The following is a 56145-nucleotide window of genomic DNA, read 5'->3' on the forward strand; positions in this document are numbered from 1 at the left end:
AAGCAGCCGTTGACGGTTTTGCCGCCCTGGAGCGGCATCGCCGTACCGGAAGGCAATCTGTTCTCCATAAGCCTGCTGGATTGCCCTGATGAAATCAGGGCCGTCAGCGCCATCGCGCCCTATCTCAGCGATTGGCGGCGGCACTTCGATTTCATTCTGCTCGTCAATGCAGATGTCGAGGATCGCTTCGGCGGTGCCACGCCGCAAGGTGTGAAGCTCGCCGCCGAAACGCCCTTTGCGAAACTCTATGCTATCGATAGGACCTTCATGTCGGCAGCCGATGCACCACCGCCAAAAAATTGCGCCGAGCTCGCCGCAGTAAACTAATAAAGTCTCAAACAAAAACAGGCAGCCCTCGCAGGCCGCCCGTTAACATTGTCTCGGGATGAAGCTTTTGGCCTCAGTCCGTTTGTTCAGCTTTTGCAGGCTTTTCCGATGGCGCCAGAAGCTCGGCGCAATAGGACGAACCGCTCACGCCCGGCTGGTCGCCGAGAATCTTGACCGAGCGGATTTCGTAGCTCTGGTTGGTGACGATGTCGGCCTTGCAGCTGAGGGAGCGCTTGCCGGCTTTCTTGCCTTCCTTGTTGACGACGGTGACGTTCTTGTAGCCGCCACGCCAGGTGTAGACGCGGTTGCCGCCTTCATCGCGGTCGGAGAGCGGCGGTCCGTAAGCCGCGAAGAAGCGGCCTGCAGACTGGCCCTGCCAGCGATCCTGAACGGGGTTCTTCGCGAGCAGCGGCAGGGCTGCTGTCGTTGTTGTCGTCGTGGTGCTGCAACCGGCCAGCGCCAGCAACAGTCCAGCCGCGGTGATCATGCGGATATTCATCGTGTCGTCCTTGAGCTTCTGTCACGCAAAGGTCGCGGAAAAGCCGCGCTGTCCCACGACATTTCCACCTGTCCCGCTTAGGGCTTTAGCGCCAAAGCCGGCAAAAGAAAATTCCTATCATTGTGTACAAACGGGATTTTACTTGATCTGTTGCGTCTTTTGCACGCCGGCATTTTCGGCCGCTGTTTCCTGCCGATTTTCTAGGCAGATGCGGGTGTAATTTTTTCGTCAAAAATCAAAAGGTTTTTTGAGATTGGTGCTTGTGCATCAAAAATGGCTGGTCTATAGAAGCGCCGCTGGTCACGGAGTGTAGCGCAGTCTGGTAGCGCACCACGTTCGGGACGTGGGGGTCGAGTGTTCGAATCACTCCACTCCGACCAGCTTAAAATATTGATCCTGTTCCCGAAAAATCTCCCGTTTAAGAATACTGTCTGGCTGGCTTGCGCAAGGCCGGAGTGGTTCCGCCAATATCGTCGCGGCATTTCCATCACGCCGTCCCGCTTCCGGCCGCGGGCCGTATGGAGTTTGCTACAATTCTTCTGGTGCCCGTCGGCCGTTTCCCCACTCCATCGGCTCACATTCAAACCACGTCTTAGATATGCTTTTGCAAAACCGGCTCTTTTTGTCGCCCGAAGCACCATGTACAAGGAAGAGGGACGTGCATCCGACTCAGGGCGAGAGTTCGGCTGGCAGGTGCTGGAGCGGAGTAACGGAATGGATCTTGTGGACGGGGTGGCCAGATTGGTTGGGGAGACGATCATGGGGTGGCGCCAGCGTAACGATGCTTTGCGCGGTGATGCTGTCGGGAAGAGATTGAGAATCGCAACCTTCTTTGGGGTGCTGGCGTTGAGCGCCGCATTTCTTCTAGGTTCCGGCGGTAGTATCCTGCGCGCCGGCGATTGCGGCAATGTCGCCGGGCCGGGACTGGATTGGAGTGGCTGCAGCAAGGCCAATATCATGCTGCAGAGCAGCGACCTGAAGGGCGCCAATCTGGCAGGCGCGCATTTCGACAGCACCGATCTCAGCGACACCAACCTGACCTCGGCCAATCTCGAAAAGGCTACCCTCGTGCGTGCCTGGCTGAAGAATGCCAAGGCCGATGGCGCCAACTTCGCTAAGATCGAGGCATACCGCTCCGATTTCAGCAACGCTACCGCCAACGGCGCGTCCTTTGCCAATGCCGAATTGCAGCGGGCCGAATTTGCCGGCGCACAGCTGAAGAACGCTGATTTCCAGAAAGCGGAGCTCGGCCGCGCCGATTTCGACAAGACCGTACTGACGGGGGCGAATTTCTCTTTCGCCAATCTCTCGCGCGCGACCTTGAACGGTGCGGTGATGGACGGGTCGACCTCCTTCAGCGGCGCCTTCATGTATCTGACGCGCATCGAGGGTCTCGATCTGTCGAACGCAAGCGGTCTGCAGCAGGCCCAGATCAATCTGGCTTGCGGGGACAATACGACCATATTGCCGTCTTGGCTGAAGGCGCCGTCCAGCTGGCCTTGCCCTCCCGACGATAAGGACTGATAGTCTCTCCAGGACGGAAACTTCGAAAGACCAAGCCGATGTTTGCAGAAAAAGCGGTCCGGCACGACAGCAAGCCCGAATTCTATCGAGAACTTGCGGATCAGCTGAAGGCCTTGCTTGACGGTGAGCACGATTGGATTGCCAACGCGGCCAATACCTCTGCATTGATCTACCAGATGCTGCCGGACCTCAATTGGGCGGGCTTCTATTTCCTTCAGCGGAAAGACGAGCTTGTGCTGGGGCCGTTCCAGGGAAAGCCAGCCTGCGTCCGCATTGCCGTCGGTCGCGGCGTCTGCGGGACGGCGGTCGAAAGGGCGCAGTCGATCCTCGTCGAGGACGTGCATGCCTTTCCCGGTCACATTGCCTGCGATGCGGCTTCGCGCTCGGAGCTGGTCGTGCCGCTCCTTCACAATGGAAAGGTCTTCGGCGTCATCGATCTCGACAGCCCGCTTCCCGGCCGCTTCGATGGTGACGATCAGGCCGGCATCGAGGCGCTTGCCGCGATTTATGCTGCCTCAAGCGAAGCGAATAGGTAAAGCGCGGGAAGGGCGGGGCGTCACGCCGTCGTGATGGATATGGCAAATCGATCATGCGATGCCTATATTGGCTCTGCAACCACTCCCTCAGCGCTGATCGAGCTTATTCCGGCCTTCTCCAGTCCTCATTGAGGGCGTCAGGCCAAGCTCGGAAGATGTGCCAAGGGGCAAGGAGAACAACGATGGGCAAATACAGCAAGACGGCGGAAGCCATCGCCAAGCTCACTCCTGAGCAGTATCGCGTGACGCAGCAGAGCGGCACGGAACGTCCGGGCTCGGGCGAATATCTCTACAATAAGCAGTCCGGCATCTATGTCGACATCGTCTCCGGCGAGCCGCTTTTTGCCTCGGCCGACAAGTTCGATTCCGGCTGCGGCTGGCCGAGCTTTACCAAACCGATCGAACCCGCCAATGTCAGCGAATTGACCGACATGTCGCATGGCATGATCCGCGTCGAAGTACGCTCGGCCAATGGCGATAGCCATCTGGGCCATGTCTTCCCGGACGGGCCGATCGATCGCGGCGGCCTGCGCTATTGCATCAATTCCGCCTCGCTCCGCTTCGTGCCGCGTGACCGCATGGAGGCAGAGGGCTATGGTGCCTATATCGATCAAGTGGAGGATGTAAGATGACAACGGAACGTGCAGTTCTCGCCGGCGGTTGCTTCTGGGGTATGCAGGATCTCATCCGCCGTTACAACGGCGTCATCTCGACGCGCGTCGGCTACAGCGGCGGCGATGTCCGCAACGCCACCTATCGCAACCATGGCACCCATGCCGAGGCGATCGAAATCATTTTCGATCCGCAGAAGATCAGCTATCGCGATCTGCTGGAGTTCTTCTTCCAGATCCATGATCCCTCCACGCGCAACCGCCAGGGCAACGATGTCGGCTTGAGTTACCGCTCGGCGATCTTCTACACCAGCGAAGAGCAGAAGCAGGTCGCGCTGGATACCATCGCCGATGTCGACGCCTCCGGCCTGTGGCCCGGCAAGGTCGTCACCGAGGTCGCCCCCGTCGGCGATTTCTGGCAGGCAGAGCCGGAGCACCAGGATTATCTGGAGCGCTATCCGAACGGCTATACCTGCCATTTTGTCCGGCCCGGCTGGAAACTGCCCCGCCGGCAGGCCGACGCAGCACAGCGCGCGGCCTCATGATGAAAGGATCGGCCGGTACCGACCGGCTGAACCTCTATCTCGGCACATGGGAGGTGAGGCGGCGAATCCTCGATCGCTTCAACGGCTCCCTGCTCACATTCGAAGGGCAGGCGTTCGTCACGCCTGTCCAGTTCGAGGAGCACGGTGATACGCGAAGCGATCACGCAACGCTCAGAAGTAGCCGCACCTATCGGCTCGATGACGCGTACAAGCATCTCGTCGTGCGTTTCCCCAATCTTTCGGAATTCATTCGCATCGGAGACAGTGCCTCGCAGCGCGTCACCCATCATTGCGGTCCCGATCTCTATCGGGGCCGTCTGTTCTTTCGCTCGCCGGATGCTTGGGCGGAGATGTGGCGTGTGCGCGGGCCTACAAAAAACTATCTCAGCCTCGCGCACTACCGACGCATTTAGCCTGAACCTGTCTCCCGAATGAGAGACGGCGTTAGCGTGCCTGGCGCCGTGCTCGGACGGCCTTTGCCAGATCTTTCAGCGTGCGGACCGAGGTCGGCCAGTCGATGCAGCCATCGGTGATGCTCTGGCCATAGACCAGCGGCTTGCCCGGCACGAGATCCTGGCGACCCGCAACGAGATTGCTCTCCATCATCATGCCCTTGATCCGTCGGTCGCCGGCTGCAACCTGCTCGGCGACTGAGGTGACGACGAGCGGCTGATTTTCGGGGTTCTTGCTGCTGTTGGCATGGCTGGCATCGATGATGATGTGTGGCTCAAGACCCACTTTGAGAGACTGTTCCGCCGTCGACTGCACGCTGGCTGCATCATAGTTGGGCTCTTTGCCGCCGCGCAGGATGATGTGACAATCTTCATTGCCGCGAGTCGAGGCGATCGCAGCAAGACCTTCCTTGGTCACGGCGGGGAAGTGATGCGGCTGTGATGCGGCGACGATCGCGTCGAGCGCGATGCGCACGTCGCCATTCGTGCCATTCTTGAAACCGACGGGGCAGGAGAGGCCGGATGCCAGCTGACGATGCACCTGGCTCTCCGTCGTCCTCGCGCCGATCGCCCCCCAGCTTACCAGATCGGAAATATATTGCGGCGTGATCGTATCGAGATATTCGCAGCCTGCCGGCAAGCCGATCTCGTTGACATCGAACAGCAGCTTGCGGGCAATGCGCAGACCTTCCTCGATGCGGTAGCTGCCGTCGAGATGCGGGTCGTTGATCAGGCCCTTCCAGCCCACCGTCGTGCGCGGTTTCTCGAAATAGACGCGCATGATGATTTCGAGATCGTCGGCGAAGCGATCCCGCTGTTCTTTCAGTCGCGCGGCGTAATCGAGTGCTGCGGCCGGATCGTGGATGGAGCAGGGGCCGATGACGACGATCAGCCGGTCGTCTTCATCACGCAGAATGTTGTGAACGGCGTTGCGCGCGCCGGTAACGGTCGCCGTCACGGCTTCGTCGCGAGGGATTTCGTCAATGATCCGAGAGGGCGGCGTCAGCGCCGTGATCTCGACAATGCGCAAGTCGTCGGTGGAATTCAACACGGTATCGGTTCCTTTTGGGGTCATACCGTGGCGACAAAAAAGCCGCCAGGTAGACTAGCGGCTGGTTCGGGTCTTTGCTGTCGTGTCTCTTCTAACTACGCACAGGCCCGCCTCCGCTGAGAGCAGCGGTACGAATAAAATCGCGAGGCATATGCGAAGGTCAAAGACATGGGTCGTCTCTACGATAAAAAATGCCTGATGTCGATGAGGGAGAATGAGAATTGAGAGCGCAGCGTCATGACGCCTTCATTTGGGAACGAAATGCCTGCCTGCCCGCTCCCGCACCCTTCTCGCCGAGGCCCTCGGTAAGTTAATCCCTAGGCCTGCCCGAGAGAAATAACGAACCCCTGGCTCGGAAGGATCGGCCCGACTTCGCTGGAAGTCAGGCCGATCCCCATCCGATCAGGGGTCAAGTCAGATCAGATCTCGTAAACGAGCTATTAGAAGCTGCGCTGGAAGCGAAGAACGCCAGCCCACTGGTCCTGATTGATGGAGTCCCAGTTGGTGTAGGAAACTTCCGGCGTGATCTGGAGGTTCTTGACCGGGTTCCACTTGACGTTTGCCGTCGCTGCGAAGATCTTCGAGTCGGTGTAGGCAACCTGAGCGTTAGCCTGCAGCTTTTCGTTGATCGGAACGGTGACGCCGCCCCAAACGGCCCAGTCGCCCCAACCGATACCCTTGGCAGGGCCGGCGCCGTTGGAGTTTGCGTACTTGTTCAGCTTGTCGCCATCGGTGTTCCAGCCGCCCATCAAGAAGGCCTTGAAGACGCCGAAGTCGGCATCGACGCGAGCCTTGATGGCGCCTTCTTCGACGATGGAGTCATAACCACCGACGATCTTGAAGCCGAAGTTGCCAGCCTTGTAGCCAGCGCCGGCAACGACGTCAGGCAGGTAGTGGTTGGTGCTGTCTTCGCCGTTAGCGCCCTTGGCGCCCGAACCGGAGTTGCTGTCTTCAACCGAGACCACAGCCGTGAAGCCGTTGCCGGCGTCGTAGTTGTAGGTCAACTGGTTGAGTTCGTACGGGCCGTCATTGACCACGTCGTCGTTGATGACGCCGCCGGCATAACCGATGTACGAGTTGTACTGGGAGTCAGCCTTACCGACCAGGAAACCGCCGAGGCTGATGTTTGCGAACAGCAGCTTCGTGGTGGTCGCGCCGCCATCCTGCCAGTCGAAGCGGATGACCGTGTTGGTCTTCAGCGGACCGTATTCAGTGTCGGTCGCAGTGTCGAGGCTCAGATGAGCACGGGTATGCCAGAGAGTGCCATTGTGGCTGTCTGGGTTGTAGGCATCGTACCACTTGCCTTCGGTACGGACATAACCGCCGATCTTGAGGCAGGTTTCCGAGCCCGGGATGAAGAAGTAGCCAGCGCCATATGCGTCGCAGATGCGGACGTATTCGAGCGGTTCCGGCTCGGCAGCAACGATAGCGTCGGCTGCGTGAGCGCCAGAAACTGCTGCCAGAGCAGCAGCGGAGCCGAGAAGAAGGCTCTTGATGTTCATAAAAACTCCAATCCAATATAGATTGGGCATAGGCTATCGCGCCGAAAATCGACGTGCCCTTACCCTATCCCTGTTTAAAACCCCGACTCGGGAGAAACGGGCCCCACCCGCTTCTGGTCCTTATTAGAGACCAATTCCTAGAAAGTTATATGATATATTTTTCTCGGAATGACTTTTTCGTGAAATTTAAGTTTCAGTTGCAGGAAAGCAACATCGGCAAATAAAGATGCTAAGCGAAGCATAATATTTGCTGCGCAATAGTCACTTTGATGTACAATAACCCGTTTGCTCGTTTATTATTGTTTGGAAATATTGTCGCCGTCCGGATATCGAGCACAATTGCCCACCAACGCAAATGAGGCCACGGCCAAGAAGGCATGTCCGTGCGATCGATGTTGCTCTTCCTGTGCGGGTTGATATCAGGCGGGTCGCTTCGAAGCCGGGATGAGGAGCTTGCTCAGCATCGAGCCGATCATAATTCCCCAAAGCCCGCTGGTCATGCCAACGATAATGTCTAGCGTCGAACCAAAATTCCCGTTCGCCAGGAGATGCGAAACGGAAAGCGCCAATACGCTACCGATCATCAAAAGGCAGGTGAAGGATGGGGATTGCGGATAAGCGAGGCGTGCAAGCATGCCTGCGATACAGAGTGCGACGGCGCGAAAAATGTCGAACGGATTGCCGAATGTGCCCTGCCAATTGAAATGTGCGAGCGTCACGCCAACGAGCGCCGCTATATAGGTCCAGGCAATAATCTTCAAAAACCGGTCTGATATCATGCGGATATGATATAGCAGCGGTGGATATAAACGCTAGCCGGGCGCTGCCCAGGGGAGCGTTCGTAGATGGATCTGGCGCGCACATTTTATGTGGCCTCGAAACATTCTGTTGCAGCGTGGCAGGTTTTTCGGCCTTCGATCGGCCTTCTTGTTATGCCGGGTCGGGGCGGGCTGACCGAGTAATTTTCCGGTCAGCCGCCAACATTACTTAAGCGTTCGATACGCGTATCGTATCCTCTTCCTCTCCCGGTTGCTCGGCATCTTCTGCCACGGCGCTTGCTGACGATCGTCCGAGGAAAGAAAAGACGACGACGGCTGTCAGAACAGTGATGCCGGTTAGTAGCCAGAGCAGCGTGCTGAAGGCGTCGCCGTAGCTCTGGATAAGAGCGTCGTGCCCGATCGCGGGCACATTCGATGCTGCTGCGGCCAGGTTGCCGGTTACGAGCTGCTGTGCAGCCATAGCGGCGTGCTCACCGAGATTCGACTGGATAAAGGCGGAGAGAACGGCGCTGACGATGGCGAGCGCGACCCCTTCGCCGGCGACGCGGGTAGTGCTGAAAATGCCGGTTGCCATGCCGGCTCGCTCCTTGGGAACAACGCTGACGGCGAGCCCATCCATCAAGCCCCAGGGCAGGCTGATGCCGACGCCGATCGTCAGCAGCGGGCCGATGAGGACAAATGGAGCTGAGCCTGCTGCAAAATGGCTGAGCCAGAAAAGGCCTGCCGCCGAGATGACGAGGCCGGTGCCGCAGATCGTTGCGGGGCTGAACCAGCGGGTGAGAAGTCCTGCAACGATCGGCAGGACGAGCAGCGGCGCCGAAAGCGCAACCATCATCCGCCCGGCACCGATCTCGCTCATGCCTTCGATGCCGACGAAGCGCACGGGCAGCAGGATCAGCAAAACGACGAAGGCATAGGCGGGCGCTGCCGCCAGAAGCTGCACACCGACGAAACGCGGATAGCGAAAGAGGCTGAGATCCAGCATGGGCCGTTTCACAACGCGCTCGATGATGCCGAAGGCAAGGAAGAACAGTGCTGCGCCGGCCAGCAGGGCGAGGACGAGCGGATCGCTCCAGCCAGTTTCCGGCGCACGCAGCACACCATAGGTGAAGAGCGTCAAGGCAAGCGTGAAGCTCAGTGCGCCCGGCCAATCCAGTCCCGCCGCGTCGGGATCTTTGGATTCGCGCAGGAAGCAGGCGCCGAGGCCAAGTGCGAGCAACGCCAGGGCGACCACGAGAATGAAGATGGACGGCCAGCCGAAGGCATCGATCATCAGGCCGGACGCGATCGGCCCGAAGGCGAGACCGACGCCGAAGCTGGAGCCGACGATGCTGAAGGCACGCATCCGCGCCGTGCCGTCGAACTCCTGCGCCAGCGAGGCCATGCCGCCGGAAAAAGCGGCGGCTGCGCCAAGGCCCTGCAATGCCCGCAATATGTCGAACCAGACGATGTTGCCGGCAAGCGCCAAGCCGGCTGAGAAGAGCGCGAAGCAGCCGACGCCCGCCAGGAAGATACGCCGCCGGCCAAAGCTGTCTGCCAGCGCGCCGGATGCCATCAGGCAGCTGCCGAAGGTCAGCATAAAGGCGTTGGTGACCCAGTTGAGCGCGATCGGGCTGCCGCCGAGCGTGCGGCTGATGGCCGGTAAGGCAACAGCGGGGCCGGTGAATGTCAGCGGCATCGCCGCTGCGGCGCAGCAGACGGCGACGAGGACGAAGAATTTCTCGGTCGGACTTGCGACCTTTGTCTGGGGAGAAGTCATCGGATTACCATGAGGTTTGAGCAAAGGGGAAGTGGCGGGCAATCCTGGGAGTGGTGCTGGCCAAAGGCCGATGCTCGCGCGCTTCAAATGACTCAAGCAGGATATATTTGCTGTAATCGGATGATAATTGCGCTAGTTTTCCATATATATCGGAATAAAACTCTCGAATGGAATGCGCCCATGGATCGTTTAAGCGGCCTGACGGCCTTTGTTCGCACCGCAGATCTCGGCAGCTTTGCCGCTGCTGGACGCGTGCTCGGCCTTTCGGCATCCGCGGTCGGCAAGGCGGTCAGCAATCTCGAACATCAGCTTGGCGTCCGGCTGCTGCAGCGCTCCACGCGCAGCATCCGGTTGACCGAGGAGGGGCGTCTCTTTCACGAACGCTGCCGGCGGGTGCTCGACGATCTCGAGGATGCGCAGGCCTCGCTTGCGCAGGCGGTTGCCGTGCCACGCGGGCGGTTGCGCGTCAGTGTGCCGATCGTCAGCTATCACTTCCTCTTGCCCGTCGTGCCGGAATTCGTGGCCCGCTATCCCGAGGTTGAGCTCGACATCGATTTCAACGATCGCATCGTCGATATGATCGAGGAGGGCGTCGATGTTGCGATTCGCAGCGGCGACCTGCCGGATTCCCGGCTGATATCGCGCACCTTGCGGCCGTTTCAGATGCTGCTCTGCGCTGCGCCCAGCTATCTCGAACGCTTCGGTATTCCCGGTTGCCCGCGTGATCTCAACGAGCATCTGGCCGTCAGGTTTCGCTTTCCCAACAGCGGCAAGCTGCAGGATTGGCCGCTGACCATGCCCGAAGGCGAGCCGGATCTGCGGATGCGAACGGCCTTCTCCTGCAACAATATGGAGGCAGTGCGCGGCGCGACCGTTGCCGGCCTCGGCATCGGCTGCATGCCGGATTTCCTCGTGCGCAGTCCGCTTGCGGAAGGAACGCTCAGGACAGTTCTCGACGATTTCATCGACGAACCCGGCCATTTCCATCTGCTCTGGCCATCCAATCGCCATATGTCGCCCAAGGTTCGGGTTTTTGTCGATTTTCTGAGCGAGCGGTTGTTTGCAAAGAGCTGTGATGTTTTGCCGGCGACGACCGCTGCCTGAGACGCAGATCATCGTATCGGCTTGAGGTCCGCTTGCCTGCCGAGTGAGATAATTTCAGAATTGCTCGGGAGACAGTTGTCGCGGGAGCTCGAGTTTGCGACGGTGTTTGCTCATATGCAGACTTGCCGCACGATCGGTCTGCAATCGCTAACTTTGGAAATCACGATGAGCCGCTTCTGGAGCCCTATTGTTCATTCCTTGATCCCCTATGTCGCCGGCGAGCAGCCGGCCACGGGCGGAATAATCAAGCTCAACACCAATGAGAGCCCTTACGGTCCTTCGCCGCTTGCCCTGGAGGCGATCTCGAAGGCTACATCCGATACACTGCGGCTCTATCCGGATCCGACGGCGCGGGAGTTGCGTGTTACAATCGCCGAGAGTTTCGGGCTCGACAAGGACGAGGTCTTTGTCGGCAATGGATCGGACGAGGTTTTGGCCCACACGTTCCAGGCGCTGCTGAACCATGATGAGCCCTTGCTTTTCCCCGACATCAGTTACAGCTTCTATCCGACCTATTGCCGCCTCTTCGGCGTGGCGTATCGGCAAGTTCCGGTCGATGCCGAAATGCGGGTCCGCCTCGAGGATTATCGTCAGCCCTGCGGTGCAATCATTCTGCCCAATCCCAATGCGCCGACAGGCATCGGCCTGCCTCTGGCCGATATTGAAACTCTTCTTAGGGATCATCCCGATCAGGTCGTCGTCATCGACGAGGCCTATGTCGATTTCGGCGGCGAGAGCGCGGTTCCACTTGTCCGGACATATCCGAACCTCTTGGTAATTCAGACCCTGTCGAAGTCGCGCGGGCTCGCCGGCCTGCGTGTCGGTTTCGCTGTTGGGCAGAGACCGCTGATCGAGGCACTGGAAAGGGTCAAGGATAGTTTCAATTCCTATCCTCTCGATCGGCTCGCGCAGGCAGGTGCCGTCGCGGCCTGGAAGGATCGCGACTGGTTCGAACGCCATCGCGCCATGATCATCGCCAGCCGGGAACGGCTGGCCGCCGAACTCGGGGAGCTGGGCTTTCACGTTCTGCCGTCATCTACGAATTTTCTGTTCGCGCGGCATCGGAGCAGGCCGGGTGTGGAACTTGCGGCAGAGCTTCGGAGCAGGAATATTCTGGTAAGACGGTTTTCCGCCGAGCGTATCGACGACTTCCTGCGCATCACGATTGGAACGGATGAGGAGTGCGACCGCCTGGTGGCGGCTTTCGGCGAGATATTGCAGTGATCTCAAGCTTTGAGCGATTGCTCCACGGCTGATTGGGGTGATTGGGTGAGCAGCCCTACAAATGACAAGGCGGCGGAGCCGAGCCCGCCGCCTTCTGTCATCACATGCGATAGCAATCAAATATCGCTTGCCGCGTTCGCCCAGATTTCCGCGGCCTGTGCGGCGGTGACGCGGCGCACATCTGTTTCATCGCGGCGGCTGGCGAACAGCTCGCTTGCCATGATCTGCTCGGCGAGATCGGCGGGCAGGGACAGGAGAACGCGCTGGCCATCCTTGTGAATACCGCCGACATCGGAACGCTTGCCGGTAATCATGCCGCCCGCAACCGTGTTGTTGCTTTCCGGATCGATCAGGATGAAGGAGCCGGTCGAGCGGTTCTGCTCATAGGGATCGAAGATGGCGCTTTCGTCGAAGGTCAGGCGGACCTTGCCGATCGCGTTCATCCATAGCGCCTGCGCCGGAGCCCATGCGCCGGTCTTCAGCTCAAGCTGGGCGATCGGCTGCACCTGCACGCGCTGGCGGCGGCTGCCGCTCTTCAGCCAGTAGCGCTTGCCAGGCTCGATGCCCTCAGGCTGCAGCGCGACGATTTGCGCGTCGAAGGAGAGGCCGGTCTGCGGCTGGCTGTCGATGGCGACGATCATGTCACCACGCGATACGTCCACCTGACGGTCGAGAACGAGCGTGATCGCATCGCCGGCGACCGCCGCGTTGCGCACGAGATCGAAGGTGACGATCTTCGAGACATTGGCGACCATGCCCGACGGCAGAATCATGACGCTGTCACCAGGCTTCACCGAACCGCCGGCAACGGTGCCCTGATAGCCGCGGAAGCTCTCACCCGGGCGGGAGACGCGCTGTACCGAAAGACGGAAGCCGACCGTCTGGGCGGAGCGAACGGTCGCCAGTTCCAGCGTTTCGACCAGCGTCGGGCCGGTGTACCACGGCATGGCAGCCTGGCCGGAATAGACGACGTTTTCACCCTTCAGCGCCGACATCGGAATGGCGGTGATCTGCTTGACGCCGAGCGACAGGGCGAATTCGCGGAAGTCGTTGGAGATCTTCTCGAAGCCGGCGCGGTCGTAGTTCGTCAGGTCGATCTTGTTGACGGCGAGCACGAACTGCTTGATGCCGAGCAGCGACGCGATCGTTGCATGACGGCGGGTCTGCTCGAGGATGCCCATGCGCGCATCGACCAACAGCACGGCAAGATCGGCGGTGGAGGCACCGGTTGCCATGTTGCGCGTATATTGCTCGTGGCCGGGCGTGTCGGCGACGATAAAGGAGCGCTTGTCGGTCGAGAAATAGCGATAGGCGACATCGATGGTGATGCCCTGTTCGCGCTCTGCCTGCAGACCGTCGAGCAGCAGTGCAAAGTCGGGTAGGCCGAGATCGTTCTGCTTGCCGGTGGAATCGCGCTGAAGCGTGGCAGCCTGGTCTTCCTTGACCGCCTTGGTATCCCAGAGGAGACGGCCGATCAGCGTCGATTTACCGTCATCGACGCTGCCGCAGGTAATCAGGCGAAGCGGGCGCGAATCGCGGAGAGCCTTGGCCGTTTCGGCAGCGGGCCCGACAGCGGGAATTGTGACGACGTTTGCGTTGACAGTCATCTCAGAAATATCCTTCGCGCTTCTTCTTTTCCATGGAGCCGGACTGGTCGCGATCGATGGCGCGGCCCTGACGTTCGGAAACCGTGGCGATTTCCAGCTCTGCAATGATCTCTTCAAGGGTCGTGGCGGTGGAGCGGATGGCTCCCGTCAGCGGGAAGCAGCCGAGCGTGCGGAAACGGATGAGTTCCTCGCGCATGGTCTCGCCCGGCAGCAGCTCGAGCCGCGGATCGGCGGCCATGATCATCATGCCGTCGCGCTCGACGATTGGGCGCTTCGCCGCAAAATAGAGCGGCACGATCGGAATATCCTCGGCCTGGATGTAGCGCCAGATATCCACTTCGGTCCAGTTGGAAAGCGGGAAGACGCGAACGCTTTCGCCCTTGCGGATCTGGCCGTTGTAGATGTTCCAGAGTTCCGGGCGCTGGTTGCGTGGATCCCACCGATGATCGGGCGTGCGGAAGGAATAGATGCGTTCCTTGGCGCGCGAGGCTTCCTCGTCGCGGCGAGCGCCGCCGAAAGCGGCGTCGAACTGGCCGGCATCCAGCGCATGACGCAGCGCTTCCGTCTTCATGATATCGGTGTAGCGGGCCGAGCCATAGGTGAAGGGCGTGATGTTCTCCGCCTTGCCGCGCGGGTTGATGTGCTCGATCAGGTCGAGATCATACTTCTTCACGATCTCGTCGCGGAAGGTGATCATCTCGGCGAATTTCCAGCCGGTATTCACATGCAGGAGCGGGAAGGGGATGCGGCCGGGATAGAAGGCCTTGCGCGCCAGGTGCAGCAGCACCGACGAATCCTTGCCGATCGAATAGAGCATGACAGGACGCTCGAACTCGGCCGCAACCTCGCGGAAGATATGGATCGCCTCGTTTTCCAGCGCCTTCAGATGTGGATCGAGCGGTGGCTTGGCGCTTTGCGGATGGGAGATTTCCGTATCCGGACGGCTATCAGGCATTTATCACTCCAGAACTTTCAAATGTCCCGACCGAAACTTGGCCGGAAAGAATGGATGCGTTGGTTCCCGGTTGAACAGCGGCGTAGGAAACGCGCTTTGGATCGATGCCGGGAGCCGGCGGGTGCTTTATTGTGCTGCTGCGGCAGCACCTTCTTCGTGGACATGCAGACCGCATTCGCGCTTTTCGTCGTTCTCCCACCACCAGCGGCCGGCGCGTTCAGGCTCGCCGGGCTTGATGGCGCGGGTGCAGGGCTCGCAGCCGATCGAGGGATAGCCTCGTGCATGCAGCGGGTTTACCGGCACGCTGTTGTCGGCGACGTAAGCGCGGATTACATCGATATCCCAATCGGCAAGCGGGTTGATCTTGATCAGGTTGCGCTCGGGATCGAATTCGGCAAAGGGCGTATCGGCGCGGTTGGCGGACTGGCCGCGGCGCAGGCCGGTGATCCAGATGGTGGCGCCGGAGAGTGCGCGCGCAAGAGGCTTCAGCTTGCGCACGCCACAACAGGCATGCCTGGCTTCGACGCTCTCATAGAAGCCGTTCAGACCGTATTTTGCAGCATAGGCGTCGATATCTGTCTGCTCCGGCTCGTAGCGAACGATGTGGATATCGTATTGGCTTTCCGTCTCGTCGATCAGAGCGAGCGTTTCCGGGAAGAGGCGGCCGGTCTGCAGGGTCGCCACCTCGATCGGCAGGCGATGATTGCCGATCTCCGCCGTGATCACCTGATCTTCGATCCCGAGCGACGTCGTGAATACGGCGCGGCCACCGAGACCGGCCACGAGAGACAGACGGCCGGCAAGGTCGAGCGATGCAAGCTGGCTGTTGAGCGTCGCGGCATCTTCAATAAGGGTAATGGCAGTCATGGGAATCCTGTCCTGATGTTGCCGGAGTATCGCAGTTCGTAACGGCAGCGGACAGAAAAATAGATTTCGAAAGGATGCAGATGGAGGGTAAATATCTCCATGAAGCAGTGCCCATAAGAAAAAGCGACCGCCTCGGCTGTTAACCAAGGCGATTTGCCGCCGGAAGCGGGCCTTCGAAAGCACTTGATATGGCTGACCATGTTTAAGTGCTTGCTTTAATGTCTATAGAAATAGTAGAGTTACACATAGCTTGTCAAATGGAAATCCGAAGTGATGCCCGAAATGATGCGCTGCGGCGGATTTTGTGCTAAACCATGGGCATAGCGACGAAGAATGATAACAAGTCTGGGTTGCTAACGTTTCCTGGCCGTGCGCCAAGGGTGTGAGTGCTTCGAAATTGCCCCGGGGACGAGGGCTAAGGAGTTCTATAACGGATCGGCCGAATCGCTCGACCGGACGTATCGCATGTGTGTGTGAAGCGGTTCGAAATGATTACTCAGAAAGCAAAATATGCGCTGCGGGCGCTATCTGCCTTGGCCCAATCCGAGGCGGGTGAGCCGATGATGATTTCCGACATCGCCGCCCAACAGAAGATCCCGAAGAAATTCCTCGAACAGATCCTTCTCGACCTGAAGCATCAGGGCATCGTCATCAGCCGCCGCGGCAAGCAGGGCGGCTATCTCCTGCGCAAGCCGGCGGATGAAATCACCTTTGGCGAAATCCTGCGGGTCATCGACGGACCGCTGGCGCCGCTGCCCTGTCTGTCACTGACAGCCTATCGTCGCTGCGATGATTGCGACGGCGAGCAGACCTGCGAAATCCGCCACGTCTTTGCCCGGGTGGCGGATGCGACCCGCAAGGTGCTGTTCTCGACGACCATCGCCGATGCGATCGCTCAGCCCGAGGGTGCGGAAGTTGCCAGGCTGATGGCCTGACGATCAAGTTCAAGGAAGCCCATTGGAAGGGGCTCCCTTCGGCCGGTGCAGAGCTTCGGTACTCAGTGGGCGGGGTGTTCCTCGCCGCCTTCCTTTTCCATGGCGCGCCGGGCGCGGATCGCCGCTGCGATGAAGACGCGCGACAGGCCGTGGTAGAGCGGCTCGCGCGACAGCAGCCGCGAGGTCACATAGCCGATCATCGATACAGCCATGATCGGGATGACGGCCTGATGGTCGCCGGTCATTTCGAGGATGATGACGAAGGCGGTCATAGGTGCCTGAACCACGCCGGCGAAATAGCCGGCCATCCCGAGGATCGCCGCAAGAGCAATGCTGCCGCCGATCAGCGTGCCAACCGTGCTGCCGAAGCCGGCGCCGACGGCAAGCGAAGGCGCGAAAATGCCGCCGGGAATGCCCGATATCATCGACAGGAAGCTTGCCAGTAGCTTCTCGACGAAGAAGAGCGGGGGCAGGGCATGTCCTTCCACCGCGCCGCGGGCTTGCTCGTAACCGGTGCCGAAGGTTTGGCCGCCGGAGAGCACGCCGACAGCGGCAACGACAAGACCGCAGAGGCCGGCCAGGATCAGCATGCGTTTCAGCGGCTGCGGTTGCGCCCAGCGGCGGATGCGGATGCCGGCATAGAGCGCCAATCCGCTGAAGGTGGCGCCGAGCGCACCGCCGCCGACACCGCAGATCAGCATGACGATCCAGTCTCGAAACATCGTCGGCGCCGCATCGGCCGTGCCGAAATAATTGTAGCTGCCGGAAAGGCCGAGTGCGGCGAGGCCGGAAAGAATGACCGCGGTCAGCACAAGGCCATTGGCGCGTGATTCATAGGTGCGGCTCATTTCCTCGATAGCGAAAACGATACCCGCAAGCGGCGTATTGAAGGCGGCCGCGATGCCGGCAGCAGAGCCCGCGAGGATCAGCCCCTTCGCCTGCGCCATGCCGCCGAAGCGGGCAACCGCTAGCATGAAGGACGCGCCGACCTGCACTGTCGGCCCCTCGCGGCCGATCGAGGCACCGCTTAAGAGCCCCAATATGGTCAGCACGATCTTGCCGAAGGCGAGCCGCAGCGAGAGCAGCTTCGTTCGATCCTCTTCATGATGCAGATGCCGCGCAGCAATCGCCTGTGGAATGCCGCTCCCCTGCGAATTGGGAAACAGCGTCGCTGCAAGATAAGCCGACAACACGAAACCGAGCGGTGTCAGCAGGAGCGGGAGCAGCCACATCCACTCGCCCGATTGCGTCACGCCGGTAAAAGCCCGCTGCGCCAGATCGGCGAGCTTGGCGAAGCCGACGCTGATGACGCCGATCGCCAGAGCGCCCGTCCAGAACACCAGACGTGGCCGCCAAAGATTGAAAGATCCCCAGAAAACGCGGGAACGGCGGAGCAGCTTGGACTTGCGGTAGATGGGGGGCATGGGACGTGTGACCGTTATGCTGGCCCGGTGCCCTTTGGAGGCATTTTTCCGGGCCGCTCACCTCTTGGGGAGAATTGCGATATCGATCTTTCTTACAGAATTTCCTTTTGCGGCCAAGGCTTAATCCACGTGTTGACCGTTTCGAGCGATCGAACAGAATGTATCGCAAGTGCAATGCAAAGGGCCCTCATCACGAAAGAAACGCACCTCGCATCACCGAGATTAACCACCTTTCGGCGATGTGATATGTATGGATTGCAACCGATGAGGAGGTGACCATGTCGACTTTCCGGAATGCAATTGTCTCTTTGCCCGGCAGTGAGCGCATAGCAAGGACGCCTTTTGGCGCCAAGATTGTTATCCATGCCACGGCCGCCGAGACCGGGGGCGCATTCGGGATGTGGGAAACCTTCACCCCGCCGGGTCATGGTCCCGCCCCTCACACGCACACCCGCGAGACTGAAATCTTTCGCGTAATCCGTGGTCTCTATCGAATCCAATGCGGTGACGACGAGTTCGATGCACCTCCGGGTACCGTTGTCGTTCTGCCACCGCTTGTGCGACACAGTTGGCGAAATATCAGCGACGAACCGGGCCAGATGTTTGGCACTGTCATACCGGGTGGCTGCGAGCAATTGTTCATCGACATCGAGACGTCTGGTTCCACCACCCCCGAGGAAATTGCAGTGTTGGAGGCCCGCCTAGGGATTATCAACGATATGACATTGGCTCTCGGATTGTCGGGCTCAGTCTCGCACTGACTGGTTCTGTGCTCTAAGGGCTGGAAAAGACGTATTTCCGTATATCCCGCAAATAGTCCCACGCGACACCTACCGATCGCTCGTCTCCCACCGCGGATTGATCCAAGGCTCCTGGTTCGAACGCGCCAGCTTCGGCTTGCCGAGGATATGGTCGGCCGCCTTTTCGCCGGTCATGATCGAAGGCCCGTTCAGATTGCCGTAGGTCACATGCGGGAAGATCGAGCTGTCGGCGACGCGCAAGCCGTCGATGCCGATGACGCGGGTATCGGGATCGACCACCGCCATTGGATCATCCTTTGAGCCCATCTTGCAGGTGCCGCAGGGATGATAGGCGCTTTCCAGGTGCTCGCGCAGGAAGGCATCGATCTGGTCGTCGGTCTGAATATTCGCCCCTGGCTGAATTTCCGTGCCCCGGTACTCGTCGAAGGCCTTCTGCCCGAAGATCTCGCGGGTGAGGCGAACGCAATGGCGGAATTTCTCCCAGTCTTCCGGATGGCTCATATAGTTGAAGCGGATCACCGGATCGGCCATCGGGTCGGACGAGCGCAGCGTCACGTTGCCGCGTGATTTCGACAGGTTGTAGCCGACATGCACCTGGAAGCCGTGGCTCTTGGCCGCCGCCTTGCCGTCATAGCTGATGGCGACGGGCAGGAAGTGATACTGGATATCCGGTTGTTTGACGCCAGGTGCCGAGCGCAGGAAGGCGCAGGCTTCGAACTGGTTCGAGGTACCAAGGCCTTTCTTGAAGAACAGCCACTGCGCACCGGCAATCCCCTGCATATACCAGGGCAGCCAGGAATAGAGCGACACCGGCTTCAGGCTCGTCTGCTGGAAATAGAATTCCATATGGTCCTGCAGGTTGGCGCCGACGCCCGGCCGATCGGCCTTCACCTCGATCCCCATGTCGCGCAGATGTTGCCCAGGTCCGATGCCTGACAGCATCAGCAGCTTCGGAGAGTTGAACGATGAGGCGGAGACGATCACCTCGCGGTTCGCACGGATCACCTCGATCTTGCCATTGCGCTCCACTTCGACGCCGGTCGCGCGGCCGTTTTCGATGATGACCTTACGGGCAAAGCAGCGGATGAGCTCGACATTCGGCCGCTTCAGGGCAGGCTTAAGATAGGCTGTCGCCGCAGACCAGCGCCGGCCCATCCAGGTCGTCTGCTCCATCAGGCCGAAGCCTTCCTGCTTGCTGCCATTATAATCCTCCGTCGCCTCGAAGCCCGCCTGCTTGCCCGCCTCGATGAAAGCGTGAAAGAGCGGATTACGCGCATCGCCCCGGCGCACATGCAGCGGGCCGTCCGTACCGCGCCAACCCTCTTCGCCGCCATGCGAATGCTCCATCCGCTTGAAGTAGGGCAGCACGTCGGCATAGGCCCAGCCTTGGGCGCCGAGTTCTTCCCAGCGGTTGAAATCCTCCGCATGACCGCGCACATAGACCATGCCGTTGATCGAGGAGGACCCGCCGATAACCTTGCCGCGCGGGGCGGTGATGCGGCGGTTGTTGAGCTGTGGTTCCGGTTCGGAAAGATAGCCCCAATTGTAGCGATCCATGCTCATTGGCCAGGCAAGGGCGGCCGGCATCTGGATAAAGGGGCCGAAGTCGCTGCCGCCAAACTCCAGAACGATAACGGAATGCTTGCCGTCTTCCGACAGGCGGTAAGCCATGGCGGAGCCGGCCGAACCCGAGCCGACGATGACGAAATCTGCTTGCATGACGATGTGCTCCAGATGGCAACAGGCGTAAACCGAGGCAGTCAACACCCTCCCCTTGAGGGGGAGGGTCGGCCGCAGGCCGGGGTGGGGTGATTGCGGATACGCGCGCTGCGGCTGGTCACCCCACCCGCCGCTAAGCGGCGACCTCCCCCTCAAGGGGAGGTGGATCAATAAGGTGCCTGTACCGGCCCCATGCCGACATAGACGGTCTTCAATTCCGAATAGTGCTCGAGCGCCGCCAGCGAATTCTCGCGGCCGAAGCCGGATTGCTTGGAGCCGCCGAAGGGGATTTCGACCGGGCAGAGATTGTAGGTGTTGATCCAGAGCGTGCCGGCTTCCAGTTGGTCGACCACGCGGTGGGCGCGGGTGAGATCGGCTGTGAAGACGCCGCCGGAGAGGCCGAATTCGGTCGCATTGGCGCGGGCGATCACCTCGGCCTCGTCATCGAAGTCGAGCACGCACATGACCGGTCCGAAAATCTCCTCGCGGGCGATCGTCATATCGTCAGTGACGTCGGCAAAAACGGTCGGCTGGATGTAATAGCCTTCGCCGGAGACATTGTTCGGGATGCCGCCACCGGTCAAAAGCGTCGCGCCCTCGGCCTTGCCCTTTTCGATGTAAGAAAGCACCTTTTCGCGCTGAGCCCAGGAAACCATCGGGCCGATCTGCGTTGCCTCGTCCATCGGGTCGCCGATGAGCATGGCGTCTGTGCGGGCCTTCAGTCGCTTCAGGAATTCAGACTTGATCTTGCGGTTGACGAAAACGCGGGTGCCGTTCGAGCAGACCTGGCCGGTCGAATAGAAGTTGCCGAGCATCGCGCCGCCGATGGCGCTGTCGATATCGGCATCCTCGAAAACGATCAACGGCGACTTGCCGCCGAGCTCCATGGTGACATGCTTGAGATTGCCAGCGGCCGAAGCCGCGACCTTGCGGCCGGTCGGCACGGAGCCCGTCAGCGATACCTTCGCTACGTCGGGATGGTTGATGAGCAGAGGCCCGGTTTCGCGGTCGCCCTGGATGACATTGTAGAGGCCCTTCGGCAGACCGGCCTCGATGAGGATTTCGGCGATCTTCAGCGCGCCGAGCGGCGTGTTTTCCGAAGGCTTGAACACCATGGCGTTGCCGGCGACCAGTGCCGGCGCGCCTTTCCAGCAGGCGATCTGCTGCGGGTAGTTCCATGCGCCGATGCCGACGCAGACGCCGAGCGGCACGCGCTTAGTATAGGCGAAATCGCCGCCGAGCGGGATATAGGAGCCGTTGAGACCTGCCGCCGCGATGCCGCCGAAGAATTCGAAGCTGTCAGCGCCCGAAGTCGGGTCGGCGACAATGGTTTCCTGGATCGGCTTGCCCGTATCCAGCGTCTCCAGTTCGGAAAGCTCGCGGTTACGTTCACGCATGATGTCGGCCGCTCGCTTCAGGATGCGGCCGCGCGCCGTCGGGCTCATGGCGGCCCATTCGGGCTGCGCCCGCTTTGCGGCCGCGATCGCCTTTTCGACGATGGCAGGCGTTGCCGCGTGCAGACGGGCGATCACCTCGCCGGTCGCCGGATAGATGCTTTCGATAAGAGTGCCGTCGGTGTCCTCGACATATTCCCCGTCGATGAAATGCGAGGCGGTAGGCTGGGCTTTGAGGGTCATGTTTCAGTCCTTTGAACGGCGGGCCTCTCCGGAAAGCGGCGCAAGCAGTGAATTGATGTAATCTTCCGTAAGCGCGATCGAAGCCTCAATGCTGATCGGCGCTGATCTCAGACTTTGACGGATATAAAGGCCATCGATCATCGCGGCAGCGCCTTCGGCGATGCGTTCTGCGTCTTCCTCCGGACATAGAGCCTTGAGATTGGCAAGCAGGTTGGAGCGCAGCCGTCTCGCGTAGATGACGAGAAAGCGCCGCGTCTCCTCTGACCGCTGCGCCTCGGCATAGAAGGCGAGCCAGGCAGCGATCGTCTCCGGCGCGAACTGATCGGCCTGGAAGCTGACGCGGATGACGGCAGAAAGCTTTTCGCGGGGTGTCGTCGCGGCCCGGAGTGCCGTCACGACGCTGTCGCGCAGCCGCTGTAGATGCACGCGGACAGTCTCGATCAGCAGCTGTTCCTTGCTGCCGAAATAATGGTGCGCGAGCGCAGGTGAAACGCCGGCCTGCTTGGCGATCTCGGACATGGTGACGGTCAGCGAACCGTGATCGCCGATCACGCGCATTGCAGCATCCACCAGCGCCTTTCGGCGCACCGGTTCCATTCCGACTTTCGGCATACATCAATCCCTAAGGCTGGAGCCGAGTGTATTTTTGATTGACTGATCAATCAATAAAAAAATCACGTGACAGGCCTTGCCTGACGAAAAATCCGCAACCTCTTTCCGCAAAGCATTTCTGTGCCATACTTCCTCACAGGAGGAGGTACAGTCATGGTTGATATTCTTGATGAAGTTCCCCCGTCCGCGATGCGCGACAAATGGGGATGGTTTGTCGGGCTCGGGATCTTGCTGCTGATCTGCGGCGGCATCGCCCTTGGCAATCTGTTCATCGCCACGGTGGCATCGGTCTATTATGTCGGCATGCTGATGCTGATCGGCGGCATCGTGCATCTGGCCCATGCCTTTCAGGTAAGGGGCTGGGAGCACATTTTGTTCTGGGTGTTGAGCGGCCTGCTCTATACGGTTGCCGGTATCCTCGCCTTCGTCAATCCGCTGTTGGCCTCCGAGGCATTGACCCTGTTCCTCGCCATCGCACTGCTCATCGCCGGCACGTTTCGCGTCTGGGTCGGTCGCAAGCTGAAGCCGGAGCGTGGTTGGGTCTGGATTGTCATCAGCGGCCTTGCAACCGCCGCCGCCGGCATTGCCATTGCAGTTGGCTGGCCGGTCAACAGCCTCTGGATTCTTGGTCTTTTCCTGGCCTTTGACCTGATTTTCCAAGGATGGACGCTGGTGGCCTTCGGCCTTGTGCTTAGGCGGTAGCGCACCCCCCGAAAGGGTAACGGACTGCTACTTTTTGACAAGGAGCGTGAGCGGCGTTACTCTTAGCGCCTCTGCCATGTCGGGCGGAACGGCGTTGCGTTGATGTAACGACAGTATCTTCATCCGAAAGTGCGTGTGTCGACAGACATGCGTGAAGAAACTGGTCAAAGCCACGGAACATGCTTCCAGACAAATTTCCGCTAGATAACGTCAAGGGAGGAATATCATGCCGATGGTAACGGTTTCCATCTCTCCGCTTCAGGCTGCGGGCATCCGGGCAGCGGTCGATACCGGCACTTATGCCTCGAGCAGCGAAGTCGTGCGGGAAGCCCTGCGCATGTGGGATGCAGCCCGCAGGCGCGGCGACATTTGCGATGTGCCTCATGCCGCCAACGATGGCGGGGAGACGGCAAAGGGCGGTCGCTGCGTCGCCGATATGTTTGCCGACTACGAGGCGGAGCGGCACTCGAGCAATCAGCACTGAACCCCACTCATCACGGCAGCCTCTCGGCTGCCGTATGTCGGGGTCTGTGCCCCGACGAATGGTTAACATTGCTTTACCATTCATGAAACTTTCACATAGGGGAAAGGTTTCGTTGACGCTTTATGACGCATCCTCGGTTGAAAACGCGGTAAACCCAAAGTTTTACTCAAATAAATTAGATTAGAATCCGCAAGTGGAGATGGGCATGTCCCTGACTGCCGCAGCCGAACCGGGCGTCTTGCGCCGATACGCCAGCGATCAGATCGTTACTCTCGCCAAACTCGTGATCGAAAACGCATTTCAGCCGATCGTGGAGGCCGGCACGGGCGCCGTTTTCGGGTATGAATCCCTCATACGCGGCCAGGAACGCATCGGTTTCGACAGCCCGGTCGATATCCTCGACGAGGCCGAGCGCAGCGGCCAGCTTCTTGGGCTCGAGCAGATGGTCAGCAGCCGCGCGCTTGCGAAGTTTGCCACTCTGCCCAATATGGTTGCCGCTACGCTTTTCCTCAACTTAGATGTCCGGTTGATCCCGCAGGGCGCCGCCTTGGTCGATGGCCTGCTGCAGCATATGAGAAAGGCTGGCATCGCCCCTTCCTCCGTTTGCTTCGAATTCTCCGAACGTTTCGACAATACCGTCGTTCCGGAGTTTTCGGCGCTGGTTGCCAAGATGCGCGATGCCGGTTTCAAGCTCGCCATCGACGACTTCGGCGTCGGTCACGGTGAAATGAAACTGCTGTCCGATTATCCGGTCGACTATCTGAAGATCGATCGGCATTTCATCGTCGATATCGACCGCAGCGCCCGCAAGCGCCATATCCTTCGAAATCTCGTTAACATCGCCCATGTCCTCGGTACGCGCGTCATCGCCGAAGGCATAGAGACCGAGGCGGAATTCCTGACCTGCCGCGAATTCGGCGTCGATCTCGTCCAGGGCTGGTTCATTGCCCGCCCGACCGTACTGGTCAACGAGTTGAAGCCGAGCTTTCCGCATTTGCAGGATCTCGGCAAGACGGCGCGCAACAGCCAGTCGCTCGATGAAATCCTTATCCGCAAGCAGATCGAAGTGCTGCCGACCATCCGCGAGAGCGACAGCATCGATAGCGTCTTCGAGCTCTTCCGCCGCAATCCGCGCCGAGCTTATTTTCCGGTCGTGAATGCCAATGACGAGCCGCGTGGGATCATCCACGAATACCAGCTGAAGGAATATATCTATCAGCCCTTCGGCCGCGACCTTTTGAAGAACAAGGTCTATAAACGGTCGATCTCGCATTTCGTTGAAATGGCGCCGATTGTCGGCCTTGATTCCGATGCCGATACGCTGATGACGATCTTCGCCAATATGGAAAGCAGCGATTGCCTGATCGTCACCGAAGGCACGCATTATGCGGGCATCGTCTCCGCTGCCTCTCTCATCAAGGTCATCAACGAAAAGCAGCTGAAGATTGCCCAGGACCAGAACCCCCTGACCGGCCTTCCCGGCAACAGGGCGATCCATGATTTCATGCAGAGCGCCGGCCGCGATGGTGATGAAGTCAGGCATTTCTGCTATTGCGACTTCGATAATTTCAAGCCGTTCAACGATGCTTATGGTTTCCATCTCGGCGACCATGCCATTTCGCTGTTCGCCGCATTGATGCGCCGCTATTTCTTTGCTGAGCGCCATTTCCTCGGTCATGTCGGTGGCGACGATTTTTTCATCGGTGTCACCGGCTGGAGCATGCACGAGCTGCGCGAAGTTCTGGACCGGCTGCTTGCCGATTTCCATGCCGATGTTCTCGATCTTTACTCGGCCGAGGATCGTGCCGCAGGCCGCATTCGCGGCCACGACCGCAGCGGCGCCGAGGCCGAGTTCCCGCTGATGCGCTGCTCGATCGGTATCCTGCAGCTGCCGGACGGACTAGTGATCGACAATATCAATCGCGTCAGCACCTCCATCGCGGGCATCAAGACCAAGGCGAAGGAAAGCGCTGCCGGCGTCGCATTCCTCGGTCTAGCCGAGACGAATTGACGCCTTTCCGCCGTGCCATCTTTTCAAGTGCGCTGCGCTAAACTATCTCCACTGCTTTGCTGGGAGAGGAGATTGCGCCATGCCCTTGCCGTCTGAAATGCGTTTCGTGGATTTGCCATCCTTTGGCGGACCTGAAGTCATGACCATCGCCCGAAAGCCTCTTCCGGTGTTGAAGCCAGGCGAGATCCTGGTCCGCGTCGAGGCCGCCGGCGTCAACCGGCCGGATGTGGCGCAACGGCAGGGGACCTATCCGCCGCCGAAGGAAGCAAGCCCGATCCTCGGTCTCGAAATATCAGGCGAGGTCGTCGATGTCGCGCCTGGCGTGACCGAATTTGCCATCGGCAACAAGGTCTGTGGCCTAGCCAATGGCGGCGGCTATGCCGAATATTGTGTGCTTCCCGCCGGCCAGGCGCTGCGCTTCCCGAACGGTTATGACGCCGTCCGCGCGGCCGCCGTCCCCGAGACCTTCTTCACCGTATGGGCCAATCTCTTCCAGATGGCGGGGCTAACCGAAGGCGAAAGCGTGCTGATCCATGGCGGCTCCAGCGGCATCGGCACGACGGCGATCCAGCTTGCCCACGCTTTCGGTGCGACGGTCTATGCGACCGCCGGGTCGAAGGAAAAATGCGAGGCCTGCGAGAAGCTCGGCGCCAAACGGGCGATCAATTATAAAGAGGAAGATTTCGCCGAGGTCATCAAGGCCGAGACGGAACATGGCGTCGATATCATTCTCGACATGATCGGCGCCGCCTATCTGGAGAAGAACCTCGCCTCGCTTGCCCGAGACGGCTGCCTTTCCATCATTGCCTTCCTTGGCGGCGCGGTGGCGGAGAAGGCCAACCTTGCGCTGATCATGGTCAAGCGCCTGACGGTGACCGGATCGACTATGCGTCCACGCACGGCTGAGGAAAAGCGAGCCATTCGCGACGATCTTCTCGCCCAGGTCTGGCCGCTGCTCGACCAGGGCACCGTCGCCCCGGTCATTTATCGGACCTTCTCTTTCGACGATGTGGCCGAGGCGCATCGTTTGATGGAAACGAGCGACCACATCGGCAAGATCATGCTGAAGCTGGCTTGATCGTGAAGGACAGGATGACCGCGATCAGGCCGGGTATCGCCATCAGCGCATAGAGCCACATTGCTGCAGAGAGGCCGCCGCTGATACCGCCAGGATATGTCAGGCCCGCTCCATTGACGATGACGCCTGCGAGCGCTGCACCGAATGCGCCGCCCAGCGACTGCGTCATAGAGATCGCCGCCGAAGCCTTGTCCTGTTCGGTCCTGCGGGCGATGCCGATGATCCTGGTCACAAGATGCGCCCAGCCGAGACCGACGCCGAATCCCATCAGGAACATCGTGATAACGGCGGGCGCAAACCTGGCGACGGTATCAAAAGGCGTGTTCGTTGCTAGGAAGGAGATCAAGGATGCGGTCGCGGCCGTTTCCAGAATGCAGCCGCCGATGATGGCGATGGCGGCCTGCCTGCCGGAAAAAGAGGCGCTGAAGAAGGCTGCTATGGTCCAGCCCAGTGCGACGAGCGCAACGAGATAACCGGAGACGAGCGGCGTGACACCGTGCAGGGTCTGTAGGAAATAGGGAATGTAAATGTCGCTCGTCAGCACAAGCATCATCGTGAATATCGTGAGATAGAGTCGCGAAATCGGATTGCCGAGCATGACGGCGCCATAGGGCAGGAGGCGCACTTCGCTCTTGCGCTCGATCACGACCATCGTCGCGACCAAAATGATGGAAACCGCAATCAGCACCACCTTGTAGGTTCCGTGATCGACGGTGCCGGCGATGCTGACGAACAGGACGGCGGCCAGCAGAAGCCCGATCTGGGCGAGCGGCGTCCTCGTATCGATCCGGTCATCCGCAACATCGGGCAGCAGCCGGCGCGCGGAAAGCGCCATGACGATGGTCAGCGGCACGAGAATGATGAATGCCTCGCGCCATGCGCCTCCGGCGGCGAAGAGGCCGCCGAGTGTTGGCCCGAGCACGGTCGCCACACCCCAGATGGCGGCATAGAGGGTAGAGGCCTTGCGCCACAATATCTCCGGATAGACGAAACGGATGAAGGCATAGGCGAGGCCGGAGAGCATGCCGGCCCCATAGCCCTGGATGGCGCGACCCGCAAGCAATACGGGCATCATCGGCGCGATAGCGCAGGCCAGGCTGCCGATGCCGAAAGTAAGCGCCGCCCCTACATACACCGTGCGCAGGCCCATGCCCTTCGGCCGCGTGGCAACGGTAATCGAGCCAAGCACGCCGGCTGCGACGAAGAGCGTCGTCATCCATGAGAACAGTTCAAGGCCACCGATGTCCCGCACTATCGAGGGTGCGATCGTGGCGGTGATGTAGGATTCAACGGCATAAAGCGTGACACCTCCGCCGAGCATCAGCGTCGCGGGCAGACGTTTTGGCGAAAACAATGTGAAGACGGAGGATGAGGCAGGGGTAGTGTTTTCGATGCTGGACATCGGGCGATCCTCGGTATTTTCCCTAGCGATTGATTATTTTCCAAGTTATAATTTGGAAAATTACATCCTTGTTGGATTAAAACAAGAGAAAACTTGGAAAAATGCGTCAGTCACCCGCCAATCGAATTCTCATCCTGTTGAAAACCGACGGGCCGCAACTGGCGGCCGCCGTTGGCGATGCGCTCGGCATATCGTCGGAGGCGGCACGCCAGCAGCTTACGAAGATGGCTGAGGAGGGGTTGGTCGAGCCGGTGGCAGAAGCTGCCGCCGGCAGGGGCAGGCCGCGCCAGTTCTGGCATCTGACGGCGGCCGGCAACAGGCAATTTCCCGATGGCCATGCCGATTTGACTGCCACTCTGCTTGCGACCATGGTCAGCCAGTTGGGGCAGGGTGCCGTCGATGCGGTCATCTCGGCGCGCGAAACAGAGACGCTTCGACGTTACCGCAGCGAGATCGACCTTTCGGCCGATCTGCCGTCGCGCGTCGCAAGCCTCGCCGCCATCCGCACGCGGGAAGGCTATATGGCCGATCACTGGCAGGACAAGGATGGCTCGCTGGTGCTGGTGGAGAACCATTGCCCCATCTGTGCTGCCGCATCTGCCTGTGCCGGCTTCTGCCGATCGGAGCTGGAGACTTTCCGCATGGTGCTTGGTGCTGATGTCGAACGGGAGGAGCACATCCTGCTCGGCGCCCGGCGTTGCGCCTACAGGATCCGCCACGCAGCCTGAGAGATCGCTTTTTGATATTGCCCGCCGGCATCGGCGATTGGCAATCCCGGGGGCAGCGGCTATCGCTGGCCGTCTAGCAAATCAGAGGCTGCATTCCGTCATGTCCAATCCCATCTGCGTCGAAGTCACCCGTGGCAATCAGGTGGAAAGCTATCATCGCGGCTCCGTCGTTGTCGTCGATGGCGATGGGAAGCTGGTTTTCTCGCTCGGCGATATCGAAAGCGGCGTCTTTCCACGCTCGGCCTGCAAGGCGATGCAGGCCCTGCCGTTGGTCGAAAGCGGTGCCGCGGACGCCTATGGCTTCGGCAACAAGGAATTGGCGCTCGCCTGCTCATCCCACAATGGGGAGGATGAGCATGTGGCGCTCGCCGCCTCCATGCTGGCGCGCGCCGGCCGCGATGTCGGCACGCTCGAATGCGGCGCACATTGGTCTTTCGATCAGAAGACATTGATTCATCAGGCCCGCACCATCGACAAGCCGACGGCGCTGCACAACAATTGCTCCGGCAAGCATGCCGGCTTCGTCTGCGCCTGCTGCCATCAGGACATCGATCCCCAGGGCTATGTCGGTTATGACCATCCGCTGCAGCAGCAGATCCGCGACACGATGCAGAGCCTGACTGGCGCTATTCTGGCGCACGACAATTGCGGTACGGACGGCTGCTCGATCCCGACCTATGCCGTGCCGCTGAAGGGTCTGGCGCATGGCTTTGCCAAAATGGCGACCGGTGTCGGGCTGGCCCCCCTGCGCGCCAAGGCATCGCGCCGGCTGTTCGAGGCCTGCATGGCCGAGCCCTTTTACGTTGCCGGCACCGATCGCGCCTGCACCAAGCTGATGCAGATCGCTCCCGGCCGCATCTTCGCCAAGACCGGCGCGGAAGGCGTATTTTGCGCGGCGATCCCCGAACAGGGCATCGCCATCGCCCTTAAATGCGACGACGGCACCACTCGCGCGGCGGAGGTCATGGTGGCCGCAACATTGGCCCGCTTCTTCGAGAAGGACGGCCCTGTTCATGCCGGACTGATGGCAATGGCCGACCGATCCTTCAAGAACTGGAACGGCATCCAGGTCGGCGATATCAGGCCGGCAGCTGCGTTGAGGGCATAGCTTACTCTTCGTCTCAGCCGCTCGTTTTCTGAGCCGGTACATGGTGCCGGACGACCTTATATTCCTGCCAGATGAGAACCATGACCACCAGGTCGAAGATGGTGAGGATGATGAGCCCGATGCCATGCGTGTCGGTGAAGCGGTAAAGCTGGTAGACGATGAAAAGACCCAAGGCGACCAGCGAGGCCGGATAGGCCCACATCTTGCCCCGGAGCAGGCCGATGACCAACAGCACCTTCACCAGCCCGTGGCTCAGCAGGTAATAGGCATAGAAGTTCTTCGTACCGACGGAAAAGTCCTGTGCCCAAGTGAGCAGGTGCGTCGCGATGAAATCATGCGAGTCGTTGAGCAGCTCGGGCTGCGTGATTCGGTTCGCCAGCCGAAGGATCGAGTCGGTGCTGACGAGCGCCAGCACTATGCCACCAAGACATTCGATCAAGGCATGCGCACCCTTCAACAGGACGCTGATTTCAAAAAGCTGGTGAATGCGGCGTTCGTTCATGGGCGATCGTAACCTCTGGCGCATATGGAGGTAGGCCCGATCGACGATGGCGGCAAGGTGGACAGATGTAGCTTTGGCCTCAGGCCAGGAAGATCGGCATCTCGGCATGCCGGTAGGGCGCCAGGCTTTCCTCCGGAACATCCGATGATACGATCAGGCCGGACACATCCTTCATCGGCAGGATCTGGCATGGCGAGGCAGCGTCGAGCTTCTCGATCGTCGCCAGCACATAGGTTTCCGCCGAGCATTGCGCGATATGCCGCTTGATGGCCGCTTCCTCGAAATCGCCGGTCGAAAAGCCGCGGGCGGGATGGATGGCAGTGACGCCCAGAAAGAAAATGTCGGCCCTTATCGATGCGATGGCCGCCATGGCGACGGCACCCGTCGTGACCATCGAATGCTTGTAGAGCTTGCCGCCGATCAGGATTACTTCGGCCAGCGGATGATGCTCCAGGTCGCCTGCGATCGTCGGGCTGTGGGTGACGATGGTGACGGCAAGATCCTTCGGGAGCTGACGAGCGATCTCGGCATTGGTGGTGCCGCCATCGAGAAACACGGTCTGGCCCGGGTGGATCATGCTGACCGCATAAGTACCAAGCCGTCGCTTCGCATCGGATGAGACCATCTGCCGCGCGGTAAAATCGGGCAGCTCCGGTGACAGCGGCAGTGCGCCACCATGCACCCGCTTCAGCAATTTTTCCGTCGCCATTTCCCGCAGATCCCTACGGATCGTATCTTCGGATAGCCCGAGATCATCGGCCAATGCCTTGGCGATTACTTGGCCGTCCCGGCGCAATCTGTCGAGGATGAGGGTTTTCCGTTGGCTGGTCAGCATGCCGATCTCTGCACGATATATCACGAATAATCGCGAATTTATCAGAATCGATTCGACATTCAAGAAAATATGCGCATATTCGTGCAAATTCCTGCAGCAAGCAGGAGCTAAAAAGGAGACAAGACATGTTGATCCTGATCGCGGGGCCTTATCGCTCCGGCACTGGTGATGATCCGAAAAAGATGGCTGAAAACCTCAACCGCCTTGAGGAGCCTTCCTATGCGCTGTTCAAGGCCGGGCATCTGCCGATGATCGGCGAATGGGTTGCGCTGCCGGTCTGGCGCGCCGCTGGCGGCAAGAGTATCGGCGACGATCTCTATGAGGAGATTTTCCACCCAACGGCCGGCCGACTGCTGCAGCTTTGCGAGGGTGTTCTAAGGTTGCCCGGTGATTCCAAGGGCGCGGACAATGATGTCCGCATTGCCCGCGAGCGCGGTATCCCCGTCTGGTACAGACTGGAAGACGTGCCCGGCTGCGCCTAAACGCGAGCAGCCCATCCCCATCGCGCCAGCCCATGGGGATGGGCATGCCGGCTCGACCGATCAAAACCTTTTGTGGCGCCCATCAGCATCAGCCACTTCCGTATCGGCCGGGTTCGCTCTAGCTTCCTCACGGAGTTCAATCGAGGAACGGAACATGCTGACATTCTATTTCGCGCCCGGAAGCTGCGCGCTCGCCAGTCTCATCGCCCTGGAAGAATCCGGTCTCGCCTACGAGCACCGTCGCCTCAACCTCGCCAATGGCGATCAGCGCCAGCCGGACTATCTGGCCATAAATCCCAAGGGTCGCGTTCCGGCCCTGGTGACCGATCGCGGCGTCCTTACCGAGAATATCGCGATCATGGCCTACATCGCCCAGATCGTGCCGGCCGCGAAGCTGGCACCGCTCGACGACCCCTTCGAATTCGCGCAGATGCAATCCTTCAACAGCTACATAGTCTCCACCGTTCATGTGAACCATTCCCACAAGGGGCGCGGTTACCGCTGGACCGACGATGCGGCAGCCATCGAGACGATGAAGGCCAAGGTGCCGCAGACCATGACCGAAAGCTTCGCGCTGATCGAAGCCAAGATGCTGAAGGGTCCCTGGGTAATGGGCGAGCAATATACCGTCGCCGACGGCTATCTCTTTACCATGGAGAAGTGGCTGCCGGGAGACAATGTCGATATCAAACAGTTCCCCAAGGTCAACGCGCATTATGAGCGCATGCTTGAGCGTCCGGCCGTTCAGAAGGCGCTTGCCGTCGAACAGGGCTGATCGATCAGCCGAATGCTGCCAGAAGTTTTTTCGAGGCGCGGTATCGCCACGCCTCGATCAGGCGCAATTGCAACTCCTCGTCGCCGATCGCCCCGATGCGCAGGGGTAGGGATGGCCAGCCGACATAATGATCGGTCTGGAAATAGATCTCCGGCGCCATTTCCATCAGCTGCTCCTTCCTGTCGATCGGCAGCGACAGCACGATGGTCTCGTTGTTCTTGACGGTCACGAACGCCTTGCCACCGACTTTGAAGGCCGGCAGGCCATAATGCAGGCCAGATTCGACCTCGGGCAGCCGGGCTTGCGCGATAAGCCGCTGCAATCGTTCGGCGATAACGTCCATATCGATGGCAGATGTCATGTTTGCACGCGTGGAGTAGGTCTCTCTCAGGCGCATTCTTCCGGCTGAGTGCACTGCTTGTCCAGCGGACGCCCGAGATTTTCCGGCATCAGCGGCAGGTCGGCCAGTTCTTCCAGCGACATGGCCGCAAGCATGGGATGCTGCAACGGATCGCTGTCCGGTTTGCGATCCTCTTCGAGAAGATGACTGAAGAAAAGCTTCAAGATCGACATGGTATGCCTCCTTGGATGCTCGCATCGATGCAACCATGAGGGCATCAGCTGAGCAAGCGGCGACGGTCTTCAATTTCATGGTGCGATAATCGCGCGAATATGCGCTCGATGCAATTGAGAATGCGGAGATACTGATATAGATATTCTATAATGAGAAACCTAAACAATGTTCATCTGAATGGCTTGCGCGCCGTTGAAGCTGTTGGCCGGCTGGGCTCGCTGCAGGCGGCCGCCGACGAACTCGGTGTGACGGTCGGTGCGGTCAGCCAACAGGTCATCAAGGCGGAGGCGCAGCTCGGACGACCACTGTTCGAGCGAACTCCAAAAGGCATGATGGCCATGGCATCGGGGCTGGCGATATTGACGAGACTTAACGAGGGCTTCCAAGCGCTTACGGCCGCAGTCGCGCTTGCGCAGCACGAGGATGAGAATATCCTTACGATTTCGGTCGCGCCGGTCTTCGCGGCTCGCTGGCTGGTCTATCGGCTGGATCGCTTCGCCAGCCGCCACCCGGATATCCGTCTACGCATCGATGCCACCACGCGCCTGATCAATCCGGCGACATCGGATGTCGATATCGGCATCCGGGTCGGCAGCGGGCAATGGCCCGGCGTCAAGTCTGAGCTGCTTTTGACGCAGGAAGTGTTCCCGGTCGTCACGCCACAGATTGCCGCCACGCTCCGGGAGCCCGCCGATCTTCTGAAAGTCCCCGCCGTCATCGATGGACACGCCATGTTCGGCTGGGAGGTATGGCTGCGCAAGGCGGGACTATCGGGCCATTGCATGGAAGAGCGGCACATCTTCAACGACGCGTCGCTCTGTCTGGATGCGGCCATAGCAGGGCAGGGGGTGATGCTCGCCTGGCAGACGTTGGCTGGCTATGCTCTGCAGCAGAAATGCCTCGTCGATCCCTTCGGCATCCGCGTAAAGACGGGCTTCGGCCATTATTTCGTCACCGCCCCCGGCGTGCGGGAGCCGAAGAAGGTGACCGCCTTCAAGGCCTGGATTCGCGAGGAGATGGAAGAGAGCATGCGTCTCTTCCGATAGGATCTATCAGACCGGCTCGTGACCGCGGGTCGCCTGCATGGCCTTGTAGGCATCGCGTGCCTGGCAGCGCTCGATCCAGGCCTTCATCTTCGGACGCGCGTCGAACAACTCCTGTTCTGTCTGGGCATAGCGCATCACTTCCGCGAGGTTCAAGTCAGCGGCTGTGAAGCGATTGCCGACGAGATAATCCTGACTTTGCAGATGCTTTTCCAGCACATCGAGCGGCTTCTTCAGCGAGCGGCAGGCAACGGCGATCCCGGCCTTGCCGGCCTCGCTGTTTTCCTGGGCATTGTCATAGATGCGCACGAGCGCGACACTATAGGGCTCCACTTCGGTTGCCGCCCACATGGTCCACATCGACATCTGCCCTTCTTCCTCCACCGTCTTGCCGGCCAGCGGACCGCCATATTTGCGCGCGAGGTAAAGATTGATGGCGAGCGATTCATGCAGGACGAGGTCGCCATCCTTGATGCAGGGGATCATGCCCATCGGATTGACTGCCAGAAACTCTGGCGACATCGTGTTGATCGGCGCATCGGCAGCCAGCGGATTGGCAAGCCGGCTAGCCTGGATGACGGGCACGGATTTGAACTCGATGCCGAGCTCCCCAGCCATCCAATAGTTGCGCGAAGCGCGTGAGCGATAGACACCGTAGATCGTCAGCATATGCGTCTCCCAGATTCGAATGGGCGGGACCTTACGGGGCGAGTCGGATGTGGAAAACCCCTTGCGGCTGATATCTCCGATGAAACCTCGTGATGGATGCTCGTATGCGACGGGTCGAAGCACGAAAATATCCGTCAGATGCCCTAATTCTTTACAAATCATGCGGCCGACGCCCAGCCTTCGTTCGGAAATTAGCGCCGCTGCATGTTAGAATTGCGTCATGATTTTCGTTGGAAGCGGTAGGAGGTTTCCAGCGGAGACAAAGCGAATGTGGTGACTGCGATCTCGGGAGGAGAGCAGATGCTTGCGACCAGTGTATCGCTAGACGACAAATATACCGCAGAGGAAGGTCGCGTCTTCATGACCGGCTTGCAGACGCTGGTGCGGCTGCCCATGACGCAGATGCGCCGCGACCGCGCCGCCGGCCTCAATACGGCGGCTTTCATTTCAGGTTATCGCGGCTCGCCGCTCGGCGGCTACGACCAGCAGCTCTTGAAAGCCAAGACTTACCTAGACGCATACGACGTCACCTTCCAGCCCGGGATCAACGAGGATCTTGCTGCGACGGCCGTATGGGGTTCGCAGCAGGTCGGCCTTTCCCCCGGCGCCCGCAAGGATGGCGTGCTTGGTATCTGGTACGGCAAGGGTCCCGGTGTCGACCGTTCCGGCGATGTGCTGAAGCACGCTAATGCGGCTGGAACCTCCAGATATGGCGGCGTCCTCTGTATTGCCGGCGACGACCATTCCGCCAAGTCCTCGACTATGCCGCATCAGACCGACCATGATTTCATGTCTGCCGTCATCCCGGTCATCTATCCCTCGTCCATCCACGAATTTCTCGAATACGGCCTGCTCGGCATCGCTATGTCGCGCTATTCCGGCTGCTGGGTCGGCATGAAGTTCATCGCCGACACCATCGAGACGACGGCGGCGGTCGATCTCTCTGGCGAGAGGCGGCAATTCGTCCTGCCGACCGATTTCGAAATGCCGCCCGGTGGCCTCAATCTACGCTGGCCCGATCCACCCTTGGTCCAGGACGATCGTCTGCAGACCTACAAGGCCTATGCGGCCATCGCCTTTGCCCGTGCCAATCGCGTCGACGAAATCACCCACGATGTGCCGAACGCCCGTCTGGGTATCATCTCGTCCGGCAAGGCCTATGAGGATGTGCTGCAGGCACTGCGCGAGCTGGAGATCGGCCCACAGGAAATGGCAGCGATCGGCCTGCGTATCTTGAAAGTGCGCATGCCCTGGCCGCTGGAGCCCGAGGCTGTCAGGCATTTCTCCGAAGGGCTGGACGAGGTTCTTGTCGTCGAGGAGCGACGCGAGATCATCGAGAACCAGATCAAGCAGCAGCTCTTCAACTGGCGCGCCGATGTCCGTCCGCGAATCGTCGGCAAGTTCGACGAACACGATAAGCCCTATCTCAGCCTCTCGGCGGCATTGACTGTCGGCGCCGTCGCCAGAGCGATTGCGGGGCGTATCGTCAAGCTCGATCTCGATCAGGGCCTGCATGACCGCATCGCCGCCAAGCTCGCCTATCTCGCCGAGCGCGGCCAGATCAGCCGCAGCCATGTGGCGCCGCTGAACCGCACACCCTTCTTCTGCTCCGGCTGTCCGCACAACACGTCCACCAGGGTTCCTGAAGGCAGCCGCGCCATTGCGGGCATCGGCTGCCACTACATGGTCACCTGGATGGACCGCAACACCGAGACTTTCACCCAGATGGGCGGCGAAGGCGTGCCATGGACGGCGATCGCCCGGTATACCGACGAAAAGCATATGTTCGTCAATCTCGGTGACGGCACCTATTTCCACTCCGGCATTCTCGCCATCCGCCAGTCCGTCGCCTCCAAGGTCAACGTCACCTACAAGCTGCTCTACAACGATGCCGTCGCCATGACCGGCGGCCAGCCGATCGACGGCTACCTGACGCCGCAGCTGGTGACGAAGCAGCTGCATGATGAAGGCGTCAAGCCGATCTATTTGCTCTCGGACAATCCCGATGCCTATCGCGCTTCCGACCTCGCACCCGGCGTCAAGGTGCTGCATCGCGACCATATCGATCAGGTGATGTTGACGCTGCGCGAGACCGAGGGCTGTTCGGCGATCGTCTATGTCCAGACCTGCGCAGCAGAGAAGCGCCGTCGCCGCAGCCGCGGGCTGATGGAAGACCCGGCCAAACGCGTCTTCATCAATCCGGCTGTCTGCGAAGGCTGCGGCGATTGCTCGGTACAGTCCAACTGCATCTCCGTCGAGCCGCTGGAAACGGAATTCGGCCGCAAACGGCAGATCAATCAGTCGAGCTGCAACAAGGATTTCTCCTGCGTCAAAGGCTTCTGCCCGTCCTTCGTGACCGTTCATGGCGGCAAGCGCCGCAAGCGAAAGGCGCTTGATCACGCCGATGTCGATGTCCCAATGCCCGAAATCCCCGTCATCGGCGACCGGCCGTGGAACATTGCGATTGCGGGTGTCGGCGGCACGGGCATTCTGACCATCGGCGCCATCCTCGGCATGGCCGCGCATCTCGACGGCAAGGTGCCGATGATCCTCGACATGGCCGGCCTTGCCCAGAAGGGCGGCGCTGTCATGAGCCATCTGCGCATCGGCCACAATCAGGCCGATGTCACCTCGTCGCGCATCGTCAATGGCGGCGCGGATCTGCTGTTATCAGCGGACGAAGTAGTGGGCGCCTCCAAGGATGCGATCACGCTCTGCTCGCCGACCCGCACCACGGCCATCGTCAACACCGGGCTGATGCCGGTCGCCGATTTCGTCCGAAACCGCGACTTCGATTTCAAGACCGGTTCGATCCAGCACGCGATCGCCAAGACCGTCAGCGACAAGTCTGTCTTCCTCGATTTCGGCCACGTCGCGACCGAGGTGACTGGCGATGCCATGTCGACCAATATCCTGCTGACCGGCTTTGCCTGGCAGCGCGGCCTTCTGCCTCTCTCTTTGGAAGCGATCGAAAAGGCGATCGAGCTCAACGGTGTCGCCGTCAAGGCGAGCCTCTCCGCCTTCCATTGGGGCAGGCTTCTGGCGCATGATCCGCAGGCCGTGCATGCCATGATGGCGGAACCCGATGCCGGCAAGACGTTGGCGGAGATGAGCCTCGATGAACTCATCAAACACCGCAAGGCGCATCTGACCGCCTATCAGAATGCGGCGCTTGCCGAACGCTATGCCGCCTTTGTGGCCCATGCCAACGCCCTGGCTGCAAAAGAGCGGCTTTCGGACAAGGTGCCCTTTGCGGTTGCCGTCACCTATGCACGCGTTCTCGCCTACAAGGATGAATACGAAGTCGCGCGTCTTCTGACCGATCCGGCCTTCGAAACGCATCTGCGCGAGGAGATGGAAGGGGACTTCAAGCTGGCCCTCAATCTCGCGCCGCCCATCCTTGGCGGTAAGGATCCGAACGGCCGGCCGAAGAAGCGCGAGTTCGGCGCGTGGATCCTGCCGTTGCTCCGCGTCCTTGCGCCGATGAAGCGCCTGCGTGGCACACCCTTCGATCCCTTCGGCTATATGGCGGAACGCCGGCTGGAGCGTCGCCTGATTGCTGACTATGAAGGGGTTGTCGAGCGGGTACTTGCCGGTCTGCGACATGACAACGAGGCCGAGGCCCTTGCCATCCTCTCGCTGTTTGATGAGATAAGAGGCTTCGGACCGGTCAAGGAGGAGGCCGCCCGCAAGATCATGGTGAGAATTGCTGACAAGCTGAAGGCCTATGAGGCGCCTGTGAAGACGCAGGGCAAACAGCCCATGCCTGCCGACGCCGCATGATGGCGACGGCCGAAACTTGAAGCGGGCATAAAGAGGTATAGGTTCGTAAGGATCGCGCGTTCGGGAATATCGGGAGGAGAAGCCGGATGTTTGCAGGGGGATTGAACTTCGCGCTGGGAGAGGACATCGACGCATTGCGCGAGCAGGTGCGCCGTTTCGCTGCCAACCGTATCGCACCGTTTGCCGACGAAATCGATCGCAACAACAATTTTCCGATGCATCTGTGGCGGGAAATGGGCGATCTCGGCCTGCTGGGGATCACAGTCGATGAGGCCTATGGCGGCGCGGGCCTCGGCTATCTCGCCCATACGGTGGCGATGGAGGAAATCAGTCGCGCTTCCGCCTCCGTCGGCCTAAGCTACGGCGCCCATTCCAACCTCTGCGTCAATCAGATCTACCGCAACGGTACGACGGTGCAGAAGGAGCGCTATCTGCCGAAGCTGATTTCGGGCGAGCATGTGGGGGCTCTCGCCATGTCGGAACCGGGCGCGGGCTCCGATGTCGTCTCCATGAAGCTGCAAGCGGAGAAACGCGGCCATCGCTATGTGCTGAACGGCAGCAAGATGTGGATCACCAACGGTCCGGATGCTGATGTTCTCGTCCTCTACGCCAAGACGTCGCCGGATGCCGGCCCGCGGGGGATCACCGCCTTCCTCGTCGAGAAAGGCTTCCCCGGCTTCTCCGTCGGCCAAAAGCTCGACAAACTCGGCATGCGCGGCTCGAACACTTCGGAACTGATCTTCCTCGATTGCGAGGTGCCGGAGGAGAATGTTCTTGGTCAGGTGGATGGCGGGGTGCGGGTGCTGATGTCGGGTCTCGATTACGAGCGCGTCGTCCTCTCCGGTGGCCCCGTCGGCATCATGGCGGCCTGCATGGACGTGGTGCTGCCCTACATGCATGAGCGCAAGCAGTTCGGCCAGTCGATCGGCGAGTTCCAGCTAATGCAGGGCAAGCTGGCCGACATGTATGTCACCATGAATGCCGCGCGTGCCTATGTCTATGCGGTGGCGACCGCCTGCGATCGCGGCGAGACGACGCGCAAGGATGCAGCCGGCTGCATCCTCTATTCCGCCGAGAAGGCAACGGCGCTGGCGCTCGAATGCATCCAGGCGCTCGGCGGCAATGGCTATACCAATGATTATCCCGCCGGACGGCTGCTGCGCGACGCCAAGCTCTACGAGATCGGTGCCGGGACGTCTGAAATCCGGCGCATGCTGATCGGCCGCGAGCTGTTCGGCGAAACGGCCTGACTGCGAAATTCCATTCCCATCAACCGGTGAAGCGCATGACCGTCCTGAAATCAGAGATATCGACGCATTCGGATCGCTTCCGGGAAAATCGCGCCGCCATGTTGGAGGCGATCGGCATTGCCGAGGCTGCGGCGTCGCAGGCGGCGGAAGGCGGCGGCGCGCAGGCGCGCGAGCGCCATGTCAGCCGCGGCAAGATGCTGCCGCGCGATCGCGTTGCCGGCTTGATCGATCCCTCCACGCCGTTTCTGGAAATCGGCATGACTGCCGCGAACGGTCTCTACAGCGGCGACGCGCCGGGTGCCGGCCTGATCGCCGGCATCGGCCGGGTTTCCGGCCGCGATTGCATGATCGTCTGCAACGATGCCACGGTCAAAGGCGGCACTTACTATCCGATCACGGTGAAGAAGCATCTCCGCGCGCAGGAAATCGCCGCCGAAAACAATCTCCCCTGCATCTATCTCGTCGATTCCGGCGGCGCCAACCTGCCGAACCAGGACGAGGTGTTTCCGGACCGCGATCACTTCGGCCGCATCTTCTACAATCAGGCCAATATGTCGGCCGCCGGCATTCCGCAGATCGCCGTCGTCATGGGCTCCTGCACCGCCGGCGGGGCCTATGTGCCGGCCATGTCGGACGAGACCATCATCGTCGAGAAGCAGGGGACGATCTTTCTCGCCGGTCCGCCGCTGGTCAAGGCGGCCACGGGGGAGGTGGTTTCGGCCGAAGACCTCGGCGGCGGCGATGTGCATACGCGCCTCTCCGGTGTTGCCGATCATCTGGCGCGCGACGATGCTCATGCACTTGCGCTTGCCCGCCAGGCGGTCGCCAATCTCAATCGCCGCAAGCCCGAGAGCGTCGAGCTTCGTACGCCCGAGGCACCGCTCTACGATCCCCAGGAAATTCTCGGCATCGTCCCCTCGGATCTGCGCACGCCCTATGATGTGCGTGAGGTCATCGCCCGCATGGTGGACGGCTCCCGCCTCGATGAGTTCAAGGCGCGCTACGGCACGACGCTGGTCTGCGGCTTTGCCCATATACACGGCATTCCAGTCGGCATCATCGCCAACAACGGCGTCCTCTTCTCGGAGTCGGCGCTTAAAGGCGCGCATTTCGTCGAGCTTTGCTCCCAGCGCAAGATCCCGCTGGTCTTCCTGCAGAACATCACGGGCTTCATGGTTGGCCGCAAATACGAGACGGAAGGGATCGCCAAGAACGGCGCCAAGCTGGTGACGGCCGTGGCCACCACCAGGGTCCCGAAGATCACCATGCTGATCGGCGGCTCTTTCGGTGCGGGTAACTATGGCATGGCCGGCCGTGCCTATTCGCCGCGCTTCCTCTGGACCTGGCCCAACAGCCGCATCTCCGTCATGGGCGGAGAGCAGGCGGCGGGCGTGCTCGCCACCGTGCGCGGCGAGGCGCTGGCACGTGCCGGCAAGCCTTGGACGCCGGAAGAAGAGGCCGCCTTCAAGGCGCCGACGCTCAAGATGTTCGAAACCCAGAGCCACCCGCTCTACGCCTCGGCCCGCCTTTGGGACGATGGCATCATCGATCCGCGCAAGAGCCGCGACGTGCTGGCTCTGTCGCTTTCAGCAGCACTCAACGCACCGATCGAAGACACACGCTTCGGTCTGTTCAGGATGTGAGGAGACGGAGATGAAACGCGATGCCATCAATGCCAAGAATGCGCCGCAGCCCCGCGGCGGCTATGCCCAAGCCGTAAAGCTTGAGAATTTCGAGCGACTGCTTTTTATCAGCGGACAGATACCGACCGATGTCGATGATGCCTTGCCGGAGGGATTTAAGGCGCAGGCTCGCCAAGTCTGGCACAACATCGACGCCCAACTGAAGGCGGCCGGCATGACGAAAGAAGATATCGTCAAGGTCACCACCTTTCTGGCGGATCGACATCACACCATGGAGAACCGCGAGATCCGCAGCGAATATCTCGGCTCGCTCGCGCCGGCCATGACTGTGGTGATCGCTGGGATTTTCGATACGGCCTGGCTGCTCGAAGTCGAAGTCATTGCCGCGCAATAGGGTCTGCCGATGTTTTCGAAGATACTGATCGCCAATCGCGGCGAAATCGCCTGCCGTGTCATCCGCACGGCGAGGCGCCTCGGCATCCGCACGGTCGCCGTCTATTCCGACGCCGATCGGGATGCGCTGCACGTGGCGCTAGCCGACGAAGCCATCCATATCGGCCCGGCGGCGGCGAGCGAAAGTTATCTTTCGAAAGAGAAGCTCATTGCGGCGGCTCAGCGCACCCAGGCGGAGGCCATTCATCCAGGCTACGGCTTTCTCTCGGAGAACGCAGATTTCGCCGAGGCGGTCGAAGCTGCCGGTCTCGTCTTCATCGGCCCATCGCCGGCCTCGATCCGGGCCATGGGCCTCAAGGATGCGGCTAAGGCGCTGATGGAGCGGGCGGGCGTGCCTGTCGTGCCCGGCTATCACGGCGATGGACAGGAAGCCGGCTTTCTTGCCGATCAGGCGGCGGCCATCGGCTTTCCCGTTCTCATCAAGGCGCGGGCGGGTGGCGGCGGCAAGGGCATGCGCCGCGTCGACCGGCCGGAGGATTTCGGCGCTTCTCTGGAGGCGGCGAAGCGCGAGGCGAAATCCGCCTTCGGCGACGATGCCGTGCTGATCGAAAAATATCTCGTTAGACCGCGCCACATCGAGATCCAGGTCTTCGGAGACAGCTACGGCAATGCCGTGCATCTTTTCGAGCGCGATTGCTCGCTGCAGCGCCGGCACCAGAAGGTGATCGAGGAGGCACCGGCGCCTGGTATGACGGAAGAGATGCGCACCGCCATGGGCGAAGCGGCTGTTCGCGCCGCCCGCGCCATCGATTACCGCGGCGCCGGCACGGTCGAATTCATCACCGATGTCTCCGACGGGCTGTCGCCGGATCGCTTCTTTTTCATGGAAATGAATACACGCCTGCAGGTCGAACACCCCGTCACCGAAGCGATCGCCGGCGTCGATCTGGTGGAGTGGCAGTTGCGGGTTGCTAACGGCGAGCCTTTGCCAAAAACGCAGGATGAACTTACCATAAACGGCTGGGCTTTCGAAGCGCGCATCTACGCCGAAGACCCTTCACGCGGCTTCCTGCCGGCAACCGGCACGCTCTCTCGCTTACGCTTTCCCGAAGGCGATGTCCGCATCGATGCGGGCGTGCGCGAGGGCGATACCATCACCCCGCATTACGATCCGCTGATCGCCAAGCTGACGGTGCATGCGCCGGATCGGGCAGCCGCCCTGGCGAAGCTCACGCGAGGCCTGGAGCAGACGCAGGTCGCCGGGACCACGACCAACCTCGATTTCCTCATTCGCCTCAGCCGTCAGTCGGATTTCGCCGCCGGCCATCCGGACACGGGATTGATCGACCGTGACGTCGAGGCGCTGACTTTGGCGCGGCAGCCCGACGATGCGGCTCTTGCCGTCGCTGCTATCGTCGAGGCGGGTGGGTTCGCGCGAGCCGCTGGCAATGACCCGTGGCTGTCGCTCGGCCCTTGGCAGCTCTGGGGAGAGGCGAGCCGTCTCGTCACGCTGCATTTTGCTGGCGGCCATCAGAAATGCCGCGTGGCTGCAAAGAATCGGTCGCTGTTCAGCGTCGCCTTTGACGATCGCATCATTCTCGTTCGCTTGCTCGCAGGTGAGGGCCTTGCCCGCCATGTCGAGATCGACGGCCGGCAATCTCAACTGGATGTCTTTGAGACATCGTCAGGTGTGACTTTGTTCCTTGATGGGCAGACGCATCATTTCCATCGCCTCGATCTTCTTGACGGAGGAGAGGAGGCGGCTAGCGGCGGCGATCGCGTGATCGCGCCAATGCCGGGACTCGTCAAGATCGTGCGCGTGCGCGAGGGAGACCCGGTGACCAAGGGACAGGCGCTGATCGTCATGGAAGCCATGAAGATGGAACTGACGCTGACGGCGGCTCGCGATGGCATCGTCGAAAGCCTGAATGTCGGCGAAGGGGATCAGACCAGCGAAAGCGCCGTGCTTCTGTCGCTTCGACCGGAGGATGCGGCATGATCGACAAACCCTCCAACCACGTCACCATCGTCGAGATGGCGCCGCGCGACGGGCTGCAGAATGAAAAGCAGCCGGTTGATACCGCGGGGAAGATCGAGCTGATAAACCAGCTCTCCGATTGCGGCTTCGAGCGCATCGAAGTTACGAGCTTCGTCAGTCCGAAATGGGTGCCGCAGCTGGCCGATGCCGCCGATGTCATGGCCGGCATAGAGCGGCGTTCCGGCATCCGCTATGCAGCGCTGGCGCCCAACATGCAGGGCTTCGAAGCCGCCCTCGCTGCCGGCGCCGATGAGGTCGCGATCTTCGCGTCGGCTTCCGAAACCTTCTCCATGCGCAACATCAACTGCTCGATCGCCGAGAGCATTGAACGCTTCCGGCCGGTGGCCGCTGCCAGCCGGGATCGTGGCGTCCCATTGCGCGGCTATGTCAGTTGCGTCGTCGAATGCCCTTATGAGGGTGCCATACCGCCGCAGAATGTCGTCAGCGTTGCCTGGCAGCTTCGTGCCCTTGGCTGCTATGAAATCAGCCTCGGCGACACGATCGGCAAAGGTACCCCTGAGGCTGTCGACCGGATGCTTGCCGCAGTGCTGGGCGAACTGCCCACCATGGTTCTGGCAGGGCATTTTCACGATACGTCGGGACGCGCGCTTGAGAATATTGCCGTCGCCCTGGAGCGCGGCCTGCGCGTCTTCGATGCTTCAGCCGGCGGCCTCGGTGGTTGCCCCTTCGCCCCTGGTGCCAAGGGCAATGTCGATACGGTGGCGGTCTGCGACTATCTAGAGGCGCAGGGATACGAAACCGGCCTGGACAAGGACAAGCTTGCGGCCGCCGCCGCCTTCGCCCGCAGCCTCAGGAGTGCCGCATGATATCGCAAACGATCCGCATCACCACAGACCAACGCGGTGTCGCCTATCTGACGCTGACGCGCGCCGAAAAGCACAATGCCCTGTCGGCCGAGATGATCGATGATCTCACGGCTGGAACGAATGAGCTTGCCCACGACAAAGCGGTGCGTGTCGTCGTGCTCACCGGTGAGGGTGTCAGTTTCTGCGCTGGCGGCGATCTCGGCTGGATGCGCGCCCAGTTCGACGCCACGCGGGAGGGGCGCATGGCGGAAGCGCGGCGGCTTGCCATGTTGTTCAAGGCGCTGAACGAACTGCCCAAGCCGCTGATCGCCCGTGTTCACGGCAATGCCTTCGGCGGCGGCATCGGAATCCTCAGCGTCTGCGACATGGTGATCGCGGCATCGACAGCCCGCTTCGGTCTGACGGAGGTACGCCTCGGCATCATTCCCGCTACAATCAGCCCCTATGTCGTCGCCCGGATCGGCGAGACGAATGCGCGCCCGCTCTTCCTCTCCGGCAAGATCATCGATGCCTGGCAGGCACATGCAACAGGTCTTCTGTCACGAGTCGTGGCGGAGGAGGCGTTGGACGAGGCCGTGGAGTCGGAGGTCCGCCATTTCCTAGCGGCATCACCGCAGGCTGCCGCTCGTGCCAAGGCCCTGGCGCGCTCCGTCGGCAGACCGGTTACCGATGGCATGATCGATCACGTCGTCGAGCAACTGGCGGACGCCTGGGAGACCGACGAGGCGAAGGAGGGCATTACTGCCTTCTTCGAAAAACGGCAGCCGAACTGGCGAACGGGTTAAGGCGCATGCCGTTATCGCAAAACCGGTGCATACTTTTGCGCGGCATGCGTTAAGCCAGTCTGTTGTTTTCGATGGTCAATTGCGGGAACTGCACGCTTCCCTTGGTGAGGTCGCCCGATGCAGGCTTGTCCCAGCGAAAGCCCATGATCGCAGCTTGCTGCATCTCCTGGAAGAGATTGCCCGCAATCACCGCCGAGCCGGCACCATCCGCAACCGAGACGACGCAGCCGATGCCGGCATGTCTGACGATATTGCCTGTCGCGACGACGTTGCGGAGATATTGCCCCCAGCCGAGGCGCATGCCCCAGAGCGGCGCATTTTCGATGACATTATCGGCAACAAGCGTATCGGCTTCCGCCGATATACCGATACCGAAGCCGCCATCCTGCGCATAGGGCGCCGTCAGCGACAGGTTGCGGATGACATTGCCCGTTACCGAGGCGAGCCTTCCGCCCTTGTCGAAATTGGTGACTGAAATGCCGTTGGCGGCGCCATCGATAAGGTTGTTATTGATCGTGGCGCCGACGAATTCGAATTCGCAATAGATGGCCGTTTCGCCCGAACGCAGGCACTGATTGTTCGAGATCTGCACATTCGAGGCCGAATTGGCGCGGATGGCGGTGAAGGCGCAATCGGTGATCTGATTGCCCGAAACCGTGACGCCATCGGCGCGGAAGACGTTGATGCCGTTGCCGTTCTGGCCGGTGCCGCCGTCATTGGCGCGAATGCGGGCAATGCGATTGTTGATGACACTGCTGCCATCCTCGGCCTTGTCCCAACGATGGATCAGAATACCGCCATTGCCGCAATCCTCGACGCGATTGCCTGTCACCGTCAATCCGGTTGACTGGACGGAATAGATGCCGGCTTCCGCCGCGCCGGAGATGCGGCTGCGCTCGATCCGCCCGCCGCAGCGCTCAAGCTGCAGAGCATGCTTGCGGCTGCCGGTAACTTCGCAATTGTCGATCAGCACCTCGTCGACGCCGGTAAATTGCAGGAGGCCGCCGGCATAATCGGCAAGCCAGCGATTGCCGCCATCGAGCACGAGGCCGGAAAGCTCGATGCGCTTGGCCTTGTCGGCATTCATCAGATGGCCGTCGCCGCTATAGACCAGCCGTGAAGCACCGGGAACGCCTGTGATCCGCGTATTATTGGGCAATGTCAGGTTGGAGATATTGTATGTGCCCGGCGGGAGGAAAAGCGGCATGTCGGTCCGTGCCGCATTGTCGATCATCGCTTGCAGCTTGCCGCTCTTGAAATCGCTCGCGCCCGGCGTCGTCTTCAGCGCGATGGCGTCGATCGGTCCGCGTAGCTCGGCACCGGCCATCTTGGCCAGCGGCGCGGCGAAAACGCGCGGCGTAAGCAGGCCGGTCGCTGCCGAGGCGGCGAGGGAAGCGACGAAGGTGCGGCGTTGGATCATTGCGAGCTCCTGGAACGGCGCTTACGAAGCAGAAATCGTGCCAAGCCTGCCTGTGCCGTTTTGATACAGAGGCCATTCTTCAAAAGCTTTGAATCGGCCAAGAGCCTCGACCTTTTTCTATTTCATTCACCAGTCCTGTACAGGCGATGATCTGCACCTAATCCATTTGAGCTAGGGGCGACTCGCCGTGCATGTTACCCCTCCAGCATGCGGATCGCGGCCTTTCAACGTCTGGCACTTTTCGACGCCGTCGAGCAGGCGGCAGAGGTTTTGGCACGCGATCTCGCCTGGGCGGAAGCTGAAGGCATAGATCTCGCCCTCTTTCCAGAATGCTATCTGCAGGGGCACAGCTACAACGAAGCCATCGCCAGACGCCGCGCGCTTTCGTTGAACGATCCCGGTTTGAATGCGCTCGTCGCCCGCTTCGCAAGGGGGAAAACGACAGCCGTCGTCGGTTTTTTCGAGCGAAGGGACGATGGGGTCTACAATAGTGCGCTAGTCATCAAATCCGGTCGAATCATCGGGGTCTATGCCAAGGCACATCCGCTAGAGAAGGGTTGCATGCCCGGAACGGATTTTCCGATCTGGGAGGAGGGGAATTGGCGCTTCGGCATCAATATCTGCGCCGATCTCCGATACCCCTACACCGCACGCCGCCTCGCTCAAAAGGGCGCGGGCCTCATCTGCAATCCTATCAATCTCATGCTTCGGCCCCACAAGGCCGAGATGTGGCGTAAGCCGGGGATCTCGGGGCTGCAGATCTGCGCCAGGCATACGGGCTGCTGGGTCATGGCGTCGGATGTCGTGGGCAGCAATGACGACGGCTGGGTGAGCTACGGCACGAGCGCTATCGTCGATCCGAACGGCGTCGTCGTCGCCAAGGCCAAGCCCTATTGCGAGGATGTTCTCGTCTTCGATCTGCCCGATCGGCAACCGATACCCGGATTCGATCAAAAAGCTGCCGCCATCGCTACCTAATCGTGCAAATCGCGCTATCCTCTTTAATCATGAGACCCGATCAATTGCTTTATCCGGCGCCTGAGGGCTTGTTCTGCCCGATCGGCGGCTTCCATATCGACCCCGTGCAACCGGTCGAGCGGGCTCTTGTTACGCATGGTCATTCGGATCATGCCCGCTCCGGACATGCCCATGTGCTCGCCACGCGCCAGACGCTCGATATCATGCGCATCCGCTACGGCGATGATTTTGCCGGCTCGGAGCAGGCGGTTGCCTTCGGCGAGGAAGTGACGATCAATGGCGTAAAGGTGCAGTTCTATCCGGCCGGCCATGTGCTCGGCTCGGCGCAGATCGCCGTGGAGAAGGATGGGCTGCGCATCGTGGTCTCGGGTGACTATAAACGCCGGCCGGACCCGACCTGTGAAGTCTATGTCCCGGTTCCCTGCGACGTCTTCATCACCGAGGCGACCTTCGGCCTGCCGGTTTTCCATCACCCGGATCCGATGTCCGAGACGCGCAAGCTCCTGGCTTCGCTTCGCCAGTTTCCGGAACGAACACATTTGGTCGGCGCCTATGCGCTCGGCAAGGCGCAGCGCGTCATCCGCCTGCTGCGCGATGCCGGCTATGATAAGCCGATCTATATTCACGGCGCATTGGAAACACTCTGCGATTATTATGTGAGCCAGGGCATCGCGCTCGGCGAACTCAAGCCGGCCACCATCGAAAGCCGCGATCAGTCCATCTTCCACGGCGCCGTCGTCGTCGGCCCGCCTTCTGCGTTTCAGGATCGCTGGGCGCGGCGCTTTCACGATCCTCTGCCGGCTTTCGCCTCCGGCTGGATGATGGTGCGCCAGCGCGCCAAGCAGCTAGGCGTCGAGCTGCCGCTGGTCATATCGGATCATTGCGACTGGCCCGAACTGACCGAGACGATCTCTGATCTGAAGCCGAGCGAGGTCTGGGTCACCCACGGCCGCGAAGAGGCCCTGGTACGCTGGTGCGAGCTGCAGGGTATCGCCGCCAAGCCGCTGCATCTCATCGGCTATGAAGACGAGGGCGATTGATGAAAGCCTTTGCCGACCTTCTCGACCGCCTGGTGCTGACGCCGAGCCGCAACGGCAAGCTGAAGCTGCTGACCGATTATTTTCGCGATACGCCCGATCCCGACCGTGGCTATGGTCTGGCTGCGATTGCCGGCACGCTCGAGGTGCGCAACGTCAAGCCCGCCATGCTGCGCGAGCTTGTTCTCGAACGTATGGACGAGGTCCTGTTCCGCTACTCCTACGATTATGTCGGCGATCTCGCCGAAACGATCTCGCTGGTCTGGGACAAGGAGAGCGACATCGAGCGCCCTGCCGGCGCGCAGCCGAAACTCGGCGAGGTTATTAGGCGCATGAATGCGCTTGGGCGGACGGAGGTGCGCAGCTTCGTACGCGATCTGCTTGATCGGCTGGATACTTCGGGCCGTTTCGCATTCTTAAAGCTCGCGACGGGTGCGATGCGCATCGGCGTCTCGGCTCGGCTTGCCAAGCAGGCGCTGGCTGAGATGAGCGGCAAGGATGTAACGGAAATCGAGACGTTGTGGCATGGCCTGCAGCCCCCCTATGAAAGCCTGTTCCACTGGCTTGAGGGCAAGGGCGAGAAGCCGATTCTGGCGACGCCGGCGATCTTCCATTCCGTCATGCTCGCCAACCCGGTCGAACCGGGCGATCTCCATGGGCTCGACCCCCGCGATTTCGCCGCCGAATGGAAATGGGACGGCATTCGCGTCCAGCTTTCGCGCTCGGGCGCCACGAGCAAGCTCTATTCTCGCTCCGGCGATGACATATCCGGAGCCTTTCCCGACGTTGTGGACGCCATGAACTTCGAGGGTGTTATGGATGGCGAGCTGCTGGTCGGCGGCACCGTGCGTTCCAACAACCCGACACGCAGCTTTTCCGATCTGCAGCAGCGCCTCAATCGCAAGACCGTGACTTCGAAGATGCTCGACGAGTTTCCGGCCTTCATCCGCGCCTATGATCTCCTCTTTGACGGCGCGGAGGACGTGCGCGCCCGTGGCTTCCTCGATCGGCGCGAGCGGCTGACCGAGATCATTGAGGCGGCACCGCACGACCGTTTCGATCTATCGCCGCTCGTCGATTTCATTTCTTGGGAGGAGCTCGACCGGCTGCGCTCCTCGCCGCCCGACCCGGTCATCGAAGGTGTGATGATCAAGCGCAAAGACAGCGCCTATCTCGCAGGCCGCGCCAAAGGCCCATGGTTCAAGTGGAAGCGCGATCCTTATAATGTCGATGCCGTGCTGATGTATGCGCAGCGGGGCCATGGCAAGCGCTCCAGCTACTATTCCGATTTCACCTTCGGCGTCTGGGCGATGACGCCCGAGGGCGAGCAGCTGGTTCCGGTCGGCAAGGCCTATTTCGGCTTTACCGATGCCGAGCTGGAAGTGCTCGACAAGTTCGTGCGCAATAATACGGTCGATCGTTTCGGTCCGGTGCGTGCCGTGCGTGCCGATCGCGATTTCGGTTTCGTGCTCGAGGTCGCCTTCGAAGGTATCAATCGCTCCACCCGCCATAAATCCGGCGTTGCCATGCGCTTTCCCCGCATTGCAAGGCTACGACCAGACAAGCCGCCCTACGAGGCCGACAGGCTGGAAACTTTGATCGCGATGATTGACGCCAAGGCTCCGGTTGTCGATGAATAGCGCGGGGCGATTCCTCACCACAAAGTGAGTTGGCCTTGCCTTTCAACCCGTGCAGATTTGCGCTGCGCCGGGACATTTAGACAGAGCTTATGACCATGTCTGACGACAACGCATTTCGTCCCAATCGCCGCAGCGTTCTTGCCGGCATCGCCGCCACGCTTTTTGCGCCCGCAATCGTCAGGGCGGCTGATGACAGCACCACAGGCAGCAAGCCCGCCGAGACAAAGGCGATCGCCCGGAGCGATGAAAAGGCCGAGGACGCCCCGCCGCTGCTTTCGGGCGACTATGCCAAAGAGCGCCACCTGTTTCGAACCGATCTCCTGAGCAAGGGGCCGGCTCCCGATATCTACGAACCGCTGGTGACGCCGTCGACGGCAGAGCGGCTTTTCTATCGCAGCGGCGTTGGCGAGGAACTGGAGCTCGTTGCCTGGGTTTCGCGCTATACACGTTCGGAGAAGCAGAAGCCGGCCGTATTGTTCCTGCATGGCGGCAACGCCATCGGGCAGGGGCATTGGCAGCTGATGAAGCCCTATGTCGAGGCCGGCTACGTCGTCATGATCCCCTCCATGCGTGGAGAAAACGGCCAGAAGGGCAATTTCTCGGGTTTTTACGACGAGGTTGCCGATGTGCTGGCTGCTTCCAACCGGCTGCGGCATCTGCCGGGTGTCGATCCGCACCGCATGTTCCTGGCCGGGCACAGCATCGGCGGCACGCTCGCCATGCTGGCTGCGATGTCGACCCACCGCTTCCGGGCGGTCGCGCCCATATCAGGCAATCCGGATGCCTACGCCTTCTTCGGCCGCTATCCGCAGGATATCCGCTTCAACACCGGGAACCCGCGTGAATACCAGATGCGCTCGCCGCTCTGCTATGCGCACAGTTTCAAAAGTCCTGTAAAGCTGTTCCACGGGACCGAAGAGGCGCATTTTGATTCGCGCTTGGCATTGCTTTCGAAGCGAGCGACAGCCGCAGGCGTGAAGATGGATATGGCGACGGTGCCGGGCAGCCACAATTCGGCCCTGCCGGGCGAAATCGCTCAGAGTATCGAATTCTTCAAGAGCGTGGCAGTCTAAACCAGCCCGTAAGAGCGGTGCGGGAAATAAGCCGGAGCCTCTCCGCACGTCGCTGTTTACGCCATAAGCTTCTCGATCAGTGCTGTCGCCGCCTCCGCAATCACGGTTCCCGGCGGAAAGATCGCGTCGGCGCCGGCTGCCTCCAGCGCCGCAAAATCCTGCGGCGGAATGACGCCGCCGACCGCAATCAGAATGTTGCGGGCATGACGCCGGAAGAGCGCCTCCTTCAATTCCGGCACCAGCGTCAGATGACCGGCGGCAAGCGACGATGCGCCAACGATGTCGACGCCCTCGCGCACGGCGACGTCGGCGACTTCCTCAGGCGTCTGGAACATCGCGCCGACGACGACATCGAAGCCGAGATCGGCAAAGGCCGTGGCGATGACCTTCTGGCCGCGATCGTGTCCATCCTGGCCCATCTTGGCGATGAGGATGCGGGGCTTCTCGCCCCGCGCCCTGCGGAACGCCTCGATTTTGGCCACTGCCGTATTGAAGACCGGATCTTCGGAGCCGACTTCCTTGCGATAGACGCCGGAGATGGTCCTGATCTCGGCGACATGACGTCCATAGGCTTTTTCGAGCGCCAGCGAGATTTCGCCGACGGTGGCTCTCGCCCTCGCTGCCTTGACGGCAAAATCGAGCAGATTGCCGGTGCCGTTTCGCGCGGCATCCGTTAAGGCATCCAGGGCTGTTTCGACGACGGCCGTCTCGCGGGTGCCCTTCAGTTGCTGCAGCTTGGAAAGCTGGCGTGCCCGCACCTCGGAATTCTCGACCTTCAGGACATCGACTTCGATATCCTGCTCCGGTTTGGAAAAATTCACGCCGACGACGGTCTGATGGCCGCTGTCGATGCGCGCCTGCGTTCGGGCCGCGGCTTCCTCGATGCGTAGCTTCGGAATGCCCTTCTCGATCGCCTTCGCCATGCCGCCGAGCGCCTCGACCTCCTCGATATGGGCAAGGGCGCGCGCGGCAAGATCATGGGTCAGCCGCTCTACATAGGCCGAACTGCCCCAGGGATCGATGATCCCTGTCGTACCCGACTCCTTCTGCAGCAGTATCTGTGTGTTGCGGGCGATGCGGGCGGAATGATCCGTCGGCAGCGCCAGCGCCTCGTCGAAGGAATTGGTATGGAGCGATTGCGTGTGCCCCTGTGTGGCCGCCATCGCCTCGACCATGGTGCGGATGATGTTGTTCATCGGGTCCTGCGCCGTCAGTGACCAGCCGGAGGTCTGGCTGTGGGTCCTGAGCGCAAGGGATTTCTGGTCCTTCGGCGCGAAATTCTTCTGCATCAGCGCCGCCCAGATCAGCCGTCCGGCGCGCATCTTGGCGACCTCCATGAAGAAGTTCATGCCGACGGCCCAGAAAAAGGAGAGGCGGGGGGCGAAGCTGTCTATATCTAGACCGGCGGCAACGCCTGCGCGCGCATATTCGATGCCGTCGGCGATCGTGTAGGCGAGCTCCAGATCCGCGGTCGCGCCGGCCTCCTGCATGTGGTAGCCGGAGATCGAGATCGAGTTGAACTTCGGCATGCGCCGGCTGGTATAGCTGAAGATGTCGGAGACGATCCGCATGGAGGGCTGCGGCGGATAGATATAGGTGTTGCGGACCATGAACTCCTTGAGGATGTCGTTCTGGATCGTGCCCGACAGCTTGTCCTCGGAAACGCCCTGTTCCTCCGCCGCGACGATATAAAGCGCCATGATCGGCAGCACCGCGCCGTTCATGGTCATCGAGACGCTCATCTCGTCGAGTGGAATGCCATCGAAGAGCTGGCGCATGTCGAGGATGGAATCGATCGCCACACCCGCCATGCCGACATCGCCCGCCACCCGCGGATGATCACTGTCATAACCGCGATGGGTGGCAAGATCGAAGGCGACCGAGAGCCCTTTCTGGCCGGCGGCAAGATTGCGGCGATAGAAGGCGTTGGATTCTTCCGCTGTGGAGAAGCCGGCATATTGGCGGATGGTCCAGGGCTGCTGGACATACATTGTGGGATAGGGGCCGCGCACAAATGGTGCAGCGCCAGGATAGGTGTCCAAAAACTTCAGGCCGGTGAGGTCGCTTTCGTCGTAAGCGCGCTTGACGCTGATGCCTTCGGGGGTTTCCCAGGCGGAGGCGTCGATTGTTGGCGCCGTTGCTTTCAGCTTGGCCCAGGGGATGGTGGCGAAGTTGGGGATCTTGGTCATGCAGCGGATGCCTCTGTGAAGGCGGAGGTTGGGTTACCCCCCTCTGTCACTTCGTGACATCTCCCCCACAAGGGGGGAGATTGGCAGCGCATGGCGCTTGTCTGCCCTAAACGTTCATGTGATTTGCTGACATGACGTTGGGTTCCGTTGCAGGGCATGCGGCATTCTCCGAACGATCTCCCCCCTTGTGGGGGAGATGTCGCGAAAGCGACAGAGCGGGGTATCGCACTTGCCTCAAGCGCAATATTCATCCTCATCCCTCCACCCCCTTATCCAGCCGTACCGGCATCAACCCTATCCCGCCGGCAATCGGACCCAAAGGCCCCAAAACCGTCACCGGCCGCTCGGTCCTCATCGCAAACAGCGTCGTCCCGACGATCGGCTTGGCGATGCGGCTCTCGCGCGCCTCCGCGACCATCGCCGCCAGGCGACCGCTGGAAATGACCTTCGCCAATCCACCTTGGCCTTCGATTTCGATAAAGATGTCCCATGCCCGCGCGGCCAGTGCATCGGTCAGCGCCTCGATGCCACCGGCTCCAGCGGCGGGATCGACGACATGATCGAGGTGGCTCTCTGCCACCAGGATCGTCTGCGTATTGCGCGCCAGACGCCGCGCCAGTGGATCGGGAATGCCGTGTGTCAGGCTGTGCGGCAGAACGGAGATCTCGTCGGCGCCGCCGACGCCGGCTGAAAAGACCGCGATCGTGTTGCGCAGAATATTCGTCTCCGGATCGAGGCGGGTCAGCATGCGATAGCTCGTCTCCGCAAAGAGATGCGCCGGCTGTGGATTGGCGACGCCGCAGGCCGCGGCGATCCGGGTGAAGATCAGCCGCGCCGCCCGCATCTTCGCGATCGTCGTGAACTGGTTTTGATCGGTCGAAAGGCAAAGGCTGGTTGCCGCAAGGGCTACTTCCGGCGAAAGGCCGGCCTCTTCGAGCAATCTCAGATGACCGACAAGGCTTGCAGCCATGACCGCCAGCTCCTGCGCCTCGGTCCCGCCTGCATTATGCACCATGCGACCGTCTGCATTGACGATCGTCCCAGCCGGCTTCAATTCTTTGAAGTATTTGATGCCGCTCGAAAAATTGGCAAAATTTCCGACTGACAAGAAAGCGTCAAGTCCAAGATGCAATCTTTGGGTACCACCGTCCACAACCGAGGCTGCCATCATTTTCGCGATGCCGGAAGAAAAGCCATCGAGGCGCAGAGTTGGAGTTTTGGCGGATACTGCTGCCACCACTTCGGAAAAGATTGGCGACTGAGCATCCATGCCGATGCCGATGCCGATGCCGAAGGCAGAAGCGGAACTGCTGGAAATCAAGCTGATACCGCTTGCGCCGTTGGCAAGATCGTCGCTGAGCTGCGCCATTGCTCGCTCGGGGTCCGGATCGTCCATGCGCTGCGTCACCGTCCAGGGAAGGTCGGCCTGCCGGCGCGAGAGCGGGGCATAATCGCGCCGCCGCTCGTAAAGCGGCTGGATGGCGATGCCATCATCCGTTCGCGATGCCAGCGCTTCCTCGAAATCCTTGCCTTTCAGCGCCCTTTCCACCAGCTGCAGCCACGCTTTGTGGTCGGGCTGGCCGAAAATGCTCGGGTCGAGACTGTCGATATTCATGCGATCCTCCGTCCGATAATGGTCTAGCCCATGATGCCGCACGGGAAAACAGAAGTTTGGAGGATCCGGGTAATATCTTCGCTCGCGCTATCTGGTGCTCGACGCCAGCCTCGCTCCAGCCGCGGCGGTCATTATGCGGCCGATCCGATGTGTCCCAACTGGTTTCCGAGAATGGTCGATCTGCTGCCCGTTTCCTATCGCCTGTTCGCTCTTGCCTCTCTGGCAGCATTGTCCGCCTGTAGCATCATTCCTGACACGGGCGCCACCGACCCGGATCGTTTCGTGCAGGAAACCACGCCGGTCTTCTATCGTCCCGAGGGTATCGAGCCGAACAGGGTAAAACGCCTGCCGGTGCAGCCCGTGCCGCAGGCGCGCGATCTCTTCCAGACGCAATTCCATCAGACCTATGGTCTGCCGACCTTCAATCCGGTGCATCAGGCCATGTATGCACAGCGCAGCGAGGATGATTTCACGCTGCCGGCCATCCCGTATAAGCGCATCGACACGCGTTTCCTGCGGCAGGAGGTGGATTACCAGACCAAGGAGCGCCCGGGCACCATCGTTGTCGATACGCGCGACCATTTCCTGTATTTCGTCGAACTGGGCGGCAAGGCAATGCGCTATGGCGTCGGCCTCGGAGCTGCCGGATAT

General features: G+C 60.6%; 52 protein-coding genes and 1 tRNA gene (2 of these 53 cut by a window edge). 32 read left to right on the top strand and 21 right to left on the bottom strand.

Annotated features, from left to right (window positions below):
• A protein-coding gene (locus AC13RE_RS08215; protein ID WP_488562594.1) for a hypothetical protein crosses the window boundary here: on the top strand, window positions 1-327 show its 3' end. Its footprint begins 1350 nt before the window's first position; the window shows 327 of its 1677 coding nt (coding positions 1351-1677); the start codon falls outside the window, past its left edge; it ends in the stop codon at window positions 325-327.
• A gap of 73 nt (window positions 328-400) precedes the next feature.
• On the opposite strand, the gene AC13RE_RS08220 is transcribed toward AC13RE_RS08215, so the two are convergent.
• Window positions 401-826 (bottom strand): hypothetical protein, encoded by a 426-nt coding sequence (locus AC13RE_RS08220; protein WP_488562595.1) that lies wholly within the window; start codon window positions 824-826, stop codon window positions 401-403.
• 303 nt (window positions 827-1129) lie between these two features.
• Between AC13RE_RS08220 and AC13RE_RS08225 the strand changes: the two genes are divergently transcribed.
• From AC13RE_RS08225 to AC13RE_RS08250, 6 genes are all read left to right on the top strand, one after another.
• A tRNA-Pro gene (locus tag AC13RE_RS08225) sits at window positions 1130-1206 on the top strand.
• 334 nt (window positions 1207-1540) lie between these two features.
• Entirely contained in the window at window positions 1541-2350 is an 810-nt protein-coding gene (locus AC13RE_RS08230) for a pentapeptide repeat-containing protein (RefSeq protein ID WP_488562596.1), read from the top strand.
• A gap of 38 nt (window positions 2351-2388) precedes the next feature.
• On the top strand, window positions 2389-2886 hold the full coding sequence (locus AC13RE_RS08235; protein ID WP_488562597.1) for a GAF domain-containing protein: 498 nt from the start codon (window positions 2389-2391) through the stop codon (window positions 2884-2886).
• Between the two features lie 182 nt (window positions 2887-3068).
• Window positions 3069-3518 carry a peptide-methionine (R)-S-oxide reductase MsrB gene (gene msrB / locus AC13RE_RS08240; protein WP_132716050.1) on the top strand — a complete coding sequence of 150 codons (450 nt, stop codon included), beginning with the start codon at window positions 3069-3071 and terminating at the stop codon, window positions 3516-3518.
• Complete coding sequence (gene msrA / locus AC13RE_RS08245) at window positions 3515-4042, top strand: peptide-methionine (S)-S-oxide reductase MsrA (protein ID WP_112335537.1); 528 nt, start codon at window positions 3515-3517, stop codon at window positions 4040-4042. Before msrB ends, msrA begins: the two co-directional genes overlap by 4 nt.
• On the top strand, window positions 4039-4455 hold the full coding sequence (locus tag AC13RE_RS08250) for a DUF6314 family protein (RefSeq protein WP_488562598.1): 417 nt from the start codon (window positions 4039-4041) through the stop codon (window positions 4453-4455). Before msrA ends, AC13RE_RS08250 begins: the two co-directional genes overlap by 4 nt.
• Window positions 4456-4486: 31 nt before the next feature.
• Here the strand turns inward: AC13RE_RS08250 and AC13RE_RS08255 are convergent, their stop codons facing one another.
• The 4 genes from AC13RE_RS08255 to AC13RE_RS08270 form a co-directional block, all read right to left on the bottom strand.
• Window positions 4487-5569: a 3-deoxy-7-phosphoheptulonate synthase gene (locus tag AC13RE_RS08255; RefSeq protein ID WP_488562599.1), complete on the bottom strand. Its 1083-nt coding sequence runs from the start codon at window positions 5567-5569 to the stop codon at window positions 4487-4489.
• Between the two features lie 416 nt (window positions 5570-5985).
• Window positions 5986-7047 (bottom strand): porin, encoded by a 1062-nt coding sequence (locus AC13RE_RS08260; RefSeq protein WP_132716053.1) that lies wholly within the window; start codon window positions 7045-7047, stop codon window positions 5986-5988.
• Window positions 7048-7466: 419 nt separating this feature from the next.
• A complete protein-coding gene (locus tag AC13RE_RS08265) occupies window positions 7467-7808 on the bottom strand; it encodes a hypothetical protein (protein ID WP_488483639.1) in 342 nt (113 codons plus the stop codon).
• Between the two features lie 226 nt (window positions 7809-8034).
• Window positions 8035-9585, bottom strand: a complete 1551-nt coding sequence (locus AC13RE_RS08270; RefSeq protein ID WP_488562600.1) for an MFS transporter — start codon at window positions 9583-9585, stop codon at window positions 8035-8037.
• A gap of 180 nt (window positions 9586-9765) precedes the next feature.
• On the opposite strand from AC13RE_RS08270, the gene AC13RE_RS08275 reads away from it, so the two are divergent.
• Window positions 9766-10689 (top strand): LysR family transcriptional regulator, encoded by a 924-nt coding sequence (locus tag AC13RE_RS08275; RefSeq protein WP_132716056.1) that lies wholly within the window; start codon window positions 9766-9768, stop codon window positions 10687-10689.
• A gap of 165 nt (window positions 10690-10854) precedes the next feature.
• Complete coding sequence (hisC, locus tag AC13RE_RS08280) at window positions 10855-11913, top strand: histidinol-phosphate transaminase (RefSeq protein ID WP_488562601.1); 1059 nt, start codon at window positions 10855-10857, stop codon at window positions 11911-11913.
• Between the two features lie 116 nt (window positions 11914-12029).
• Here the strand turns inward: hisC and cysN are convergent, their stop codons facing one another.
• The 3 genes from cysN to AC13RE_RS08295 all read right to left on the bottom strand — a co-directional run bounded on the left by cysN (window position 12030) and on the right by AC13RE_RS08295 (window position 15342).
• Entirely contained in the window at window positions 12030-13520 is a 1491-nt protein-coding gene (cysN, locus tag AC13RE_RS08285; RefSeq protein ID WP_488483635.1) for a sulfate adenylyltransferase subunit CysN, read from the bottom strand.
• A 1-nt stretch (window position 13521) separates the two neighbouring features.
• Window positions 13522-14475 carry a sulfate adenylyltransferase subunit CysD gene (cysD, locus tag AC13RE_RS08290; RefSeq protein ID WP_488562602.1) on the bottom strand — a complete coding sequence of 318 codons (954 nt, stop codon included), beginning with the start codon at window positions 14473-14475 and terminating at the stop codon, window positions 13522-13524.
• 126 nt (window positions 14476-14601) lie between these two features.
• The gene (locus AC13RE_RS08295; protein WP_488562603.1) at window positions 14602-15342 is read right to left on the bottom strand and encodes a phosphoadenylyl-sulfate reductase; all 741 of its coding nucleotides are present in this window, start codon (window positions 15340-15342) and stop codon (window positions 14602-14604) included.
• Window positions 15343-15830: 488 nt separating this feature from the next.
• On the opposite strand from AC13RE_RS08295, the gene AC13RE_RS08300 reads away from it, so the two are divergent.
• Complete coding sequence (locus AC13RE_RS08300; protein WP_132716061.1) at window positions 15831-16277, top strand: RrF2 family transcriptional regulator; 447 nt, start codon at window positions 15831-15833, stop codon at window positions 16275-16277.
• Between the two features lie 62 nt (window positions 16278-16339).
• Here AC13RE_RS08300 and AC13RE_RS08305 read toward each other — a convergent pair whose 3' ends face one another.
• Window positions 16340-17701: a chloride channel protein gene (locus AC13RE_RS08305; RefSeq protein ID WP_488562604.1), complete on the bottom strand. Its 1362-nt coding sequence runs from the start codon at window positions 17699-17701 to the stop codon at window positions 16340-16342.
• A gap of 278 nt (window positions 17702-17979) precedes the next feature.
• Between AC13RE_RS08305 and AC13RE_RS08310 the strand changes: the two genes are divergently transcribed.
• The gene (locus tag AC13RE_RS08310) at window positions 17980-18462 is read left to right on the top strand and encodes a cupin domain-containing protein (RefSeq protein WP_488562605.1); all 483 of its coding nucleotides are present in this window, start codon (window positions 17980-17982) and stop codon (window positions 18460-18462) included.
• A 69-nt stretch (window positions 18463-18531) separates the two neighbouring features.
• Here AC13RE_RS08310 and betA read toward each other — a convergent pair whose 3' ends face one another.
• From betA to betI, 3 genes are all read right to left on the bottom strand, one after another.
• Window positions 18532-20181 (bottom strand): choline dehydrogenase, encoded by a 1650-nt coding sequence (gene betA, locus AC13RE_RS08315; RefSeq protein WP_488562606.1) that lies wholly within the window; start codon window positions 20179-20181, stop codon window positions 18532-18534.
• Window positions 20182-20348: 167 nt separating this feature from the next.
• The gene (gene betB, locus AC13RE_RS08320; protein WP_488562607.1) at window positions 20349-21818 is read right to left on the bottom strand and encodes a betaine-aldehyde dehydrogenase; all 1470 of its coding nucleotides are present in this window, start codon (window positions 21816-21818) and stop codon (window positions 20349-20351) included.
• A 3-nt stretch (window positions 21819-21821) separates the two neighbouring features.
• On the bottom strand, window positions 21822-22430 hold the full coding sequence (gene betI / locus AC13RE_RS08325; protein WP_488562608.1) for a transcriptional regulator BetI: 609 nt from the start codon (window positions 22428-22430) through the stop codon (window positions 21822-21824).
• Window positions 22431-22583: 153 nt separating this feature from the next.
• On the opposite strand from betI, the gene AC13RE_RS08330 reads away from it, so the two are divergent.
• The 4 genes from AC13RE_RS08330 to AC13RE_RS08345 all read left to right on the top strand — a co-directional run bounded on the left by AC13RE_RS08330 (window position 22584) and on the right by AC13RE_RS08345 (window position 26705).
• Window positions 22584-23132 (top strand): HdeD family acid-resistance protein, encoded by a 549-nt coding sequence (locus tag AC13RE_RS08330; protein WP_488483629.1) that lies wholly within the window; start codon window positions 22584-22586, stop codon window positions 23130-23132.
• Window positions 23133-23358: 226 nt separating this feature from the next.
• On the top strand, window positions 23359-23616 hold the full coding sequence (locus AC13RE_RS08335; RefSeq protein ID WP_488483628.1) for a ribbon-helix-helix domain-containing protein: 258 nt from the start codon (window positions 23359-23361) through the stop codon (window positions 23614-23616).
• Between the two features lie 205 nt (window positions 23617-23821).
• The gene (locus tag AC13RE_RS08340) at window positions 23822-25627 is read left to right on the top strand and encodes a GGDEF domain-containing protein (RefSeq protein WP_488562609.1); all 1806 of its coding nucleotides are present in this window, start codon (window positions 23822-23824) and stop codon (window positions 25625-25627) included.
• A 79-nt stretch (window positions 25628-25706) separates the two neighbouring features.
• Window positions 25707-26705, top strand: coding sequence for an NAD(P)H-quinone oxidoreductase (locus tag AC13RE_RS08345; protein WP_488562610.1), 999 nt, complete (start codon window positions 25707-25709; stop codon window positions 26703-26705).
• On the opposite strand, the gene AC13RE_RS08350 is transcribed toward AC13RE_RS08345, so the two are convergent.
• Complete coding sequence (locus AC13RE_RS08350; protein ID WP_488562611.1) at window positions 26686-28107, bottom strand: MFS transporter; 1422 nt, start codon at window positions 28105-28107, stop codon at window positions 26686-26688. The genes AC13RE_RS08345 and AC13RE_RS08350 overlap by 20 nt on opposite strands.
• 101 nt (window positions 28108-28208) lie before the next feature.
• Between AC13RE_RS08350 and AC13RE_RS08355 the strand changes: the two genes are divergently transcribed.
• Window positions 28209-28835: a helix-turn-helix transcriptional regulator gene (locus tag AC13RE_RS08355; protein ID WP_488562612.1), complete on the top strand. Its 627-nt coding sequence runs from the start codon at window positions 28209-28211 to the stop codon at window positions 28833-28835.
• A 100-nt stretch (window positions 28836-28935) separates the two neighbouring features.
• Complete coding sequence (locus tag AC13RE_RS08360) at window positions 28936-29943, top strand: asparaginase (protein ID WP_488562613.1); 1008 nt, start codon at window positions 28936-28938, stop codon at window positions 29941-29943.
• A 13-nt stretch (window positions 29944-29956) separates the two neighbouring features.
• On the opposite strand, the gene AC13RE_RS08365 is transcribed toward AC13RE_RS08360, so the two are convergent.
• Complete coding sequence (locus AC13RE_RS08365) at window positions 29957-30445, bottom strand: DUF2127 domain-containing protein (RefSeq protein ID WP_488562614.1); 489 nt, start codon at window positions 30443-30445, stop codon at window positions 29957-29959.
• 79 nt (window positions 30446-30524) lie between these two features.
• Entirely contained in the window at window positions 30525-31280 is a 756-nt protein-coding gene (locus AC13RE_RS08370) for a DeoR/GlpR family DNA-binding transcription regulator (protein WP_488562615.1), read from the bottom strand.
• 125 nt (window positions 31281-31405) lie between these two features.
• On the opposite strand from AC13RE_RS08370, the gene AC13RE_RS08375 reads away from it, so the two are divergent.
• Window positions 31406-31762, top strand: a complete 357-nt coding sequence (locus AC13RE_RS08375) for a DUF4406 domain-containing protein (protein ID WP_488562616.1) — start codon at window positions 31406-31408, stop codon at window positions 31760-31762.
• 154 nt (window positions 31763-31916) lie between these two features.
• Window positions 31917-32537: a glutathione S-transferase family protein gene (locus AC13RE_RS08380; RefSeq protein WP_488562617.1), complete on the top strand. Its 621-nt coding sequence runs from the start codon at window positions 31917-31919 to the stop codon at window positions 32535-32537.
• A gap of 4 nt (window positions 32538-32541) precedes the next feature.
• Here AC13RE_RS08380 and AC13RE_RS08385 read toward each other — a convergent pair whose 3' ends face one another.
• On the bottom strand, window positions 32542-32898 hold the full coding sequence (locus AC13RE_RS08385; RefSeq protein ID WP_488562618.1) for an MmcQ/YjbR family DNA-binding protein: 357 nt from the start codon (window positions 32896-32898) through the stop codon (window positions 32542-32544).
• A gap of 26 nt (window positions 32899-32924) precedes the next feature.
• Window positions 32925-33110 (bottom strand): hypothetical protein, encoded by a 186-nt coding sequence (locus AC13RE_RS08390; protein WP_488562619.1) that lies wholly within the window; start codon window positions 33108-33110, stop codon window positions 32925-32927.
• 150 nt (window positions 33111-33260) lie between these two features.
• On the opposite strand from AC13RE_RS08390, the gene AC13RE_RS08395 reads away from it, so the two are divergent.
• Window positions 33261-34157 (top strand): LysR substrate-binding domain-containing protein, encoded by an 897-nt coding sequence (locus tag AC13RE_RS08395; RefSeq protein WP_488562620.1) that lies wholly within the window; start codon window positions 33261-33263, stop codon window positions 34155-34157.
• Window positions 34158-34163: 6 nt separating this feature from the next.
• Here AC13RE_RS08395 and AC13RE_RS08400 read toward each other — a convergent pair whose 3' ends face one another.
• Window positions 34164-34823 carry a glutathione S-transferase family protein gene (locus AC13RE_RS08400; protein WP_488562621.1) on the bottom strand — a complete coding sequence of 220 codons (660 nt, stop codon included), beginning with the start codon at window positions 34821-34823 and terminating at the stop codon, window positions 34164-34166.
• A gap of 273 nt (window positions 34824-35096) precedes the next feature.
• On the opposite strand from AC13RE_RS08400, the gene AC13RE_RS08405 reads away from it, so the two are divergent.
• The 7 genes from AC13RE_RS08405 to AC13RE_RS08435 all read left to right on the top strand — a co-directional run bounded on the left by AC13RE_RS08405 (window position 35097) and on the right by AC13RE_RS08435 (window position 45542).
• Window positions 35097-38606 (top strand): indolepyruvate ferredoxin oxidoreductase family protein, encoded by a 3510-nt coding sequence (locus AC13RE_RS08405; RefSeq protein ID WP_488562872.1) that lies wholly within the window; start codon window positions 35097-35099, stop codon window positions 38604-38606.
• Window positions 38607-38692: 86 nt separating this feature from the next.
• On the top strand, window positions 38693-39856 hold the full coding sequence (locus AC13RE_RS08410; protein ID WP_488562622.1) for an isovaleryl-CoA dehydrogenase: 1164 nt from the start codon (window positions 38693-38695) through the stop codon (window positions 39854-39856).
• A gap of 35 nt (window positions 39857-39891) precedes the next feature.
• A complete protein-coding gene (locus AC13RE_RS08415; protein ID WP_488562623.1) occupies window positions 39892-41499 on the top strand; it encodes a carboxyl transferase domain-containing protein in 1608 nt (535 codons plus the stop codon).
• Window positions 41500-41509: 10 nt separating this feature from the next.
• Complete coding sequence (locus AC13RE_RS08420) at window positions 41510-41893, top strand: RidA family protein (RefSeq protein WP_015339146.1); 384 nt, start codon at window positions 41510-41512, stop codon at window positions 41891-41893.
• A gap of 9 nt (window positions 41894-41902) precedes the next feature.
• Complete coding sequence (locus tag AC13RE_RS08425) at window positions 41903-43891, top strand: acetyl/propionyl/methylcrotonyl-CoA carboxylase subunit alpha (protein WP_488562624.1); 1989 nt, start codon at window positions 41903-41905, stop codon at window positions 43889-43891.
• On the top strand, window positions 43888-44757 hold the full coding sequence (locus AC13RE_RS08430) for a hydroxymethylglutaryl-CoA lyase (RefSeq protein ID WP_488562625.1): 870 nt from the start codon (window positions 43888-43890) through the stop codon (window positions 44755-44757). Before AC13RE_RS08425 ends, AC13RE_RS08430 begins: the two co-directional genes overlap by 4 nt.
• Window positions 44754-45542 carry a crotonase/enoyl-CoA hydratase family protein gene (locus AC13RE_RS08435; RefSeq protein WP_488562626.1) on the top strand — a complete coding sequence of 263 codons (789 nt, stop codon included), beginning with the start codon at window positions 44754-44756 and terminating at the stop codon, window positions 45540-45542. The genes AC13RE_RS08430 and AC13RE_RS08435 overlap by 4 nt, the downstream gene beginning before the upstream one ends.
• 49 nt (window positions 45543-45591) lie before the next feature.
• Here AC13RE_RS08435 and AC13RE_RS08440 read toward each other — a convergent pair whose 3' ends face one another.
• A complete protein-coding gene (locus AC13RE_RS08440; RefSeq protein WP_488562627.1) occupies window positions 45592-46962 on the bottom strand; it encodes a TIGR03808 family TAT-translocated repetitive protein in 1371 nt (456 codons plus the stop codon).
• Window positions 46963-47169: 207 nt separating this feature from the next.
• Between AC13RE_RS08440 and AC13RE_RS08445 the strand changes: the two genes are divergently transcribed.
• From AC13RE_RS08445 to AC13RE_RS08460, 4 genes are all read left to right on the top strand, one after another.
• Window positions 47170-47940: a carbon-nitrogen hydrolase family protein gene (locus AC13RE_RS08445; RefSeq protein WP_488562628.1), complete on the top strand. Its 771-nt coding sequence runs from the start codon at window positions 47170-47172 to the stop codon at window positions 47938-47940.
• A 29-nt stretch (window positions 47941-47969) separates the two neighbouring features.
• On the top strand, window positions 47970-48980 hold the full coding sequence (locus tag AC13RE_RS08450; RefSeq protein ID WP_488562629.1) for a ligase-associated DNA damage response exonuclease: 1011 nt from the start codon (window positions 47970-47972) through the stop codon (window positions 48978-48980).
• The gene (locus AC13RE_RS08455; protein WP_488562630.1) at window positions 48980-50617 is read left to right on the top strand and encodes a cisplatin damage response ATP-dependent DNA ligase; all 1638 of its coding nucleotides are present in this window, start codon (window positions 48980-48982) and stop codon (window positions 50615-50617) included. The genes AC13RE_RS08450 and AC13RE_RS08455 overlap by 1 nt, the downstream gene beginning before the upstream one ends.
• 89 nt (window positions 50618-50706) lie before the next feature.
• Window positions 50707-51690 carry an alpha/beta hydrolase family protein gene (locus AC13RE_RS08460; protein ID WP_488562631.1) on the top strand — a complete coding sequence of 328 codons (984 nt, stop codon included), beginning with the start codon at window positions 50707-50709 and terminating at the stop codon, window positions 51688-51690.
• Window positions 51691-51746: 56 nt separating this feature from the next.
• On the opposite strand, the gene scpA is transcribed toward AC13RE_RS08460, so the two are convergent.
• Both scpA and AC13RE_RS08470 read right to left on the bottom strand, forming a co-directional pair.
• Entirely contained in the window at window positions 51747-53879 is a 2133-nt protein-coding gene (gene scpA / locus AC13RE_RS08465; RefSeq protein ID WP_488562632.1) for a methylmalonyl-CoA mutase, read from the bottom strand.
• Between the two features lie 253 nt (window positions 53880-54132).
• Window positions 54133-55494, bottom strand: coding sequence for a methylmalonyl-CoA mutase family protein (locus tag AC13RE_RS08470; RefSeq protein ID WP_488562633.1), 1362 nt, complete (start codon window positions 55492-55494; stop codon window positions 54133-54135).
• A 171-nt stretch (window positions 55495-55665) separates the two neighbouring features.
• Here AC13RE_RS08470 and AC13RE_RS08475 point away from each other — a divergent pair, with 171 nt between their 5' ends.
• Window positions 55666-56145, top strand: partial view of a L,D-transpeptidase gene (locus AC13RE_RS08475; RefSeq protein WP_488562634.1) — the 5' portion only. 324 nt of this gene lie beyond the right edge of the window; only the first 480 of its 804 coding nucleotides appear in the window; its start codon is at window positions 55666-55668; the stop codon falls past the right edge of the window.

It is taken from the genome of Martinezella sp. CNPSo 3959 (genome assembly GCF_057784355.1).

What these genes read in the sequence shown, in the direction of transcription:
- msrB (WP_132716050.1), top strand. Translation starts at nt 3,069, where the DNA reads ATGGGCAAATACAGCAAGACGGCGGAAGCCATCGCCAAGCTCACTCCT.
- AC13RE_RS08425 (WP_488562624.1), top strand. Translation starts at nt 41,903, where the DNA reads ATGTTTTCGAAGATACTGATCGCCAATCGCGGCGAAATCGCCTGCCGT.
- AC13RE_RS08300 (WP_132716061.1), top strand. Translation starts at nt 15,831, where the DNA reads ATGATTACTCAGAAAGCAAAATATGCGCTGCGGGCGCTATCTGCCTTG.
- AC13RE_RS08395 (WP_488562620.1), top strand. Translation starts at nt 33,261, where the DNA reads ATGAGAAACCTAAACAATGTTCATCTGAATGGCTTGCGCGCCGTTGAA.
- cysN (WP_488483635.1), bottom strand. Translation starts at nt 13,520, where the DNA reads ATGACTGTCAACGCAAACGTCGTCACAATTCCCGCTGTCGGGCCCGCT.
- AC13RE_RS08235 (WP_488562597.1), top strand. Translation starts at nt 2,389, where the DNA reads ATGTTTGCAGAAAAAGCGGTCCGGCACGACAGCAAGCCCGAATTCTAT.
- AC13RE_RS08295 (WP_488562603.1), bottom strand. Translation starts at nt 15,342, where the DNA reads ATGACTGCCATTACCCTTATTGAAGATGCCGCGACGCTCAACAGCCAG.
- AC13RE_RS08365 (WP_488562614.1), bottom strand. Translation starts at nt 30,445, where the DNA reads ATGAACGAACGCCGCATTCACCAGCTTTTTGAAATCAGCGTCCTGTTG.
- AC13RE_RS08255 (WP_488562599.1), bottom strand. Translation starts at nt 5,569, where the DNA reads ATGACCCCAAAAGGAACCGATACCGTGTTGAATTCCACCGACGACTTG.
- AC13RE_RS08460 (WP_488562631.1), top strand. Translation starts at nt 50,707, where the DNA reads ATGACCATGTCTGACGACAACGCATTTCGTCCCAATCGCCGCAGCGTT.
- hisC (WP_488562601.1), top strand. Translation starts at nt 10,855, where the DNA reads ATGAGCCGCTTCTGGAGCCCTATTGTTCATTCCTTGATCCCCTATGTC.
- AC13RE_RS08385 (WP_488562618.1), bottom strand. Translation starts at nt 32,898, where the DNA reads ATGACATCTGCCATCGATATGGACGTTATCGCCGAACGATTGCAGCGG.
- AC13RE_RS08435 (WP_488562626.1), top strand. Translation starts at nt 44,754, where the DNA reads ATGATATCGCAAACGATCCGCATCACCACAGACCAACGCGGTGTCGCC.
- AC13RE_RS08430 (WP_488562625.1), top strand. Translation starts at nt 43,888, where the DNA reads ATGATCGACAAACCCTCCAACCACGTCACCATCGTCGAGATGGCGCCG.
- AC13RE_RS08370 (WP_488562615.1), bottom strand. Translation starts at nt 31,280, where the DNA reads ATGCTGACCAGCCAACGGAAAACCCTCATCCTCGACAGATTGCGCCGG.
- betI (WP_488562608.1), bottom strand. Translation starts at nt 22,430, where the DNA reads ATGCCGAAAGTCGGAATGGAACCGGTGCGCCGAAAGGCGCTGGTGGAT.
- AC13RE_RS08470 (WP_488562633.1), bottom strand. Translation starts at nt 55,494, where the DNA reads ATGAATATCGACAGTCTCGACCCGAGCATTTTCGGCCAGCCCGACCAC.
- AC13RE_RS08270 (WP_488562600.1), bottom strand. Translation starts at nt 9,585, where the DNA reads ATGACTTCTCCCCAGACAAAGGTCGCAAGTCCGACCGAGAAATTCTTC.
- AC13RE_RS08410 (WP_488562622.1), top strand. Translation starts at nt 38,693, where the DNA reads ATGTTTGCAGGGGGATTGAACTTCGCGCTGGGAGAGGACATCGACGCA.
- AC13RE_RS08345 (WP_488562610.1), top strand. Translation starts at nt 25,707, where the DNA reads ATGCCCTTGCCGTCTGAAATGCGTTTCGTGGATTTGCCATCCTTTGGC.
- AC13RE_RS08450 (WP_488562629.1), top strand. Translation starts at nt 47,970, where the DNA reads ATGAGACCCGATCAATTGCTTTATCCGGCGCCTGAGGGCTTGTTCTGC.
- AC13RE_RS08330 (WP_488483629.1), top strand. Translation starts at nt 22,584, where the DNA reads ATGGTTGATATTCTTGATGAAGTTCCCCCGTCCGCGATGCGCGACAAA.
- AC13RE_RS08220 (WP_488562595.1), bottom strand. Translation starts at nt 826, where the DNA reads ATGAATATCCGCATGATCACCGCGGCTGGACTGTTGCTGGCGCTGGCC.
- AC13RE_RS08380 (WP_488562617.1), top strand. Translation starts at nt 31,917, where the DNA reads ATGCTGACATTCTATTTCGCGCCCGGAAGCTGCGCGCTCGCCAGTCTC.
- AC13RE_RS08250 (WP_488562598.1), top strand. Translation starts at nt 4,039, where the DNA reads ATGATGAAAGGATCGGCCGGTACCGACCGGCTGAACCTCTATCTCGGC.
- AC13RE_RS08455 (WP_488562630.1), top strand. Translation starts at nt 48,980, where the DNA reads ATGAAAGCCTTTGCCGACCTTCTCGACCGCCTGGTGCTGACGCCGAGC.
- AC13RE_RS08400 (WP_488562621.1), bottom strand. Translation starts at nt 34,823, where the DNA reads ATGCTGACGATCTACGGTGTCTATCGCTCACGCGCTTCGCGCAACTAT.
- AC13RE_RS08350 (WP_488562611.1), bottom strand. Translation starts at nt 28,107, where the DNA reads ATGTCCAGCATCGAAAACACTACCCCTGCCTCATCCTCCGTCTTCACA.
- AC13RE_RS08335 (WP_488483628.1), top strand. Translation starts at nt 23,359, where the DNA reads ATGCCGATGGTAACGGTTTCCATCTCTCCGCTTCAGGCTGCGGGCATC.
- msrA (WP_112335537.1), top strand. Translation starts at nt 3,515, where the DNA reads ATGACAACGGAACGTGCAGTTCTCGCCGGCGGTTGCTTCTGGGGTATG.
- AC13RE_RS08230 (WP_488562596.1), top strand. Translation starts at nt 1,541, where the DNA reads ATGGATCTTGTGGACGGGGTGGCCAGATTGGTTGGGGAGACGATCATG.
- AC13RE_RS08360 (WP_488562613.1), top strand. Translation starts at nt 28,936, where the DNA reads ATGTCCAATCCCATCTGCGTCGAAGTCACCCGTGGCAATCAGGTGGAA.
- AC13RE_RS08415 (WP_488562623.1), top strand. Translation starts at nt 39,892, where the DNA reads ATGACCGTCCTGAAATCAGAGATATCGACGCATTCGGATCGCTTCCGG.
- AC13RE_RS08355 (WP_488562612.1), top strand. Translation starts at nt 28,209, where the DNA reads ATGCGTCAGTCACCCGCCAATCGAATTCTCATCCTGTTGAAAACCGAC.
- AC13RE_RS08260 (WP_132716053.1), bottom strand. Translation starts at nt 7,047, where the DNA reads ATGAACATCAAGAGCCTTCTTCTCGGCTCCGCTGCTGCTCTGGCAGCA.
- betB (WP_488562607.1), bottom strand. Translation starts at nt 21,818, where the DNA reads ATGACCCTCAAAGCCCAGCCTACCGCCTCGCATTTCATCGACGGGGAA.
- scpA (WP_488562632.1), bottom strand. Translation starts at nt 53,879, where the DNA reads ATGACCAAGATCCCCAACTTCGCCACCATCCCCTGGGCCAAGCTGAAA.
- betA (WP_488562606.1), bottom strand. Translation starts at nt 20,181, where the DNA reads ATGCAAGCAGATTTCGTCATCGTCGGCTCGGGTTCGGCCGGCTCCGCC.
- AC13RE_RS08310 (WP_488562605.1), top strand. Translation starts at nt 17,980, where the DNA reads ATGTCGACTTTCCGGAATGCAATTGTCTCTTTGCCCGGCAGTGAGCGC.
- AC13RE_RS08305 (WP_488562604.1), bottom strand. Translation starts at nt 17,701, where the DNA reads ATGCCCCCCATCTACCGCAAGTCCAAGCTGCTCCGCCGTTCCCGCGTT.
- AC13RE_RS08420 (WP_015339146.1), top strand. Translation starts at nt 41,510, where the DNA reads ATGAAACGCGATGCCATCAATGCCAAGAATGCGCCGCAGCCCCGCGGC.
- AC13RE_RS08275 (WP_132716056.1), top strand. Translation starts at nt 9,766, where the DNA reads ATGGATCGTTTAAGCGGCCTGACGGCCTTTGTTCGCACCGCAGATCTC.
- AC13RE_RS08340 (WP_488562609.1), top strand. Translation starts at nt 23,822, where the DNA reads ATGTCCCTGACTGCCGCAGCCGAACCGGGCGTCTTGCGCCGATACGCC.
- cysD (WP_488562602.1), bottom strand. Translation starts at nt 14,475, where the DNA reads ATGCCTGATAGCCGTCCGGATACGGAAATCTCCCATCCGCAAAGCGCC.
- AC13RE_RS08375 (WP_488562616.1), top strand. Translation starts at nt 31,406, where the DNA reads ATGTTGATCCTGATCGCGGGGCCTTATCGCTCCGGCACTGGTGATGAT.
- AC13RE_RS08390 (WP_488562619.1), bottom strand. Translation starts at nt 33,110, where the DNA reads ATGTCGATCTTGAAGCTTTTCTTCAGTCATCTTCTCGAAGAGGATCGC.
- AC13RE_RS08440 (WP_488562627.1), bottom strand. Translation starts at nt 46,962, where the DNA reads ATGATCCAACGCCGCACCTTCGTCGCTTCCCTCGCCGCCTCGGCAGCG.
- AC13RE_RS08445 (WP_488562628.1), top strand. Translation starts at nt 47,170, where the DNA reads ATGCGGATCGCGGCCTTTCAACGTCTGGCACTTTTCGACGCCGTCGAG.